At 66.9% G+C, this 56,572-nt stretch carries 53 protein-coding genes (1 of these 53 cut by a window edge); 22 read left to right on the forward strand and 31 right to left on the reverse strand.

Annotated features, from left to right (window positions below):
* Positions 1-400 precede the first annotated feature (400 nt).
* On the forward strand, positions 401-3,334 hold the full coding sequence (locus VGV37_RS19550) for a response regulator (RefSeq protein WP_326881423.1): 2,934 nt from the start codon (positions 401-403) through the stop codon (positions 3,332-3,334).
* A 10-nt stretch (positions 3,335-3,344) separates the two neighbouring features.
* Here the strand turns inward: VGV37_RS19550 and VGV37_RS19555 are convergent, their stop codons facing one another.
* The 7 genes from VGV37_RS19555 to VGV37_RS19585 all read right to left on the reverse strand — a co-directional run bounded on the left by VGV37_RS19555 (position 3,345) and on the right by VGV37_RS19585 (position 9,679).
* Positions 3,345-3,800: a MaoC family dehydratase gene (locus VGV37_RS19555; protein ID WP_326881424.1), complete on the reverse strand. Its 456-nt coding sequence runs from the start codon at positions 3,798-3,800 to the stop codon at positions 3,345-3,347.
* Positions 3,801-3,810: 10 nt separating this feature from the next.
* Positions 3,811-4,980, reverse strand: a complete 1,170-nt coding sequence (locus VGV37_RS19560; RefSeq protein WP_326881425.1) for an acyl-CoA dehydrogenase family protein — start codon at positions 4,978-4,980, stop codon at positions 3,811-3,813.
* A 9-nt stretch (positions 4,981-4,989) separates the two neighbouring features.
* Positions 4,990-5,856, reverse strand: coding sequence for a CoA ester lyase (locus tag VGV37_RS19565; protein WP_326881426.1), 867 nt, complete (start codon positions 5,854-5,856; stop codon positions 4,990-4,992).
* Between the two features lie 26 nt (positions 5,857-5,882).
* Positions 5,883-7,103 carry an ABC transporter substrate-binding protein gene (locus VGV37_RS19570; protein WP_326881427.1) on the reverse strand — a complete coding sequence of 407 codons (1,221 nt, stop codon included), beginning with the start codon at positions 7,101-7,103 and terminating at the stop codon, positions 5,883-5,885.
* 56 nt (positions 7,104-7,159) lie between these two features.
* The gene (locus VGV37_RS19575) at positions 7,160-8,107 is read right to left on the reverse strand and encodes a 3-keto-5-aminohexanoate cleavage protein (protein WP_326881428.1); all 948 of its coding nucleotides are present in this window, start codon (positions 8,105-8,107) and stop codon (positions 7,160-7,162) included.
* Between the two features lie 2 nt (positions 8,108-8,109).
* Positions 8,110-8,883, reverse strand: a complete 774-nt coding sequence (locus VGV37_RS19580) for an enoyl-CoA hydratase/isomerase family protein (RefSeq protein ID WP_326881429.1) — start codon at positions 8,881-8,883, stop codon at positions 8,110-8,112.
* Between the two features lie 61 nt (positions 8,884-8,944).
* Entirely contained in the window at positions 8,945-9,679 is a 735-nt protein-coding gene (locus VGV37_RS19585; RefSeq protein WP_326881430.1) for a FadR/GntR family transcriptional regulator, read from the reverse strand.
* A gap of 119 nt (positions 9,680-9,798) precedes the next feature.
* On the opposite strand from VGV37_RS19585, the gene VGV37_RS19590 reads away from it, so the two are divergent.
* On the forward strand, positions 9,799-10,989 hold the full coding sequence (locus VGV37_RS19590) for a CoA transferase (protein WP_326881431.1): 1,191 nt from the start codon (positions 9,799-9,801) through the stop codon (positions 10,987-10,989).
* Between the two features lie 155 nt (positions 10,990-11,144).
* On the opposite strand, the gene VGV37_RS19595 is transcribed toward VGV37_RS19590, so the two are convergent.
* Genes VGV37_RS19595 through leuC (VGV37_RS19625) form a run of 7 tightly spaced genes read right to left on the reverse strand, consistent with a single transcriptional unit; the run spans position 11,145 to position 17,468 of the window.
* Entirely contained in the window at positions 11,145-11,897 is a 753-nt protein-coding gene (locus tag VGV37_RS19595) for an ABC transporter permease (protein ID WP_326881432.1), read from the reverse strand.
* Positions 11,894-12,646 carry an ABC transporter permease gene (locus tag VGV37_RS19600; protein ID WP_326881433.1) on the reverse strand — a complete coding sequence of 251 codons (753 nt, stop codon included), beginning with the start codon at positions 12,644-12,646 and terminating at the stop codon, positions 11,894-11,896. Before VGV37_RS19600 ends, VGV37_RS19595 begins: the two co-directional genes overlap by 4 nt.
* Positions 12,643-13,476, reverse strand: coding sequence for an ABC transporter ATP-binding protein (locus tag VGV37_RS19605; RefSeq protein WP_326881434.1), 834 nt, complete (start codon positions 13,474-13,476; stop codon positions 12,643-12,645). Before VGV37_RS19605 ends, VGV37_RS19600 begins: the two co-directional genes overlap by 4 nt.
* Entirely contained in the window at positions 13,473-14,465 is a 993-nt protein-coding gene (locus VGV37_RS19610; protein ID WP_326881435.1) for an ABC transporter substrate-binding protein, read from the reverse strand. The genes VGV37_RS19605 and VGV37_RS19610 overlap by 4 nt, the downstream gene beginning before the upstream one ends.
* Positions 14,462-15,397, reverse strand: coding sequence for an isocitrate lyase/PEP mutase family protein (locus tag VGV37_RS19615; RefSeq protein WP_326881436.1), 936 nt, complete (start codon positions 15,395-15,397; stop codon positions 14,462-14,464). Before VGV37_RS19615 ends, VGV37_RS19610 begins: the two co-directional genes overlap by 4 nt.
* Positions 15,394-16,035 carry a 3-isopropylmalate dehydratase small subunit gene (leuD, locus tag VGV37_RS19620; protein WP_326881437.1) on the reverse strand — a complete coding sequence of 214 codons (642 nt, stop codon included), beginning with the start codon at positions 16,033-16,035 and terminating at the stop codon, positions 15,394-15,396. Before leuD (VGV37_RS19620) ends, VGV37_RS19615 begins: the two co-directional genes overlap by 4 nt.
* Positions 16,032-17,468 carry a 3-isopropylmalate dehydratase large subunit gene (gene leuC / locus VGV37_RS19625; RefSeq protein ID WP_326881438.1) on the reverse strand — a complete coding sequence of 479 codons (1,437 nt, stop codon included), beginning with the start codon at positions 17,466-17,468 and terminating at the stop codon, positions 16,032-16,034. Before leuC (VGV37_RS19625) ends, leuD (VGV37_RS19620) begins: the two co-directional genes overlap by 4 nt.
* Positions 17,469-17,630: 162 nt before the next feature.
* Between leuC (VGV37_RS19625) and gcvA the strand changes: the two genes are divergently transcribed.
* Entirely contained in the window at positions 17,631-18,536 is a 906-nt protein-coding gene (gene gcvA / locus VGV37_RS19630; protein WP_326881439.1) for a transcriptional regulator GcvA, read from the forward strand.
* Positions 18,537-18,540: 4 nt separating this feature from the next.
* On the opposite strand, the gene VGV37_RS19635 is transcribed toward gcvA, so the two are convergent.
* From VGV37_RS19635 to VGV37_RS19695, 13 genes are all read right to left on the reverse strand, one after another.
* On the reverse strand, positions 18,541-19,413 hold the full coding sequence (locus tag VGV37_RS19635) for an ABC transporter permease (protein ID WP_326881440.1): 873 nt from the start codon (positions 19,411-19,413) through the stop codon (positions 18,541-18,543).
* The gene (locus VGV37_RS19640) at positions 19,410-20,222 is read right to left on the reverse strand and encodes an ABC transporter ATP-binding protein (RefSeq protein WP_326881441.1); all 813 of its coding nucleotides are present in this window, start codon (positions 20,220-20,222) and stop codon (positions 19,410-19,412) included. Before VGV37_RS19640 ends, VGV37_RS19635 begins: the two co-directional genes overlap by 4 nt.
* A gap of 13 nt (positions 20,223-20,235) precedes the next feature.
* Positions 20,236-21,297 (reverse strand): ABC transporter substrate-binding protein, encoded by a 1,062-nt coding sequence (locus VGV37_RS19645; protein WP_326881442.1) that lies wholly within the window; start codon positions 21,295-21,297, stop codon positions 20,236-20,238.
* A gap of 278 nt (positions 21,298-21,575) precedes the next feature.
* Positions 21,576-22,475 carry a LysR family transcriptional regulator gene (locus VGV37_RS19650; protein WP_326881443.1) on the reverse strand — a complete coding sequence of 300 codons (900 nt, stop codon included), beginning with the start codon at positions 22,473-22,475 and terminating at the stop codon, positions 21,576-21,578.
* A 61-nt stretch (positions 22,476-22,536) separates the two neighbouring features.
* The gene (uxuA, locus tag VGV37_RS19655) at positions 22,537-23,724 is read right to left on the reverse strand and encodes a mannonate dehydratase (protein ID WP_326881444.1); all 1,188 of its coding nucleotides are present in this window, start codon (positions 23,722-23,724) and stop codon (positions 22,537-22,539) included.
* A gap of 1 nt (position 23,725) precedes the next feature.
* On the reverse strand, positions 23,726-24,451 hold the full coding sequence (locus VGV37_RS19660; protein ID WP_326881445.1) for a GntR family transcriptional regulator: 726 nt from the start codon (positions 24,449-24,451) through the stop codon (positions 23,726-23,728).
* 60 nt (positions 24,452-24,511) lie between these two features.
* Entirely contained in the window at positions 24,512-26,488 is a 1,977-nt protein-coding gene (locus VGV37_RS19665; RefSeq protein WP_326881446.1) for an ATP-dependent metallopeptidase FtsH/Yme1/Tma family protein, read from the reverse strand.
* A 303-nt stretch (positions 26,489-26,791) separates the two neighbouring features.
* The gene (gene leuB / locus VGV37_RS19670) at positions 26,792-27,865 is read right to left on the reverse strand and encodes a 3-isopropylmalate dehydrogenase (protein WP_326881447.1); all 1,074 of its coding nucleotides are present in this window, start codon (positions 27,863-27,865) and stop codon (positions 26,792-26,794) included.
* Between the two features lie 16 nt (positions 27,866-27,881).
* Positions 27,882-28,481: a 3-isopropylmalate dehydratase small subunit gene (leuD, locus tag VGV37_RS19675; RefSeq protein ID WP_326881448.1), complete on the reverse strand. Its 600-nt coding sequence runs from the start codon at positions 28,479-28,481 to the stop codon at positions 27,882-27,884.
* Positions 28,478-29,902, reverse strand: a complete 1,425-nt coding sequence (gene leuC, locus VGV37_RS19680) for a 3-isopropylmalate dehydratase large subunit (RefSeq protein ID WP_326881449.1) — start codon at positions 29,900-29,902, stop codon at positions 28,478-28,480. The genes leuD (VGV37_RS19675) and leuC (VGV37_RS19680) overlap by 4 nt, the downstream gene beginning before the upstream one ends.
* A gap of 121 nt (positions 29,903-30,023) precedes the next feature.
* A complete protein-coding gene (locus VGV37_RS19685; protein ID WP_326881450.1) occupies positions 30,024-30,668 on the reverse strand; it encodes an arylsulfatase in 645 nt (214 codons plus the stop codon).
* Positions 30,669-30,795: 127 nt separating this feature from the next.
* Positions 30,796-31,047 carry a CsbD family protein gene (locus VGV37_RS19690; RefSeq protein ID WP_326881451.1) on the reverse strand — a complete coding sequence of 84 codons (252 nt, stop codon included), beginning with the start codon at positions 31,045-31,047 and terminating at the stop codon, positions 30,796-30,798.
* 48 nt (positions 31,048-31,095) lie between these two features.
* Positions 31,096-31,263: a DUF3309 family protein gene (locus VGV37_RS19695; protein ID WP_326881452.1), complete on the reverse strand. Its 168-nt coding sequence runs from the start codon at positions 31,261-31,263 to the stop codon at positions 31,096-31,098.
* 247 nt (positions 31,264-31,510) lie between these two features.
* On the opposite strand from VGV37_RS19695, the gene VGV37_RS19700 reads away from it, so the two are divergent.
* From VGV37_RS19700 to VGV37_RS19745, 10 genes are all read left to right on the forward strand, one after another.
* Entirely contained in the window at positions 31,511-34,120 is a 2,610-nt protein-coding gene (locus VGV37_RS19700; RefSeq protein ID WP_326881453.1) for a hybrid sensor histidine kinase/response regulator, read from the forward strand.
* A complete protein-coding gene (locus VGV37_RS19705; protein WP_326881454.1) occupies positions 34,113-35,027 on the forward strand; it encodes a diguanylate cyclase in 915 nt (304 codons plus the stop codon). The genes VGV37_RS19700 and VGV37_RS19705 overlap by 8 nt, the downstream gene beginning before the upstream one ends.
* A gap of 83 nt (positions 35,028-35,110) precedes the next feature.
* Positions 35,111-35,455, forward strand: a complete 345-nt coding sequence (locus tag VGV37_RS19710; protein WP_326881455.1) for a cell envelope biogenesis protein OmpA — start codon at positions 35,111-35,113, stop codon at positions 35,453-35,455.
* Between the two features lie 96 nt (positions 35,456-35,551).
* Positions 35,552-36,178, forward strand: a complete 627-nt coding sequence (locus VGV37_RS19715; protein ID WP_326881456.1) for a LysE family translocator — start codon at positions 35,552-35,554, stop codon at positions 36,176-36,178.
* Positions 36,179-36,504: 326 nt separating this feature from the next.
* Positions 36,505-37,665 (forward strand): ABC transporter substrate-binding protein, encoded by a 1,161-nt coding sequence (locus VGV37_RS19720; RefSeq protein WP_326881457.1) that lies wholly within the window; start codon positions 36,505-36,507, stop codon positions 37,663-37,665.
* A gap of 14 nt (positions 37,666-37,679) precedes the next feature.
* Positions 37,680-38,591, forward strand: coding sequence for a branched-chain amino acid ABC transporter permease (locus VGV37_RS19725; protein ID WP_326881458.1), 912 nt, complete (start codon positions 37,680-37,682; stop codon positions 38,589-38,591).
* Positions 38,584-39,561, forward strand: a complete 978-nt coding sequence (locus VGV37_RS19730) for a branched-chain amino acid ABC transporter permease (protein ID WP_326881459.1) — start codon at positions 38,584-38,586, stop codon at positions 39,559-39,561. Before VGV37_RS19725 ends, VGV37_RS19730 begins: the two co-directional genes overlap by 8 nt.
* Positions 39,558-40,325 (forward strand): ABC transporter ATP-binding protein, encoded by a 768-nt coding sequence (locus VGV37_RS19735; RefSeq protein WP_326881460.1) that lies wholly within the window; start codon positions 39,558-39,560, stop codon positions 40,323-40,325. Before VGV37_RS19730 ends, VGV37_RS19735 begins: the two co-directional genes overlap by 4 nt.
* A complete protein-coding gene (locus VGV37_RS19740) occupies positions 40,325-41,026 on the forward strand; it encodes an ABC transporter ATP-binding protein (protein ID WP_326881461.1) in 702 nt (233 codons plus the stop codon). The genes VGV37_RS19735 and VGV37_RS19740 overlap by 1 nt, the downstream gene beginning before the upstream one ends.
* A gap of 4 nt (positions 41,027-41,030) precedes the next feature.
* A complete protein-coding gene (locus VGV37_RS19745) occupies positions 41,031-42,179 on the forward strand; it encodes an alpha/beta hydrolase (protein ID WP_326881462.1) in 1,149 nt (382 codons plus the stop codon).
* Here the strand turns inward: VGV37_RS19745 and VGV37_RS19750 are convergent.
* Positions 42,172-42,921 carry an enoyl-CoA hydratase/isomerase family protein gene (locus VGV37_RS19750; protein ID WP_326881463.1) on the reverse strand — a complete coding sequence of 250 codons (750 nt, stop codon included), beginning with the start codon at positions 42,919-42,921 and terminating at the stop codon, positions 42,172-42,174. The genes VGV37_RS19745 and VGV37_RS19750 overlap by 8 nt on opposite strands.
* Positions 42,918-44,225: a hypothetical protein gene (locus VGV37_RS19755; RefSeq protein ID WP_326881464.1), complete on the reverse strand. Its 1,308-nt coding sequence runs from the start codon at positions 44,223-44,225 to the stop codon at positions 42,918-42,920. The genes VGV37_RS19750 and VGV37_RS19755 overlap by 4 nt, the downstream gene beginning before the upstream one ends.
* A 48-nt stretch (positions 44,226-44,273) precedes the next feature.
* On the opposite strand from VGV37_RS19755, the gene VGV37_RS19760 reads away from it, so the two are divergent.
* Positions 44,274-45,005 carry a TetR/AcrR family transcriptional regulator gene (locus VGV37_RS19760; protein WP_326881465.1) on the forward strand — a complete coding sequence of 244 codons (732 nt, stop codon included), beginning with the start codon at positions 44,274-44,276 and terminating at the stop codon, positions 45,003-45,005.
* Between the two features lie 210 nt (positions 45,006-45,215).
* Positions 45,216-45,536, forward strand: a complete 321-nt coding sequence (locus VGV37_RS19765) for a hypothetical protein (protein WP_326881466.1) — start codon at positions 45,216-45,218, stop codon at positions 45,534-45,536.
* Between the two features lie 91 nt (positions 45,537-45,627).
* Here VGV37_RS19765 and rocD read toward each other — a convergent pair whose 3' ends face one another.
* Together rocD and VGV37_RS19775 are read right to left on the reverse strand one after the other, a co-directional pair.
* Positions 45,628-47,730, reverse strand: a complete 2,103-nt coding sequence (gene rocD / locus VGV37_RS19770; RefSeq protein WP_326881467.1) for an ornithine--oxo-acid transaminase — start codon at positions 47,728-47,730, stop codon at positions 45,628-45,630.
* A gap of 112 nt (positions 47,731-47,842) precedes the next feature.
* Entirely contained in the window at positions 47,843-48,277 is a 435-nt protein-coding gene (locus VGV37_RS19775; protein WP_414638043.1) for an Lrp/AsnC family transcriptional regulator, read from the reverse strand.
* A 246-nt stretch (positions 48,278-48,523) separates the two neighbouring features.
* On the opposite strand from VGV37_RS19775, the gene VGV37_RS19780 reads away from it, so the two are divergent.
* From VGV37_RS19780 to VGV37_RS19810, 7 genes are all read left to right on the forward strand, one after another.
* Positions 48,524-50,626: a mechanosensitive ion channel family protein gene (locus VGV37_RS19780; RefSeq protein WP_326881469.1), complete on the forward strand. Its 2,103-nt coding sequence runs from the start codon at positions 48,524-48,526 to the stop codon at positions 50,624-50,626.
* A 136-nt stretch (positions 50,627-50,762) separates the two neighbouring features.
* Positions 50,763-51,275 carry a MarR family transcriptional regulator gene (locus tag VGV37_RS19785; protein ID WP_326881470.1) on the forward strand — a complete coding sequence of 171 codons (513 nt, stop codon included), beginning with the start codon at positions 50,763-50,765 and terminating at the stop codon, positions 51,273-51,275.
* Between the two features lie 22 nt (positions 51,276-51,297).
* Positions 51,298-53,568: a bifunctional salicylyl-CoA 5-hydroxylase/oxidoreductase gene (locus tag VGV37_RS19790; protein ID WP_326881471.1), complete on the forward strand. Its 2,271-nt coding sequence runs from the start codon at positions 51,298-51,300 to the stop codon at positions 53,566-53,568.
* Positions 53,565-54,320, forward strand: coding sequence for an SDR family NAD(P)-dependent oxidoreductase (locus VGV37_RS19795; protein ID WP_326881472.1), 756 nt, complete (start codon positions 53,565-53,567; stop codon positions 54,318-54,320). Before VGV37_RS19790 ends, VGV37_RS19795 begins: the two co-directional genes overlap by 4 nt.
* Positions 54,320-55,129 (forward strand): enoyl-CoA hydratase family protein, encoded by an 810-nt coding sequence (locus tag VGV37_RS19800; protein ID WP_326881473.1) that lies wholly within the window; start codon positions 54,320-54,322, stop codon positions 55,127-55,129. Before VGV37_RS19795 ends, VGV37_RS19800 begins: the two co-directional genes overlap by 1 nt.
* Entirely contained in the window at positions 55,129-56,286 is a 1,158-nt protein-coding gene (locus tag VGV37_RS19805) for an acyl-CoA dehydrogenase family protein (RefSeq protein ID WP_326881474.1), read from the forward strand. Before VGV37_RS19800 ends, VGV37_RS19805 begins: the two co-directional genes overlap by 1 nt.
* Positions 56,283-56,572: the 5' portion of a RidA family protein gene (locus VGV37_RS19810; protein WP_326881475.1), read on the forward strand. The gene runs 109 nt beyond the window's last position; only the first 290 of its 399 coding nucleotides appear in the window; the start codon lies at positions 56,283-56,285; its stop codon lies off the right edge, out of view. Before VGV37_RS19805 ends, VGV37_RS19810 begins: the two co-directional genes overlap by 4 nt.

Raw genomic sequence — 56,572 nt, forward strand, 5'->3', positions numbered from 1 at the left:
ACATGACGCTGGAATCCGTCGCCACCGTGAGCGACAATCCCATCGTCTTGCTGTCCGCAGTGCCAGCATGACCGATCCGGCCAGACCCGCCGAAGATCACGAGCGAGCCCGCGCTCCTACACCACGCCCTGGGACATGATCCCTATCATCGCCGGGTGCGGGGCGACGACGGCGCATTTCCCGCCGCAGACCGCGCATGTCGGGTATTTCTCGGACAGGGGAGACGGCGGCGGTCGAGGGTGGCTCCGATGTCGTGCGGATGCGCACCGGCCGGGGGTTCGAAATTCCCGAAGGCCGATCGGTCCCGCAGGGGGCTGCGCGACGCCGATCCGGCCCAAATGCAATCCCACGTTAATTTTCGCCGACTAGGGTAGCCGACGATAGAAGAGTGGTGTTGCAAATGTCTCTGCCGAAACAGACGGTGGTCGAAGCGGCGCCCTGGCCGCTGACCACGATCGTCGGCATCCTGGTGCTGTTCGTCTGTGGCGCGCTCGTGCTCGCGAACGTGTGGGAAATTCAACGGGATCGAACCGGGCAGATCGACGAGGCGATGAGTCAGGCGCGCAATCTGGCCCATTCCATCGAGCAGCACGCGAACGACACGATCCAGGCGACGACCAACATCCTGCTCGCGACCAGCGAAATGGTCGGGGCGGGCGGTGCCGAATCATCGCAGGTGGCCCGCATCCGCCGTTTTCTGGAAGAGCAGGTCGCCGAGACACCCGCGATCGAAGGGATCGCCATCTTCGACGAGACGGGGAACCGCATCGCCGATTCGCATGCGACACTCTCGCCGGAAGGCAAAGACCAGACGGTGTTGCGCGAATTCTTTCAGTTTCATCGCGACCACGCCGATCCAGGCATTCACATCGGAAGCCCGATCGTCGGCTGGCGCATCCAGTCCTGGATCATTCCCGTCACACGCCGCCTGGTGCATCCCGACGGCAGCTTCGCCGGGGTCGTGAGCGCCGGGCTGAACGTCCGGTATTTCAACGAATATTATAAGCGCCTGCATGTCGGGTCGGGCGGGGTGCTGTCGCTGCTGAGCCGGACCGGTATCCTTCTGGCGCGCGAGCCGTTCTCCGAAGCCGATCTCGGCAAGGACCTTTCGAAGGGGCCGCTGTTCGCGACCTATTCCTCCACCACGCCCGAGGGTGATTTTCGATATCGATCGCCCGTCGACGGCGTCGAACGCCTGGGCAGCTTCGACGCCTCGTCGGCCTTCCCGATCGTGGTAATCGCCGGTCAGGCCGAGCAGCAAGTGCTCAAGCCCTGGCACGATCATGCGGTCTGGCAGTCGGCAGGGGTCGGCGTCGTGGTCGTCATCATCGCCGCGATGGGCGGTATCGTTTCCATTCAGCTCACCAAGCTGCTCGACGTCGAGGAACGGATGCGGCACCGGAACGGGCAGCTCGAAGCGATCCTGACGCATATGCCGGACGGCGTCTGCCTGGTTGATCCCCACGATCGTCCCGCGATGTGGAACAGCCAGGCGCTGGGCATTCTCGAAGTCGACTCCGATAGGGTCCTGGAAGAGCCGGGTCGCCTTCTGGCCGCTATGGCAGATACCTCCGAACATCCGACCGCCGCCGACGGATCCATCGCGACGGAAGAGCGCCGGAAGCTGCCGTCGGGCCGCTGGACCGAACGGCGCAATCAGCGGACGGCCGACGGCGGCTATCTCTGCCTGCTTCGGGACATCACGCGAGAGGTGGAGCAGAAAGAAGTCTCCGAGGCGGCGCGACTGCAGCTGGAAAGACAGCATGCCGCCCTCGGCGTGCAGGCGGCCGAACTCGAACGCGCGCGGGCCGAAGCCGTGTCGGCCAGTGCGGCGAAGTCGGAATTCCTGGCGAACATGAGTCACGAAATCCGCACGCCGATGAACGGCATCCTGGGCATGAACGGGTTGTTGCAGCGCACCGGCCTCGACATGGTACAGACCCGCTACGCGGAGGCGGTGCAGAGTTCCGCCCAGGCGCTGCTCCAGATCATCAACGACATCCTCGACATCTCGAAGCTGGAGTCGGGCAAGATCGAACTCGAACGCATCGATTTCGAATTGCCGCGGCTGGTCGAGGAGGTCTCCGAACTGCTGGCGCAGCGGGCCCACGAGAAGGGGCTGGAGCTGGTCTGCTGGATCGATCCGACCGCCCGCCGATCGGTGACCGGCGATCCGACCCGACTGCGCCAGATCCTGCTCAACCTGCTGTCGAACGCCGTCAAGTTCACCGACCGGGGCTTCGTTTCGATCGCGGTGACGATCCCGGATGAGGAAGGTGACGGTCCGGTTTTCGAATTCATCGTCGAGGACACCGGGATCGGTCTCACCAATGCCGTTCTGGGCAAACTGTTCCGGAAATTCGAACAGGGCGACGGATCGATCACGCGCCGCTTCGGCGGGACCGGCCTCGGCCTGAGCATCGTGCGGCAATTGACCGAGCTGATGGGCGGTGGAGTGGCCGCTACCAACCGGGACGATGGCGGATCGCGTTTCGTCGCCAGGATTCCGCTGGCGACGAGCGCGCTCGCGCGCCGGTCGGATCCGGCCGTGACGTTCAACGGGCTTCGCGCGTTGGTCGCGGGCGATATCGTCGTGAGCCGGGCGATGGTTGCCCGGCAGCTGCGAGATTTCGGTATCCAGGTCGAAGAGGCCGATGGCGGGGGCTTGATGCTCGCGGCCATCCGTCATGCCGCCGCCGCGGGAACGCCGTTCGATCTCGTCCTGCTCGGCCATGGGGCAGTGGGCGTTCGGGGCCTGGAAGCGGTGGTGCCGAAGAACGGCCGGCCGAAGCTGGTCCAGCTATCGTCGATCGGTGCCCCGCCGGCGCCGGGTTTCGACCATGTGCTGACCAAGCCCGTCCGAAGCGAGGCGCTGGCCCAATATCTGACGGCGACGTTCGAGCGGGCATCGGCCCCGGTCATCGACCAGCCGGTGCCGGACGCGAACGTCATCCCGGCCGTGGCACTCCATGGTTCGATTCTGCTGGTCGAGGATAATGCGATCAATCAGATGGTCGCCCAGGAAATCCTGATCGCGACGGGGGTGACGGTCGATGTCGCCGGCGACGGGCTCCAGGCGATCGACATGGCGGCGGACAAGCAGTACGGGCTGATCTTGATGGATATCCAGATGCCGGTGCTGGACGGCTATGAGGCCGCTCGGCGCATCCGCCAGCAGGCGGGGCGGCCCGTTCCTCCCATCATCGCCATGACGGCGAATGCCATGGAGGGCGACCGGGAAAAATGCCTTGCCGCCGGCATGGTCGACTACGTGTCGAAGCCGATCGATCGCAATGTCCTGCTCGAGACGGTCGCCCGCTGGCTCGCCGCCTGAGCCCCCGCGTTCAGGACTTCTGTTTCAACATGAGCGCAGATCGTTTGCAGTGAGCGACCAGCGCCTGCTGCTGATTGAACGCTCGATGCAGGAAAACGACGATGCCCTGGCCTGGGCGCGACTTGCTTTCCCGCATCTCCAGGACCTCGGTCTCGACGCGGACGGTATCGCCATGGAACAGCGGGGCTGGAAACCGCACCTCGTCCCAGCCCAGGTTGGCGACCGTGGTGCCGAGCGTGGTGTCGCCGACCGTGATGCCGACCATCAGACCCAGCGTGAAGGCGCTGTTGACGATGCGCTGGCCGAACTCTGTATGCTCCCGGCAATATTCCTCGTCCAGATGCAGGGCCGCCGGATTGTGGGTGAGGGCGCTGAACCAGACATTGTCCGCCTCGGTCACGGTGCGCCGGATCGGATGCCTGAAGATCTGTCCGACTTCGAACTGGTCGTAGAAAAGGCCTGCCATCGTTGCGTCCTCAATAGGATTTCGGCTGGCCGAGCACGCGCTCGGCGATGTTGCACAGGATCAACTGCTCGCTGATCGGTGCCAGGCGCGCGATCATGGACTCTCGCAGCAGCCGCTCGACGTGGAACTCCTGGGCATAGCCCATGCCACCGTGGGTCATCACCGCGCGAACGCAGGACTCGTATCCGGCCCTCCCACCCAGCAGCTTCGCGGCATTGGCTTCCGGCCCGCATGGCTTACCGCCGTCATAGAGCCAGGCAGCGCGCATGCAGGCATAATAGGCGGCCTCGAGCTCGACCCAGCTTTCGGCCAACGGGTGCTGGATCGACTGGTTCTGGCCGATGGCGCGCCCGAAGACATGGCGCTCCCGGGCATAGCGCGCCGCCCGGTCGAGCGCGTGCTGGCCGATGCCGACCGCCTCGATCCCGACCAGCACCCGCTCTGGATTGAGCCCATCCAGCAGGTAGCGGAATCCCTTGCCCTCCTCGCCGATTCGGTGCTCGGCCGGAATGGGCAGCGCATCGATGAAGATCTGGTTCGAATCGACGGAATGCCGGCCCATCTTATGGATCAGGTGCACCTCGATATGGCGGCGATCCAGGTCGGTATAGAACAGGGTCAGCCCGTCCTGGGGTTTCTTGCACTGCTCAATTGGCGTGGTCCGGGTCAGCAGCATGATCTTGTCGGCACGCTGAGCGGTCGAGGTCCAGATCTTCTGGCCATGGACGACATAGCCGCCGCCGGCGACCCGCTCGGCCCGGGTCTTGATCCGGGTGGTGTCGAGGCCGGCGTCGGGTTCGGTGACGCCGAAGCAGGTGCGCTGCCGCCCCTCTATAAGCGCCGGTAGCCATTCCTGCTTCTGGGCGTCGGTGCCGTGCACCACGATCGGATGCGGCCCGAAGATGTTGATGTGGATCGCCGACGCGGCGCTCTGCGCGCCGGGCGAGCAGGCGACGCGATGCATCATGATCGCGGCTTCGGTCACGCCCAGCCCGGCGCCGCCATATTCGACCGGCATGGCGATGCCGAGCCAGCCGCCCTTGGCGATTTCGGCATGGAACGCGTCTGGGAAGGTCGAGGTCGTCTCGCGCTCCAGCCAATAGCGGTCGTCGAACCCGTCGATGATCCTGCCGATCGCCTCGCGGATCGCTTCCTGGTCTGCCCTCAGCCCGAAATCCATCGGTCGCTCCTAATGGCCGGCGCGGGCGAGCAGGTTCTGGGCCTGCTTCAGGTGCGGCATGTCCAGCATCTGGCCATCGAGGCCGACCGTGCCCGTGCCAGCGGTGGCGAAGGCGGCGACGATCCGGCGCGCCTGCGCCAGTTCCGCTTCCGTCGGGGTGAAGGCGCGGTTGATGATCTCGACCTGGTCGGGATGGATCGCGATCTTGCCGCGGAAACCCAGGCGGCGGCCGTCCTGGGTTTCGCGCTCGATCAGGTCCTTGTTCCGGAAATCGCCGGTGATCGTGTCGAACGCCGGGACCCCGGCCGCGACGGCGCCCAGCAGGCACAGCGAACGGGCCATCTCGTAGGTGTGGGAATAGGCCCCGTCCTCCCGCCGGTTGGTGCCGGCGCCGAGGGCGGCGGCCAGATCCTCCGCTCCCCAGGTCAGGCCGGCGAGGCGGGGGGTCAGGCCCCGATAGGCGCCCAGGTGGAACATGCCGAGCGCCGTCTCGGTCGCGACCGGCATGATCCGCGTCGTCCCGCGTTCGAGGCCCGACGCCGCCTCGAACGCGTCGAGGTAGTGGCCGAGGGTTGCTACCTCATCGGCGCTATCCGGCTTCGGCAGCAGGATGCCGTCCGGTCCGCCCGGCATGATTCCGGCCAGATCGGCCAGCGCCATTGGCGTCGCGAGCGGGTTGATGCGGACCCAAAGCTTCTGCGTCGTCCGGTCGGTCCGGGATTTCAGATATTCCCGCACCAGCCCACGCGCGGTCGCCGTGTTCTCGGCGGCGACCGAATCCTCCAGGTCGAGGATCAGTACGTCGGCGCCGCACGCTGCCGCTTTCACCATCTTGCGTTCCGAATCGCCCGGAACAAACAGCCAGGACCGTTCCATCAGTGATTTCCTCGGGCAGCGACAGATCAGGATTTGACGAAAGGGCAACCACCGGCGGCGAGCGGGCGGAACGCGTCTTCCGGCTTGATGGTGCTGATGATCTTGTAAAAGTCCCACGGGTACTTGGACTCCGCCGGGGTCTTGACCTGGGCCAGATAGACCGGGCGGATCAGGCGCCCGTCTTCGCGCAGTATGGCGCCCGGCGCATAGAAATCGTCGACCGCCGTCGATTTCATCCTGGCCATGACCTGGTCGGAATTCTTGCTGTGCTCGGCGATCGCGGCCTGCAGGTAATGGCGCACGGCGGAATAGGTCTCGGCATGTTCGCGCGTCGGCATGCTGCCGTTCATCTGCGCGCCATAGCGCTTGCTCCAGGCGCGGGTCTCGTCGGTCCGGTCCCAGTAGAATCCGGTGGTCAGGTACAGGCCCTGCGCCGCTTCGAGCCCGAGCGTATGGACGTCGGTGATGAACAGCCCCATGCCGACCAGCGCCTGGCCGCCCTGCATGATGCCGAAATCATGAGCTGCCTTGATGGCGTTGATCGTGTCGCCGCCGCCGTTGGCGAGTGCGATCACCTTGGCATGCGAGCCCTGAGCCTGCAGCAGGAAGGACGACATGTCGGCGACCGCGACCGGGTGGTTGACGGAGCCGACGATCTTGCCGCCATGGGCCAGGATGACTTTCGTCGCTTCGGTCTCCGCGCTATGGCCGAACGCATAGTCGGCGGTGACGAAGAACCAGGTGTCGAGCCCCTTGTTCAGCAAGGCGATGGGCGTCGAGGAGGCGAGGGTATAGGCATCGTCCGTCCAATGGGCGGAATAGGGCGAGCAGGCCTTGCCGGTCAGGTCGGCCGTTGCGGCGCCGGTGATCAGGAAGATCTTCTTGCGTTCGCGGGTCAGGTTCTGCACCGCCAGCGCCACGGCCGAGTTCGGCACGTTCACGATGACGTCGACGCCGTCATTGTCGAACCAGCCGCGCACGATGGAGGAGCCGACGTCGGCCTTGCCCAGATGGTCGGCGCTCAGCACCGAGACGTCGAACTTGGCGGCGGCCAATTCCGGCTTCAGGTCGTCGATCGCCATCTGGGTGGCGACGATGGCGCCCTTGCCGGACGAGTCCGAATAGGTGCTGCTGAGATCGGTGAGGACACCCAGCTTGATGGCTTCCGCACGGGCCGGTGCTCCGGCCAGCAGCGGCATCAAGGCGAGACAGGCGACGGCAGTGCTGCGGATGCTTTCGAACGGCATCGGTTCCTCCCCAATTCATTGTTTTTTGGCCGGCGTTCGGCGCCGGGTGACGTCGGCTAGAAACTGACCTGGTCGCCGCCCTTCAGGCCGAGCAGCGCCCGAGCCTCGGCCGGCGTCGCGATCTCGAGGCTGAGGTCTTCCAGGATGCGGCGGATCTTCGTGACCTGCTCGGCATTGGTCTTGGCCAGCACGCCCTTGCCCAGATAGATGCTGTCTTCCAGCCCGACCCGGACGTTGCCGCCGTAGATGCCGGCGAGCGTGGTGAAGCTCATCTGATGGCGGCCGGCGGCGAGCACCGACCATTGATAGTCGGTGCCGAACAGCTTGTCGGCGATGTGCCGCATATGGACCAGGTTGTCCGGATCGGCACCGATGCCGCCCAGGATGCCGAAGATGGTCTGGATGAAGAACGGCGGCTTGACCAGGCCGCGATCGACGAAATGGGCCAGGTTGTAGAGATGGCCGACATCGTAGCACTCGAACTCGAACTTCGTGCCGCAGCCTTCACCCAGTTCCTGCAGAACGAATTCTATATCCTTGAAAGTGTTCCGGAAGATGAAGTCGCGGGTCATCTCCAGATAGGCCGGCTCCCAGGCGTGCTGCCAGTCGCGCGGCTTGTCCAGGCCCTGGAACAGGCCGAAATTCATCGAACCCATATTGAGCGAGGCCATTTCCGGCCTGGTCTGGAGCGCTGCCGCCAGCCGCTCGGTAAGCGGCATGCCGTGGCCGCCGCCGGTCGAGATGTTGATGACCGCATCGGTCGATTGCTTGATGCGCGGCAGGAACTCCATGAACACGGCCGGATCGGGCGTCGGCTGGCCAGTGTCGGACTTGCGCGCGTGCATGTGCAGGATCGAGGCGCCGGCCTCCGCGGCGCCGATGGCACCCTCCGCGATCTCCGCCGGGGTGATCGGCAGATAGGGCGACATGGACGGCGTATGGATCGAGCCGGTGACGGCGCAGGTGATGACCACCTTGCGGACGGCGGGCTTGCTGGACGTCATGCTCATCTCCCTGTGAATGCCGGGGCACGCTTTTCGGCGAAGGCCTGCGTGCCTTCCTGAACGTCTTCGGATGTTTGGAGCAGGCGCAGCATCGCCTGCTCCATGCGCAGGCCGGTCGGCAGATCCATGTCGCGGCTGCGTACGGCCAGTTCCTTGGCGCTCTGCACCGCCAGCGGCGCGTTCGATGCGATGCGACGGGCGGCCGCCATCGCGGTGTCGAGCAACTCGCCCGCCGGTACGACCCGGTTGATCAGGCCCCAGCGGGCCGCCGTCTCTGCGTCCATCGGGTCGCCGGTCAGCAGCAGCTCCATGGCGACGGGATAGGGCAGCTGCTGCAGAATGCGCTGGGTACCGCCGTTGGCCGGGAACACGCCGCGCTTCACCTCGCTCAAGGCGAAGCTGGCATGGGGCGCCGCAAAGCGCAGGTCGGTCGCCAGCAGCAGGGTCATGCCGCCGCCCAGGCAATAGCCGTTGACCGCGGCCACGACCGGCTTCCAGACCTCCAGGCCGCGGTTCAGCAATTGGCCCTTCTGGCTCAGCATGAATTCGGCCAGATCAGGGGCTTGGCCGACGAAGCTCTTGAGGTCGGCACCGACGGTGAAGGATTTCTCGCCTGTGCCGGTGACGACGGCCACGCGGACGTCCCGGTCGTCGCGGACCCGGATCCAGGCGTCGGACAGCAGGCCATAGTGCTCCGCGTCCATGGCGTTCATCCGTTCGGAACGATTGATCGTCACCAGAGCGACGCCGTCCTGCAGATCGAAATCGATGCTCATGTGTGGCGTTCTCTCCCTCGAAGATGCCGCCGTCGTTCGACGTGGGGCGATGGTCCGGGCGTCAGGTGAAGACGACCGTCTCCGGTCCGACCGCTTCGACCTTGGTGCGATAAGCGCGCAGATGACGGGCCATGCGTCGCCGTGCCGCCTCGACGTCGCCGGCGATGATGGCGCGCTGGACGCGCGCATGGGCGCCGATCACGACTTCGCGCATTTCGGGTGAAATGAAATCCTCGACGTGCGGGTCGTGCAGCCGGGGGCCCAGCGCCTGCATCACCGCGATCAGCAATGCGTTGTGGCTGGCGCGCGCCACTGCCAGATGCCAGGTCGTGTTGAGCTCGAGATAGCGCGCCGTATCGATCGTCGGATCCGCCAGCTCCCGGCTGATCTCCTCCAGCGCCTCGATATCCTTCGGGCTGCGGTGTTCGGCAGCCAGTGCCGCCAGGGCAGGCTCCAGCGCCTCCATGGTTTCCAGGACGGCGGCGAATTCGACCTGCTGGCCGCGGATGAAGAAATCGAGCGAACGGCCGACCCCCTCCGCGCCGGGCAGTCGGGCGACGCGACCGCCGCTACGGCCGCCGCGCGTCGTGACCAGCCCCTCGGCTTCCAGGATCCGCAGCGCCTCGCGGACCGATCCGCGGCTGAGGCCGGTCTGTTCGCACAGATCGCGCTCGTTCGGCAGGGCGGCCCCCGGGGGGATCTCGCCCTGCAGGATCTGTTCGCGCAGGTGATTGGCCAGCGCCTCGTAGGTCCGCTCGACCCGTATCAGCCCCAGCTCGATCACTTCACCCGCCATTGCCGCCCCATCCGCTTGTTGACAGGTCGCGATGCTATGGCCCTATTATCAGTTTGTCAAATGGTCGGACCAAATCAATCGAAACAGGCTCGAGACGTCGTGAGGGAGGATCCCGTTCCATGTTCAAGCCGCTCGCCGGGCTGCGCGTGCTCGATTTCACCAAGGTCCTGGCCGGGCCGCTCTGCACGCAGTATCTGAGCGACATGGGCGCCGAGGTCATCAAGGTCGAGCCGGCCGAGGTCGGCGACGAGACCCGGCGCTGGCCGCCGTTCCGCGAGGGGCAGGGCGCGGTCTTCCTGAGCGTCAACCGCAACAAGCAGAGCCTGGCGGTCGACCTGAAGACGGCGGCGGGGCGCGAGATCGTCCATCGCCTGATGCCGACGATCGACATCGTGGTCGAAAGCTACGGGACCGGCGTCACCGAGCGCCTGGCCATCGACTATGCGACGCTGAAGGCGCTCAAGCCCGACCTGATCTATTGCAGCATCTCTGGCTTCGGCCGGACCGGGCCGCGCGCCGGCAGCCTCGGCTATGACGTGATCCTGCAGGCATTCAGCGGCGTCATGAGCCTGACCGGCGAGAAGGGCGGCGGACCGATCCGCAGCCCGATCTCCCCGATCGACCAGACGACGGGGCTTCATGCCTTCTCGGGCATCCTGGCGGCGCTGCTCCAGCGCGGCAGCACGGGCGAGGGGACGCAGCTTGAGGTCTCGCTATTCGAAACCGCGGTCGGCTTCCTCGGCTACAACCTGCAGAGCTTCTGGGAAAAGGGCGTACAGCCCGAGAAATGCGGCTCCGGACATGAATCGCTGTGCCCGTACCAGGCGTTCGAGGCGAGCGACGCGCCGCTGATGATCGGCATCGCCAACGACAATCTGTGGCAGCGCTTCTGCCGCGCCGTCGGGCGCGAGGATCTGATCGACGATCCCCGGTTCCGCACCAACCCCGACCGGGTCGCGCATTTCGCCGAGACGGTGGCGACGGTGCAGGCGATCGTGCAGACACGGCCGCGCGATGAATGGACGGCGCTGCTGACCGGCCTGGGCGTGCCCTGCGCGCCGATCAACAGCCTGCAGGAAATGCTCGACGATCCGCACACGGCGGCGCGCGGCATCGTGCTCGACTACGACCACCCGACGCTGGGGCCGATGAAGAGCATCGCCCATCCGATCGTGTTCAACGGCGCGGAGCGATCGGTCCGGACCGCGCCGCCGCTCCATGGCGAACATACGCGACGGATCCTGGCCGCGGCCGGCTACGATGCGGACAGGATCGAGGAATTGGTGGCGGGGGCGGTGATCGTCGGCTGACCGACGTCTTGCCGGATCGGGGCGCGGCAGGTCGCCAGCAGCGGACCGGGTTCGGCTATTGCCTCGTCTGCCCCAAGGAAAAGACCCGGCAGAAGCAGACCTGCCTGTTGCGGTCCTGGATCGCCGACGAGGCGCCGGCGCCGCACGGAGCCAAACTACCGGACCTGGGCCTGCAGGCGCCGGTTCACGAACAGCAGGATGCCGCTGGCTGTACCGGCGAACAGGGTCAGGAGGAAGGTCAGCGCCATGATCAGATCGATGTTGTGCAGGCCGATCGCGTTCATCAGCAAGTAGCCGATGCCGCGCTGGGAGGCGAACATCTCGCCCAGCAGGGTGCCGATCAGGGTCAGCGAGAAGCCGATGCGCAGGCCGGCGAAGATCTCGGGCAGGGCGGCGGGCACCAGGATCTTGGCGATCGCCTCGATGGGGCCGAGGCCCATCACGCGGCCGGTCTTGATGAACACCGGACGGACATTGCGCACCGCCATGATGGTGAATAGCGCGATCGGAATGATGCCGTGGATCGCGCCGAACGCGATCTTGGCAGCGATGCCCAGGCCGAACATCAGCAGCAGGATCGGATAGAGCGTGATCTTGGGGATGGAATAGACCGCGATCAGCAGCGGCTCCAGCACCTCGCTCGCGAACTTGTTCAAGCCCAGCAGGAAGCCGGTCGACAGGCCGATGGCAATGGCGATCAGCAAGGCGATGCAGAAGGCCCGGGCCGTCTCGGCCAGGTGGCCCCAGAACGCGCTGGTCCCGGCCAGCTTCGCGGTGAACTGGATCGTTTCCAGCGGCGAGCGCAGCGCCACGTCGCCCACGCCCCAATACAGGATCTGCCAGCTGACGAGCATCAGCAGGATCAGTTGAACGGCACCGCGCAACGCCTGGCGGGTGGCGGCGCTCATTGCAGGCCCCTCCGCACCATCAGTCGCTTCTCCCAACGGGCCAGCAGGGTATTGACCGCGACCGAGACCAACAGGATCAGCACGATCAGCGGGTACATCGTCGCATTGTCGAAATTCGTGTAGGCGAAGCTGATCTCGTATCCCATGCCACCGCGCGACATGATGAACTCGGCGCCGATGATGCCGATGAACGAATAGGCGACCGCCAGCTTTGCGCCGGTCAGGATATAGGGGGTCGCATAGGGCAGGGTGACCCGCCAGGCGGTCTCGACCGGTCCCATCTGGTTGACCCGCGCGGTCTTCAGCAGCACGCCCGGCACCCGGTCCAGCCCATTCAGCGTATTCACGATCACCGCCACGATGCCCAGCATGGCGCCGATGAAGATCTGCGGCGCGTCGCCCAGCCCGAACAGGATGATCAGCAGCGGATAGAACGCGAAGATCGGGATGGCGTAGTAGGTGGCGAACAACGGATCCAGCATCTCGCGCACCGGCCGGAAGCGGTGCAGCGGAATGGCGCCGGCCACGCCGATGACCAGGGCCAGGCCGAAGGCGAGGGCGGCATTGCCCATGGTCTTGGCGATGGCGCCGTTGAGCTTGCCGGACGCGAGGATGGCGAGCAGGTCGATCGCGATCCGGTGCGGTGGCTGCATGGTGATATGGTCGATCACGCCGGTCAGGCACAGCACCTCGATCATCGCGACCAGCCCGACCAGCAGTGCGATCCGACAGATGACCGCTGGCCTCATGCTGCCTTCCCGGGCTTGCCCAGCGACTTGATCGATTCCTCGCGCAGGGAACGCCACAGCCGCGCGGTGATGATTCCGAACGCGTCTTCCTGGACGATCCGGCTGTCGCGGTCCTTCGACCAGCCGGTCTCGACGATGTCGATCAGCCGTCCCGGCCGCGCCGACATCACACCGATCCGGTCGGCCAGCATGGCCGCCTCGTCGAGCGCATGGGTGATCAGGAACACGGTCGCCCCGGTCTTGCGCCACAGGTTCAGCACTTCGTCGCCCATCAGCAAGCGCGTCTGCTGGTCGAGCGCGCCGAACGGTTCGTCGAGCAGGATCAGGCGCGGCTCGGTCACGAGTGTCCGGGCGATGCAGACGCGCTGGCGCATGCCGCCGGACAATTGCGCCGGGAAACTCTGGGCGAAGGCGGTCAGGCCCATCAGTTCCAGCGCCCAGTCGATCCGCCGCTGCTGTTCCTGCGGTGCCAGCTTCATCCGGCGCAGGCCGAACGCGATATTGTCGGTGACCGACAGCCAGGGAAACGACGCGTCTTCCTGGAACACCACGCCGACGCCCTCGGGGATCTTGCCCTGGATCGGCCGGCCTTCGAACGCGACCTCGCCGCGGGTCGCGACCGACAGGCCGGCGATCAGTTCGAGCAGGGTCGACTTGCCGCAGCCCGACGGACCGACGATCGCGAAGAATTCGCCCTGGCGCAACTCCAGATCGATCGGGCCCAGCGCATGGACGCCGGGATCGCCCTTGCGCGCGGCGTCGAAGATTCTGTCGACGCCGCGCAGCGATACCTGGGCCTGGCCGGCGGACTTGGGGCTGCCGTCCGTCATTTCAGCGCCTTGAGATCGTCGGGCAGGAACTGCGTATCGATCATCTTTTCGGCGTCGACGTCGCCGGTGATGGCGCCGACCATCTTCTGGACCTCGATGGCACGCTTCAGGCCGTCGAGATGGATCTGGCCGGTGCCCCAATATTCGATGCCGGCCGTCTTGCTGGTGATCAGGTTCTTGACGGCGCTGCGCGCGATGGCCGGCTCCAGGTTATAGACCTTGGCGACGATGTCGCCGGATTCGTCCGGGTGCTGTTCCATGTAGGTCACTGCGCGCCGGCGGGCCCGGATCACCGCGCGGATGAACTCCGCCTTGGCCGGAACCGGCGACCCGACGGAGACGCCAACCACGTTGGCCAGCGGCGGCAGCAAGTCGGTCGCCTTGGCGATCGGGCGGTATTTGTTCTGGAACTCCGACCACAGCGGTTCCGGCACGGGGGCGATGTCGACGACGCCGATGTCGAGCGCGGCGACGCCTTCGCCGAAGCCGCCGGTCTTCACCATCTCGACGTCGTCGGTCTTCATGCCTGCAGTCTGCAGCACCATGGTCGCCAGCGCCTGGCTGGTCGAGCGCGGGTTGGTATAGCCGAACTTCTTGCCCTTCAGGTCCTTGATGGTCTTGATCGGCGAGTCCGGCTTCACGGCCCACACGAACTCGGCGACGGTCAGGACGTTGTCGCTGACGATCTTGATGTCGGCACCCTGCTGGATCGCCAGGATGACCGCGTTCGGATTGACCTCGGCATAGGGCGCGCTGCCGGCCAGCATGTTGCGCAAGGTCGTGCCGCCGCCGGCCGACGACAGGATGCCGGTGACGTTGGCGCCTTCTTCCTTGAAGTAGCCTTTCGCCTCGGCGATCGCATAGGGCATGCCGTTCGCGGAGACGCCGTAGTTGCTGACCACGATGTCTTCGGCCTGGGCCGGCATCGCGACCAGGACGACGGCGCCGAGCGCCAGGGATGAGGCCAGATAGGCTGCCGGATGTTTCATGTTGTCCTCCCGTCTCTTGTTTCGCCTGGCCGGACCTTGGCGTCCGGCCGGATCGGCTTCGGTGCGGCATTTTCGATGGCGCGCCAATGCGCCAGCCGGACCGCCCCGTCGAGTGTCGCCTTGACCGCCGCGGCATCCGCCATCGGCCGCATCGGCTCGATGCCGTGGGCATGGCGCCGCAAGGCGGCCAGCCCGTCGCGCATGGCACCGACCGCGCGGAAGATCAGACTGGCCGGGAAGGATACCTGCTGGAAGCCCATGGCGCCCAGATCGACCGGGCTCAGCCACGGCGTGTCGCCGCCTTCGAACATGGCGGCGGACAGGAAGGCGCCCTTGAAGGCAGCGCCGACCCGCCGATAGTCATCCTCGGTCTTGAGGCCGGCGATGAAGATGCCGTCGACGCCCAGGGCCAGGAACCGTTCGGCCCGCCGCATCGCCGCGTCGAGCCCGAGCGGACCATAGGCGTCGGTGCGCCCGACGATGAAGGTATCGGGATTGGTCCGGGCGGCGAGGGCGGCAGTCAGCTTTGCTTCGATCACCGCCTCGTCCGCCACCGCCGCGGCCTTTTCCGCACGCTGCTGCTTGCGGTCGCGGTCCTGGTCCTCGATCAGCAGGCCGCCGACGCCGATCGCCTCGTACGCGAGGACGGTCCGGGCCACGCTCTTGACGTCGCCATAGCCGTCGTCCGCGTCGGCGAAGAAGGGCAGGGTCGAGGCAGCGGCGATGTCGCCCACGCCCTGGACCATGTCGGTCAGCCCGATGAGGCCGATGTCGGGATAGGCGTGCCGGGCCGCGAGCATCGCCGAGCCGCCGATGGAGAAGGACTTGAACCCGGCTTCCTCGATCAGGCGGGCCGAGAGCGCATCATGGGCGAGCGGCGAGATGAGCGGCATCTCGGCCGCCAGGGCCGAGCGGATGGTCGCGCGGGTCACGGCGCGATCTCCGCCGTGTCGGTTCCGGCATAGAGCCAGGGGTGGGTCGCCGCAGCAGCCGCATGATAGGCCTCGATGTCGCCGGCGTGATGCAACGTCATGTCGATCTCGTCGTCGCCACGGATCAGGGCGGCGGCCCGCGCCGCCGGAACGGCGAAGGGAAATCGGGCACCGTCCGGTCCGGTGACCGTGCCGGCCGGCAGGTCGACGATGAAAATCGGATCCTGCCCATGGCGATCGACCGCTGCCGCGAGTGCTAAATAGCTCGCAGCGTCGATCTTGGCGACGAGCAGGCCGTTGCGAAACGCGTTCTCGTAGAAGATGTCGGCAAAGCTGGGCGCCAGCACGCAGCGGATGCCGAATTGCGCGAGCGCCCAGACCGCCGCCTCCCGCGAACTGCCGCAGCCGAAATTCTCGTCGGCCAGCAGGATCTTGGCGTGGCGGAACGGCGCGCGATTGAGCACGAATTCCGGCCGCTCGCGGCCGTCTGCGCCGTAGCGCTGGCTGCCGAACAGGCCCTTGCCGAAATCGGCCCTCGCGGTCCGCAACCACGCGGAAGGGATGATGGCGTCGGTGTTGACGTTGGCGAGCGGCATGACGGCCATCACGCCGGTCACGCCGGCAAAACCGGGCCTCATGTCCCGCTCCCCTTCCGCAGGTCGGTGATGCGCCCGGCGATCGCCGCCGCCGCGACCATCGCCGGGCTGGCCAGATGGGTCCGGCTGCCCGGCCCCTGCCGATTCTCGAAATTCCGGTTCGTCGTGGCGATGCAGCGCGCACCGGACGGCACGACATCCTCGTTGACGCTGACGCACATGGAACAGCCGGCGTCGCGCCATTCGAAGCCCGCGTCGCGGAAGATCCGGTCGAGCCCCAAGGCTTCGGCCGCATGCCTTACCGAGGTCGAACCGGGCACGACCAGGGCGCGCACATGGCCGGCGACGCGGCGCCCCCGGACGATCGTGGCCGCGGCCTCCAGATCGGCGAGCCTGGAATTGGTGCAGGAACCGATGAAGGCGACATCGATCGGAATGCCCTCGATCTTCATGCCCGGCTCCAGGCCCATGTAGCGGATCGCGGCGGCGGCGAGGTCGCGGCGCTTGGCGTCGCCGAAGCCGGCGGGGTCGGGTACGCACTCATCGACGCCGGCGACATCCTGCGGGGATGTTCCCCAGGTAACCTGCGGGGAAATCGCGGCGCAATCCACTACGAAATCCCGCTCGAACCGCGCGGCCGCATCGCTGGTCAGGCTGCGCCATTCGGCCGCCGCTTGCTCGAAATCCCGTCCGGCCGGAGCGAATTCGCGGCCGCGGACATACTCGATGGTCGTCTCGTCCGGTGCCACCAGCCCAAGGCGGGCGCCCAGCTCGATCGACATGTTGCAGAGCGTCAGTCGCGCCTCGACCGGCAGAGCCCGGATCGCGTCCCCGGCATATTCGACGGCGCAGCCCTGGCCGGCCGCGATGCCGAGTTGGCCGATGGCGCGCAGGATCAGGTCCTTGGCGGTGACGCCCGGCCCGACGGTGCCCTCGAAGCGCACCCGCATGTTGCGTGGCCGCGTCAGCGCCAGCGTCTGGGTCGCCAGCACGTGCTCGACCTCGCTGGTGCCGACTCCGATGCCGAGCGCGCCCAGGCCGCCGACGGTCGAGGTATGGCTGTCGCCGCAGGCGAGCAGGCAACCGGGCAGGGCGAGGCCCAGTTCCGGCCCGATCACGTGGACGATGCCCTGGCGGGGATCGTCGACCCCGAAGATCCTGATGCGATGCGCGTCGGAATTGGACCGCATCAGGTCCAGCAACTCCCGGCCGACGGGATTGCTGCGCTCGTCCCGCCCGGGTTCGGTCGACACGATATGGTCCTGGGTCGCGACGGTGAGTTCCGGGTGGCGCACACGGCGCCGGGATCGTTCGAGCCCGTCGAACGCCGGGGCGCTCGTCGTTTCCTGCAGGATGTGCCGGTCGACGAACACCAGGTCGCGCCCGTCGTCGAGCGTCTTGACCAGATGGGCGTTCCAGATCTTGTCGAATGCCGTCGTCGGCTCGGCCGCTGCGGACAGTCGGTCTCCTGGCATTATGTTTCCTCCTATCGGCCGGTTCATTTCCGCGTCTCGGCCGCCGACTGTCGTTTCGGCCGATAAGGCTCGAAACCATCATATTTTGACGATAGGCTAGTCGGATCCTCCCCCGCCGCATAGGCACAATTTACGCGCTGTGATCACAGGAAAACTCATGCCATGATCCGCAAGCTTCCACCGCTGAACGCCTTGCGAGCGTTCGAGGCGACGGCCCGCAACGGCAGCCTGACGCGCGCCGCCCTGGAATTGTCCGTCACCCAGGGCGCGGTCAGCCGGCATGTGCTGCAACTCGAGGCCTGGCTGGGCGTTCCGCTCTGTTCGCGCCAGCGCCGCGGCATCGAAACCACCGAGCAGGGCGCGGCCCTGGCGGCGGTCCTCGGCACCGCCTTCGACCAGATCGAGGCCCAGGCGCGGCGCATGCGGCAGAAGCCGATGGGCAACACATTGCGGATCAAATTGCCGCCGACCTACGCCATCCGATGGTTCGTGCCGCGGCTCGCCCGGTTTCACGCCTTGAACCGCCACATCGACGTGCAGATCACCACGTCGCACCAGACGGTGGATTTCGATATCGAGGATATCGACGTGTGCATCCATGCCGGGTCCGCGCCGCCGGCGGGTGCGGAGTGCCGGCGGCTGTTCGGCGAGGTGCTGTTGCCGGTCTGCAGTCCCGGCGTGTTCCGGAAATATCCGCCGATCGAGCGGCCGGCGGATCTGGCCGGCCATGTCCTGCTGTGCTCCATGCACCGCCCGGACGATTGGCCGGTCTGGCTCGATGCCGCGGGGATCCACGACATCGATGGCAACGAAGGTCTGAAATTCGAAAACTCGGCGCTCGCCTATCAGGCCGCGGTGGACGAGCTGGGCATCGTCATGGCGCAGCGTGCCTTCGTCGAGGACGATCTGCGCACCGGCCGCCTGGTGGCGCCGCTCGCCCTGCAGGTCGCGACCTCCAGCGCCTATTACCTGGCCTATCCCCGGTCGCGACAGAAGGCGCATGTCATCGAGGCCTTCTCGGAATGGATCGTTCAGGAAGCCGCAGCCGTCGATGAAATCGCCCGTTGACCCCTCATTGCGGCCGCTGCTGCTGCCAGCGCAGCAGGTAGACCTGCAGCTGCCAGATCAGGGCCGACAGGATGATGCCGACGACCATCAGGATGGTGACGGCGACCATCATGCCCGACGCCTCGCCACGTGCCTCGGACTCGATGATCAGCCGGCCGATGCCGCGCTCGGCACCGATGAATTCGCCGACGATCACGCCGATCAGGGCGAAGGAGATGGCGGGCGTCAGCGACGCGAAAACCCAGGCCATGGTCGATGGGATCACCACGGTACGCGTGATCTGCCATTCGCTGGCGCCCAGCAGGCGCGAGGCGTTGATGAAGCCCTCGTCGACCGACCGTGCGCCGGCGAAGGTGTTGTAGAAGACCAGGAACACGACGACGAGCCAGGATGTCACCACCTTGGACGTATCGCCGATGCCGAAGGCCAGCACGATGATCGGCGCCAGCGCGATGCGCGGGATCGAGTTCACCGCCGTGATGAACGGCTGGAAGATCGCGCTCAAGCGGTCCGACCGGCCGAGGATGAGGCCCAGCGCGAAGCCGCTCGACACGCCGGTCAGAAAGCCGAAGAACGTATTCTTGAGCGTGACCCAGGTCGCGATCCACAGGTTGTTGTCGAATTTGACCATGCAGCGGCCGAACTCGCCGTTCGACCAGCCGTTCCAGGCGCCGAGGCCGGTCTTGAAACAGCCGAGCACCAGGAACTGGTCCAGGATCTCCGTCGGCTTCGATACGAAATACGGGTCGAACAGGTCCGGTACCAGGTTCGGGAGCGACGCGTGCAGATCGAAGCCCCATTGCCAGAGCGCCAGCACGACGGCGCAGATCGCCGCCTGCCACAGCAGGGTGCCGGGGTGGCGATGCTGCGCCCTCATGGTGCGCGCCCCTTGATGAATTCCTCGCCCAGCGAATGCCAGATATGAGTGAACAGCTCGGCATAGCGCGGCGTCTCGCGCAGGGTCACCGCGTCGCGCGGGCGCGGCAGGTCGACCGCGAACATCTCCTTGATGCGGCCGGGACGGGCGGAGAATAAAATGATCCGGTCGGCCAGGGTCAGCGCCTCGCCCAGGTCGTGGGTCACGAACAGCACGGTCTGCTTTTCCCGGTCCCAGATCTTCAGCAGCACGTCGTGCATGTCGATCTTCGTGTGGGTGTCGAGCGCCCCGAACGGCTCGTCCATCAGCAGGATCTGCGGTTCGACGACCAGGGTGCGCATCAGCGCGGCGCGCTGGCGCATGCCGCCGGACAGGGATGACGGGTAGGCATCGGCAAAGCCGCGCAGGCCCGCCTGTTCGACGCAGACCGCGACCCGCTCCGCACGCTCCGCCTTCGGCACGCCCGCCAGCTCCATCCCATAGCCGATGTTGTCGGCGACGGTGCGCCAGGGAAACAGCGTATCTTTCTGAAAGACATAGCCGACCTGGCGGCTCGCCTTGCCGGGCACGGTGCGCGCACCGTCGATCAGGATCTCGCCGCCGCTCGGTTTCAGCAGGGTTGCGATCATGTTGAGCACGGTGCTCTTGCCGGAGCCGGATGGGCCCAGCAGGGCGACGAACTCGCCCTTGGCGATGGAGAAGGAGACGTCCTTCACCGCCTCCATCACGGTCGTTCCCAGCTTGAACGACTTGCACAACCCTTTGACCTCGACGCGCGTCTCCGTCGCCGCCGATGTCGCTGTCCTCACTGCAGAAAGCATCCTATCCAGCCGGATGAGCCTGCTTCGCCGCCAGGGCGAAGCTCGAATCGACGATCTGGGCCATCGGGATCGGCTTGATGCCGGTCACTTCGCGGAACCAGACTTTCGCCCCCCGCTCGTAGCTCGCCGGATCGATCTCGCCGGTGTAGTCGAACAGATCCTTCATTTGCGCGATGTCGGCCGACGTACTCGCCCGCGACGTGCTGCCGAGGAAAGATTCGCTGGCGGCATACATCTCTTCGACCGAATGGGTCTTGATCCACTGCGTCGCCCGCCACAGCGCGGTTACGAAAGCCTGCATCTTCGGCTTGTCCTGCTCGATGGTGGTCTGCAGGCTGAAATGCGCGGTCGCCGGCACCTTGCCGCCGATATACTGGTTCCAGTTCGCCTCGCCTGACCCGTCGAACAGCAGGCTGCCCCAGCCGTTCTCCGTCGCGGTCTTCAGCAGCGCCGTCGAGTTCACCAACACGTCGATCTGGCGGGTCTTGAGCGAGCCCAGCATGCTCTCGACGTCGCCGACCCCGACCCCGACCCAGGTGATCTGGTCGTCGAGCTTCATCTGCTCCATGTAATAGGACGCCCAGACATGGTTCGTGCCGCCGAGCGACGAGACGCCGATGATCGGCTTATGGCCGTCCGGCCGCTTCGACGCTGCGAACTGCTGCAGCGTGGACACGCCGGAGTCTGCCAGCTGCTTGTTGATCATGAACACGACGCTGGCGTTGCGGATGTCGACCGGCAGCAGGATCCGCGCATTGCGCCCGTGGTTGGACAGCTGCATCGGGTGCGACATGTCGCCGATGCCGATGTCGCCTTGGCCGGAGGCGACGATTTCGCGCATTTTCACGCCGCTGCCGCCCTGGACCATCTTGCAGTCCAGCCCGGCATCCTTGAAGAAGCCCATGCGATCGGCAACGTATTGGGACATGTAGGCGACCTCGGCGGTCGGATAGATGACCCGGCCGGGCTTGGCCTCCGCCCGCGCACGCTGGCCCAGAGCCAGCGACAGGCCACCGGCCCCGGCGACGCAGATCATCGAACGTCTCGTCAAGATCATCGCCATCGACCGTTCTCCCTTTTTCCAGGCGCTTGCTTGGAGTGCATTGCGCACTTGCCGCCCATTTCTTTTGCAGAAAGTCCAAGGACGTGGCGCTCTACGGAAGGAAACGCCGGCGTCTCAGTATTCCCATCACTCGCCGCCGAGAAATACTTCGTCGGCTTTGATCCGGATGCTCGGGAATGGTCGGATTATAGGTAGGGCCGGGGTTTGAAACAGTCGCGGTTCGGCAAAGAGCCATCGCCCCTGACGATGGCACGAATCCCATTTGGGCAAAGCGGGGCTTATTTCGCCTCGGCCGCCAGCAGATGCTCGACCAGCAGACGGGTCGCGGGCGGCAGCGATGCCCGGTTGCGCACGGCCAGGACCAGCGTGCGCTGCGCCCAGGGCTCGTCCAGCGGCACGGCCACCAGGCTGCCGGGATCGAAACGGCCATGGGTGATTTCCATCGGCACCACGCCCACCCCCATCCGCGCCTCGACGATGCGGAACAGCGCGTCGAACCCGCTGACCCGGATCCTGAGTTTGAGCTGGCGTCCGAGTTCGGCCGCGGCCTTCACGCACAGGGTGTCGATCGAGCTGCCTTTTTCCAGGCTGATGAATTCCTGATCGACCAGGTCGGCGAAGCGCACTTTGGCGCGCGCGGCCAGCGCATGGTCGCGCGGCACGATGGCGACCAGCCGGTCCTGCCGATAGGGAAAGACCTGCAGGTCGGGCGCCAGGATGTTGCCGCCGAAGATGCCCAGGTCGGCCCGGTTTTCGGTGACGGCCTGGATGATTTCCGGACTGATGCTCTCTTCGAGGTCGACCCGCACCAGGGGATGCAGCACAAGGAACTCGCCCAGTTCCTGCGCCAGGGATTCGAGGATCGCCGAACGGTTGACGAACAGCCGGATATGGCCGCGCGTGCCCTGGCGATAGCCGACCAGTTCGGTCTCGAGATGGGCCAGGTTGCCCAGCACGATGCGGGCATGTTCCAGCAGCGCATAGCCTGCCGAGGTCGGCTCGATGCCCTTCGAATGCCGATACAGCAGCTCGACCTGCAGCATCTCCTCCATGTCCGAGATGCGCCGGCTGACCGCCGACACGGCGATATGTTTTTTTTCCGCGGCCTTCGCGATGCTCTGTTCCTCGACGATCGCGACGAACAGCTGCAGCGTCAGAATGTCGATACGAAGATTCATCGGGATCCCTTGAGCGGCAGCACGGATCCGTGCCGCCGCTCAAGGCTAGCCGGAAGCGTCGTCAGACCGGAAGCTTCTTCATGGCGGACACGGCCGTCATGACGCCGCGGATTTCGGCCAGGCCCCTCAGGCGGCCGACTAGCGGATAACCCGGGTGGGTCTTGCGGCCTTCGTCGTCCAGCAGTTCATGGCCATGGTCCGGCCGGAACGGGATGCGCCAGTTGGCATCCTGCCCATCGCGCCGGCGCTTCTGCTCTTCCAGCAGCTCGGTCACGACCGCCACCATGTCCACGTCGCCGCCCAGATGGTCCGCTTCCATGAACGAGCCATCCGGCTCCTTCGCGACGTTGCGCAGATGGGCGAAATGGATGCGCCCGGCGAAGCGGCGCGCGATCGCCGGCAGATCGTTCTTGGGACCGGCGCCCAGGGATCCGGTGCACAAGGTCAGGCCGTTGGCGATCGAATCGACCGCGCCCAGGATGAAGCCGATGTCGTCTTCGCTCGACACGATGCGCGGCAGGCCGAAGATCGGGCGCGGCGGATCGTCCGGATGGACGCACATGCGCACGCCGACCTCCTCGGCCGTCGGGATCACCTCGCGCAGGAAGCGGGCGAAATTGTCGCGCAGATCCTGGACCGTCACGCCGCCATAGGTCTCCAGCACGCGCTTCAGGCCGGGCACGTCATAGCGGTCGTAGGCGCCAGGCAGGCCCGACATGATGCAGGCCAGCAGATCGTCCTTGTCGCTTTCGGAAGCGGCGTCGAACCAGGCACGCGCCTTGGCCAATACCTCCGGGCCATGCTCGGCCTCGGCGCCCGGACGTTCCAGCATGTAGCAGTCGAACGCGGCGTACTCGAACGCGTTGAAGCGCAACGCGGTGCCGCCGGTCGCCAGCGGATAGCGCAGCTGGGTCCGCGTCCAGTCGAGGATCGGCATGAAATTATAGCAGACGGTCGCAATACCGCAGGCGGCCAGATTGCGCAGCGACTGGCGGTAATTCTCGTAGAGCGGGGCCAGATCGCCGGCGCCCAGCTTGATCGGCTCCGCCACCGGCACGCTTTCGACCACGCTCCAGCGCAGGCCGGCGGCCTCGATCATCGCTTTGCGCTTCTGGATCTCCTCGACGCTCCAGATCACGCCGTAGGGGATGTGATGCAGCGCGGTCACGATGCCGGTGGCACCGGTCTGGCGGATCTGGGGGAGGGTGATCGCGTCCTCGGGACCGAACCACCGCCATGTCTGTTCCAAGCTAAAACTCCTTCGATGGGCCCGGCGCCGCTGCTCGGATCATCGGCGTCCCGGGTATTGTGTCCAGCCGCAATAGGCTGATCGTCGAAAAAACTTCGCGCAGGTGCCCTCGCATCGCGACCTCGGCCCCCTCCGCATCCTGCCTCGTCACCGCATCCAGGATGGCCCGGTGCTGTGCGATCAGGTGCGGCATGTGCCCTTCGAGCGGCAGGCTGAGGCGGCGGACCCGGTCCATCTGGACCTTGCTGCGGTGGATCAGGCGCCACACGTCGGGCCAGCCAGCGATCATGCAGAAGCTTTCGTGCAAGGCCTCGTCCAGATCGTGGAACTGCTCGGCATCGTCTTCGCTCGCCGCTTGTTCCTGGCGCTGCAGCAAGGAACGCAGGCTCGACAAGGCGCGCTTGTCCGCGCGTTCGGCGACCCGGCGGATGATGCCGCATTCCAGGCGTTCGCGCACGAACTGCGCTTCCTCGAGTTGGACGAGGCTGATCGGGGTGACGAAGCTGCCGGATTGCGGATAGATCGCGACCAGCCCGTCCTGCGCCAAGCGAAGCAGGGCCTCGCGCAACGGTGTCCGCCCGATGGCGAGGCGCTGGGTCAGCTCCGGTTCGGACAGGCGCGTGCCCGCCGGCATCTCGCCGCGCACGATCATCGCGCGCAGCGTGTCGTACGCCTGGTCTGAAAGGGTCGCGCGGGGTCGGAGCGGGATCGGCATAATGCGAAACATATTAATATATCAGTTGAGTCGTCAAGTGGCCCGACCGATAGAGAGGCGGTTCTCCCGCGGCTACTCCGCCGCCAGCGCGATCGGCACGATTTCGCGTGACCGTTTGGCAACCCGCGGTTTCGTCCCGGCCGCGACCGGAGCCGAGGCCAGCAGCTGTTCGAGTTCGCCGCGATCGAGCGTCTCCTTGTCGAGTAGCGCCAGCGCGATCGCTTCCAGGGCTGTACGATGGATCTTCATCAGGCTGCGCACCCGCTTCAGCGCCTGGTCGATTTCGCGTTTCATCTCCTGGCGCACCGGCTCCTCGATGCGGCCGTCCTCGGCGTCCCAGCTCATGAAGCCCAGGCGCTCGCTCATGCCCCAGCGTGCCACCATGCGGTGGGCGAGGTCCGTCGCCGCCTTGATGTCGGCCTCGGCGCCGGTGGTGATCCGGTCCGGGCCGAATTTCAGCTCCTCGGCGACGCGGCCGCCGACGGCGACGGCGAGATCGGCCTCGAGCTTGGCGCGGGACGCGGCGAAGCGGTCATGCTCCGGCAGGCGCACGACCATGCCCAGCGCGCGGCCGCGCGGCACGATGGTCGCCTTGTGGACGGGGTCGGAGTCCGGCATCAGCAGGGCGATCAGCGCGTGGCCGGCTTCGTGCCAGGCCGTCAGCACGCGCTCTTCGGGGCGCCAGGCGAGGTTCTTGCGCTCGCTGCCCATCATCACGCGGTCGCGCGCTTCTTCCAGGTCGATCGAGCAGATGGTCTTGCCGCCCCGGCGATTCGCCGCGAAGGCCGCTTCGTTGATGATGTTGGCAAGCTCGGCGCCCGAAAAGCCCGGCGTGCCGCGCGCCATCGCTTCGAGATCGGCCGCCTGATCGAGCCGCACCCGCTTGCCGTGGGATGCCAGGATGGCGCGACGTCCCTTGAGGTCGGGCAGGCCGACCTGGACATGCCGGTCGAAGCGGCCCGGCCGGACCAGCGCATCGTCCAGCGTATCGGAACGGTTGGTCGCGGCCAGCACGAGCACCCGGTCGTCCCGGGAGAAGCCGTCCAGCTCGACCAGCAGCGCGTTCAGGGTCTGGTCGCTCTCGCGGTCGGCGCCGGACGAGCCGCCCGAGCGCTTGCGCCCGAGCGAGTCGATCTCGTCGATGAAGATGACGCAGGGTGCGCGCTTGCGGGCGGCGGCAAAGACTCGGCGGACGCGACGCGCGCCGAGGCCCGCCCACATCTCGACGAAATCCGAACCGGACAGACGCAGGAACGACGCTCCGGCCTCGCCGGCGACGGCGCGGGCCAGCAGGGTCTTGCCGGTGCCTGGCGGGCCGACCAGCAGGATGCCGCGCGGCGGCAGGGCGCCCAGGTCGCCGGCGGCGGTCGGATCGAGCAGTTGGCCGACGGCCTCGACCAGTTCGGCCTTGGCCTCGTCGACCCCCTGGACGTCGCCGAAGCGGGTGGAATTCTTGTCGGCGCCGATCCATTCGCCCGGCACGTTGCCTACCCCCGGCACCCGGCCGGTCATGAACAGCAACAGCGCGCCGATGAACAAGGTCGGCAGCAGCGAGCGGAACAGGGGGCCCAGCTCTTCCGCGTCGAGTGCGGAAGGCACGTTGGTCAGGATCTCGACCTTGTTCTCGACCAGCAGGTCCGCAACCGTCTTGGCGAGGCTGGCGCTCGGCAGCATGGTGGTGGCGAAGCGGCCGTCCCGGTTCTGGAACGAGATCTGCTGCGGCCCGTCCATGTGGCGCGGCAGAATGGCGGCGCTTACCTCGCCGGTTTTGACCCGCTCGAGGAATTGCGTGTAGCTGAATTCCGGCTGGGGCGCGGCGCTCTCGGCGCGGGAACCCTGGTCCTGGCGCGCACGGTCGAACGCCGACTGCGCGGTACCGGTGGGCTGGCAGAGATTGCACGATACGCCGAAGGCATGGGCGATCCTGTCCGAATTTTCCAGGGCCGCGCCGGCGAGCAACAGGCAGAATCCGACCGCGATGGTCCGCTTGTGACGTGCGCATGCCGGCAACAGTGCCCGGCGAATGAATTCCCGAATTCGGTTGAACAAGGCTAGCCACTCGCGATCGAATTGGAAGGATTGCGCGAGCAATATCGAGCGAACGGGTTTGGAAAGAATGAATCCAGGGCCGGCGCCGGTCGGAAAATTTGCCGCGCGGCCCTATATCAGCGATTGGCGGGGGAACGGACTTCCCGCTCGACGGTTGGAAAGGCGGTTCAACCGGGGAGAATGACATGAACAACATCATCTGGCTGGTAGGCGCCGTCGTCATCGTCTTGGCGGTACTGGGATTTTTCGGTCTGCGGTAAGCCGGACGGCGTCCGATGACGCCGTCCTCGCCCCGGTGGTGACCTAGACGTCATGCTCCAAAGCGGCGACCACGGCATCGCCCATTTCCGTGGTGCCCACCTTGCGGGTGCCGGGCTGGTAGATGTCGGCCGTGCGATAGCCGGCGGCCAGCACCGAGCGAACCGCCCGCTCGACGCGGTCGGCCTCGTCGGGCCGGTTCAGCGAGTAGCGCAACAGCATCGCCGACGACAGGATCGAGGCCAGCGGGTTGGCGATGTCCTGGTCGGCGATGTCCGGTGCGGAGCCGTGGACCGGCTCGAACAGGCCCAGCGTCCCTTCGCCCATCGAGGCCGAGGGCAGCATGCCGATCGATCCGGTCAGCATCGCCGCCGCGTCCGACAGGATGTCGCCGAACACGTTTCCGGTCACGATGACGTCGAACTGGCGCGGGTTGCGGATCAGCATCATCGCGGCCGCGTCGATGTAGAGATGGCTCAGCTCCACGTCGGGATACTCGCGCCCGACCTCCATCACGACCTCGCGCCACAGCTGCATCGTCTCCAGCACGTTGGCCTTGTCGACCGAGCACAGCTTGCCGCGACGCTTGCGCGCGGTCTGGAATCCCACATGGGCGATGCGCGCGATCTCGTCCTCGCTGTAGCGCATGGTGTTGATGCCGATGCGCTTGCCGTCCTCGACATGGACGCCGCGCGGCTCGCCGAAATACAAGTCTCCGTTCAGCTCGCGCAGGATCATCATGTCGACGCCCTCGACGATCTCCGGCCGCAGCGTCGAGGCGCCGATCAGTTCCGGGAACAGCACGGCGGGGCGGAAGTTCGCGTAGAGCGACAGGGTCTTGCGCAGCTTCAGCAGGCCGGCGCCGGGCCGCTTGCTCCGATCCGGCAACTCGTCCGTCGGGCCGCCGACCGAGCCGAACAGGATCGCATCGGACTGGCCGGCGATCTTCAGGGTTTCCGGCGGCAGCGGCACGCCGGCGGCATCGACGCCGGCCTGGCCGATCGGCGCTTCCTGCATTTCCAGTTCGAACCGGTTGCTGGCGATGGCGCGCAGCACCTTCACCGATTGCGCCGTCACTTCAGGTCCGATGCCGTCGCCCGGCAGGACTGCGATCTTCATGGGGTCGTCTCCTCGATCATCTGTTTTCACGGCCGTAACGGTTTTCGAAGGCCGCGATCTGGTCGACCTGGGACAGGGTGAAGGCGAGCTCGTCCACCCCGTTCAGCAGGCAATGTTTGGCAAAGGGATCGATCTCGAAGCCGTGGCTCGAGCCGTCCGGCAGGACGACTGTCTGGCTCGGCAGGTCGATCTGAACTTTGGCGCCCGGGTCGGCGTGCAACTGGGCGATCAGGTCGCTCACGACCGCCGCCGGCAGCACGACCGGCAGCATGCCGTTCTTCACGCAATTGTTCTTGAAGATGTCGCCGAAGCTTGGGGCGATCGCGGCCATGATGCCGTAGTCGTGCAGCGCCCAGACCGCGTTCTCGCGCGACGAGCCGCAGCCGAAGTTCTTCTCGCCGACGACGATCCGCGAGGCGCGATAGGCCGGCTGGTTCAGCACGAATTCGGGCCGCTCGCTGCCATCGGCCGCGAAGCGCAGGTCCCGGAACAGGCATTCCGCCAGGCCCAGGTCGCGATCGCGGCTGAGGAAGCGGGCCGGGATGATCTGGTCCGTATCGAAATTGGGCCGGTCGATCGGCAGGGCCGTGGCCTCGATCTCGACGAAGGGGGTCATGCAGCACCTTCCAGCCGGCGCACGTCGGTCAGGTGTCCGGTCACCGCCGCCGCCGCCGCCATCGCTGGGCTCATCAGGTGGGTGCGGGCACCCGGGCCCTGGCGCCCGACGAAATTGCGGTTGGAGGTCGAGGCGCAGCGCTGGCCCGGCGCCACGATCTCGCCGTTGGTGCCGAGACACATCGAGCAGCCGGCCTCGCGCCATTCGAAACCGGCGTCGGTGAAGACGCGGTCGAGGCCCTCGGCCTCGGCCTGAAGCTTGATCAGGCCGCTGCCGGGAACGACCCAGGCCGTGATGCCTTCGGCGACCTTGCGGCCGGAAGCGACCGCCGCAGCCGCGCGCAGATCCTCGATCCGGCTGTTGGTGCAGGAACCGATGAACACCCGGTCGACCGGCACTTCATCCAGCCTGGTGCCGGGTGTCAGGCCCATGTAGTCGAGCGCGCGCCGCATGCCGTCGCGGCGCTCTGCATCGGGCTCGGCGGCAGGATCGGGAATGATGCCGCTGATCGGCAGGGCGTTTTCCGGGCTGGTGCCCCAGGTCACCATCGGCTCGAAGCTCGTTCCGTCCAGCGTCACTTCGCGATCGAAGACGGCGCCCGGATCGGTCGGCAGCCGGCGCCAGCGCGCGACCGCGGCATCCCAGTCGGCGCCCTTCGGCGCATAGGGGCGGCCGTGGAGATAATCGAACGTGACGTCGTCGGGCGCCACCATGCCGGCGCGCCCGCCAGCCTCGATCGACATGTTGCAGAGTGTCAGGCGCCCTTCCATCGACAGGCCGCGGATGGCGCTGCCGGCATATTCGATCACATGCTCGGTGGCGCCGGCAGCGCCGATCCTGGCAATGATGCTGAGGATCATGTCCTTCGCCGTCACGCCGGCCGGCAACGAGCCGTCGACCTGGATCTTGAACGTGCGCGGCTTGCGTTGCCACAGCGTCTGGGTCGCCAGCACATGGGCGACCTCGGTCGAGCCGATGCCGAAGGCCAGCGCGCCGACCGCGCCGTGGGTCGAGGTATGGCTGTCGCCGCAGACGAGCAGGGCGCCGGGCTGGCTGAGGCCCTCTTCCGGTCCGATGATGTGCACGATGCCCTGGCGCGGATCGCCCAGGCCGAACAGCGTGACGCCCGAAGCCGCGGTGTTCTGCACCAGTTGCTCCACCATGCCGCGCTTTTCCGGATCCGGGATCCGGGCGATGGCGCGGGTGTCGGTCAGCACATAATGGTCGGGGGTCGCGAAGGTGCGACCGGGCACCCGCACGCCGACGCCACGACGACGCAGGGTCTGGAAAGCCGGTGCCGAGCCGTCGTGGATCAGGTGGCAGTCGACATAGAGCAGGGTCTGGCCGTCGGGCCGTTCCAGGACGCGGTGGCGCGACCAAACCTTTTCGAACAGCGTGCTCGGTGACGTCTCGACCGGCATGCGAACTCCTCCTCAACCCCCGGCGCTCATCGGCCGTTGGGCGGGAGACTAGCCGCTGCCCCGGAGCCGGCGGCATCGTATTTGAGCAGCGGGCCGTCGCATTCCGCGATCCGTCCGGGGTCTAGCCGCCGCTGGAAAAGCCCAGCCGGCGGCGCATTTCCACGACTGCGCAATCGGGCGTGGTCAGGACCGGCTTGCCGGTCGCGGCTGCCACCGCGTCCGCCGCCCGGGCGAGACTGAATTGGGCGAGGGCGATCACGTCGCAATCCGCCAGGCCACGGGCGGCAAGGGCGGTCAGGCGATCGTGCTCGGCACCGTCGCCGCGATCGAGTGCCGCCATCGCGCCCTCGATCAGCCGGGGAACCACCGTCACGGGGGCCGGGAATTCCGGCGGCATCGAGGCGAGCGTCGGGGCGAAGCTGGCCAACAGGCCGATGCGGCTGCCGCGGGCGACGGCGTCGTTGATCATGGCCTCGTTCGGCTTCAGGACCGGCATGGGAGCCAGGGCCGCGGCACAGGCCTCGATGCACGGCCCGAAGGCGGAGCATGTGAACAGCAGCCCGTCGGCACCACCATCCGCCGCATAGCGGGCGAGCGTCAGGAAGCGGTCGGTCATGGCCGGGGTCAGTCGGCCATCGCGCGCCAGATCCGCGGAAAGCCGATCGTCGAGCAGGTTCTGCAACTCGGCTTCGGGCCACAGCCGCGCGAAAGCGGTTTCGATCGGCACGATCGAATGACGCAGGGCGTGAATCAAGGCGATACGCATTCGGACGAACCTCATCCCCGGACAATCGCCCCTTTCATCTCATGGCGGATGGGGCGGGGGAAGGGGGTGCCCGGCAGCAAAAAGCCGCCGACCCCGAGGTCGACGGCTCCTCGCCTTGCCATTCGGACTATCGACGAGCGGCGTACAAGCCGACCAGGAAGCCCACGCCGGCCGCGGCCAACAATGCCGTGATCGGCTGCTCGACGGCAAAGCTGCGCGCGGCATCGATTGCGGCGCCGTAGTTCTCCTGAACTTCACCGGCGGCGGCGCGAGCCCTGCCGCTGAGTTCGGCCTTCGCCGAGCCGGTCAGTGCGCCGGCGGCACTTTCGATCCGGCCGATGACCCTGCGGCCGGCGCCTTTCACCTGGTTCTCATCCACGACGATTCTCCTATCGGATTTGAGTGAAGGTCTGGGCGATCGCTCTGGTTAAGCGCCCCAACCCATGTGGGGACCGCCGAACAGGGCGAGCACGACCAGGACGATCAGTATGACGCCGATGATGCCGATGCCGCCGCCGCCATAGTAATTCCGGCGATAGCCGTAGAACCCGCCGCCGCCGAACAATAGAATCAGAATGATGATGAGTAGAAGCATAGCGGTTCTCCCGAATTTCTTCATGGATAGAACGCGGTCATGCCGAGGTTCGTTCCACGGTCCGGTTGCCGATGTGCCATCGGCGCCGATGCCGATCTGATCTCTCAGCGGGTGCGGCTCCGCGAAAAGGCGACAGCAGCAAGGTATTGGTTGAGCGGGATGCCGGATACTGGGTAATCTTTGCGGCGCGACCGCTGCGATCGAACCGGCTTTCGAATATTTTCAATAGGGTGGAGCCGTTTCGTTCATGACCGTGGATGCCAGCCGCGCGGAATCACGATGGAACGGCGTCGGCTTCCGGCTCATTGCGACATTGCTTACCGGCTTCGGCCTGTCGCTCGTATCCGCCGCCGTCGCCATCTATGTCCTGCTCGCACAAGATTTGGCCTGGGGCAGCAAGCCTGGCCTCTGCGCAATCGCGGCCGCCATTCTGCCGATCGCGGCTGCGGTCACGATCCTGGCGGCTATCTCGATCGTCCGTGCCTTCACGGGCCGCCTGTCCGCTTCGGATGAGGCCGCGCGGGAAGCGGTGTCGTCGCGGGACGAGGCGTTGCGTGCGCTGGGCGCGGCGCGGGCGGAGGTCGTGGAGGCTCTTCGGGCGAAGAGCGACTTCCTGGCCAATATGAGCCACGAGATCCGGACGCCGCTGAATGCCATCATCGGCTTCGCGACGCTGATGCGGCCGACCAGGCTGGCGCGGACCCAGGCTGAATCCGTCGAGAAGATTCTCCAATCCGCGGAGCATCTGTCGCGAGCGATCGACGACATTCTCGATTTTTCCAGGATCGAGGCTGGCCGGTTCGATCTGGACGAGAGCGCGTTCGACCTTGGCGAAGCGCTGGATACGGTCGCGGAAATTCTGAGTGCGAGCGCCAGCAGCAAAGGCATCGTATTCGACCTCGCCCTGCCCGACGCCTTGCCGCGCGCGCTGCGCGGCGATCGGCTTCGTCTGGTTCAGGTACTCGTCAACCTGGCCGGCAACGCCATCAAGTTCACCGAACGGGGCAGCGTGGTCGTCGCCGTCAGCCTGGTCGAAAAGGAGGAGGGCGCGGTCCGCCTGCGATTTTCCATCCGCGATACCGGCATCGGCATGACACCGCTGCAGGTGCAGAACCTGTTCGGAAAATTCCACCAGGCCGACGCGTCGGTCACGAGACGCTTCGGCGGAACCGGCCTGGGACTGGCGATCAGCAAGCATCTCGTCGAACTGATGGGCGGCGAGATCTCGGTGACGAGCGAGCCTGCCATCGGCAGCACCTTCGCCTTCGCGCTGCGGCTCGGTTGCGAGGAGGATGAACAGCGGCACGACTTCATCCTGCCCGACGGGATCGAGCGCCCACATATTCTGTTCGCCGACGGCGATCCGCATTCGCAGGCGCGCGTCGCGGGGTGCCTCGACAAGCACGCCCTCTCCTACGTCGCGGTCGCGACCGGCCGGGCCGCGATCGAGGAATGGTCGCGCGCGTCGCCGCCGTTCGATCTGGTCATCCTGGACGAGGCGCTGACCGATGCCGATTGTGCCACGACCGCGATGGAGATCGTCCGCCTTGCGGGCCGGCTGCGCCCGCCGCTGCTCCGGCTGGCCGACCATATCGGCCGCCGCACGGGAAACGATTGGCTGTTCGCGCAGACCTTGGCGAAGCCGATCCGTCCGGCGGATCTTCTGGACGGCATCGTCCGGGCGTTGGAGCAGCCGGGCGGCGCATCGGCCGAACCCGAGATCATGGTCAGCCCGTCCGAGGAGTGGCGCGATCTGCGCGGACGGCGCATCCTGCTGGTCGACGATCAGCCGCTCAATCGCGAAATCGCGACGGTCTTCCTGAAGCAGCAAGGTGTGCTGGTCGAAGCGGTGAACGGCGGCCGCGAGGCGGTCGATCGCGCGATCGGCTCGGCGCCCGGCTATTTCGACGCGGTGCTGATGGACGTGCAGATGCCCGATATCGACGGGTTCCAGGCGACCCGGCTGATCCGCAAGACCCATTCGGCCGAAGACCTGCCGATCATCGCCATGACCGCCCATACGCTGGATGAGCAGCGCAACGCCTGCCTCGAAGCCGGGATGAACGACCATGTCGCCAAGCCCATCGAAGTCAAGCGGCTGTGGGGCACGCTGCGCCATTGGATGAAGCCGCGCGCCGAGACGCCGGCCGATGCGGTGAAGATCGGCGCCGTCGAGACCGAAATTCCGGCGGATGCAGGTGCCGCCATCTCCGGATTGCCGGTCCGGCTTGCCGGGTTCGATCTCGCGGCCGGTGTCGCCCATGCAGGCGGAGATGCCGTCCTGTTCAAGAAACTGCTCGCCGATTTTCCCAAATGGGCACGGGCCTCGGAAGCTCAGATTCAGCAGGCACTGATCCGGACCCCACTCGCCGGCCAGGATCTGCGCGATGCGGAGCTGGCGGCCCACAGCATCGTCGGCATGGCGGCTTCCATCTCGGCCGTCTCGGTCGCGTCCACTGCGCGCGCGTTGGAGCGGACATTGAATCGCGGAGAAACCGCCGGGCTCGACGACCTGTTCCGTCGGGTCCAGGCGGCGCTCGACGAGGCGTGCGGCAGCATCGACCGCATTTCGCAAGCGCCCGGCGCCGGCGGACGGACGATCGAACCGGCGACGGCGTCGGAGGAGTTCCCATGGCACGACCGGCGTGCCGCTCTGACCCAGATCGTCCAACTGCTCGAACGCCAGGATTTCGAGGCGGAGACGCGGTTCCACGAATTCCTGCGCCATGCCCCGGATCGGGGGGCGTCCCGCGAATTGAAGGCGATCGGGCGGGCGATCGAGGAACTGGACTTCCGGCGTGCGGCCTTCATCATGCGCGGCTTGCTCGAGACGATCGACGAGGTCTCTCATGGCTGAAACCCAGACGATCCTGATCGTCGACGACGAGCCCTTCAGCCTCAAGCGGCTGCAACAGGCGTTTCACGGGCACTATCGGGTGCTGTTCGCGACCAATGGCGAGGACGCGCTGCGGATCGCGGCGCGGGAGCAGCCGGACCTGATCATCCTGGATGTGATGATGCCGGGCATGAACGGCTACGAGGTGCTGCGTCATCTGAAGGAGGATGAGCGCTTCAAGCTGACGCCGGTCGTGTTCCTGACCGGCAAGGACCAGCAGGCGGACGAGAAGACCGGCCTGGAAATGGGTGCCGCCGATTACTGGGCGAAGCCGGTCAATTTCGACATCGCCCGCATCCGGGCGCGCAACCACCTGGAACTCAAGCGCCATCGCGATACGCTGGCCCAACTGGCGCTCACCGACGGCCTTAGCGGCATTCCCAACCGGCGCGGCTTCGATGAAACGCTGGAGCGGGAATGGCTTCGCAGCGTCCGCGCCGGCTGTGCGATGTCGCTGCTGCTGATCGACATCGATCATTTCAAGAGCTTCAACGACAATTATGGCCATCCGGCCGGCGATGCGTGCCTGCGCCGGGTCGCAACGCTCATCGACGAAACCCTCAATCGGCCCGGCGACTATGTCGCGCGGTATGGCGGCGAAGAATTCGCCTGCATCCTGCCGGAAACCGACCAGGCCGGCGCCTTCATCCTGGCCGAATCCCTGCGTGCCGCAGTCGCGAGCGAGCGGATCGACCATCATTTCGCGCCCACGGTCGACTACCTGACGATCAGCGTCGGGCTTGCGACCGTGATGCCCGACCGCCAGCGGGAAATGGCCGATCTTGTCGAACTGGCCGACAAGGCGCTCTATGCTGCCAAGCGCAACGGCCGCAACGTCGTCGTTGCGGCGCCCGAGATCCTTTCATGATCGAGCCGCGGGCTCGATCGGAACGGCCGGACCGCCCGCCGCGTTCAATCATCACGGGGGCCATTCCCCGTCGGAGACGCCGAATGAAGAAACGGCTGCTGATGCCCTGTGTCGCCGCCCTGGCCCTGTCGATGGGGCTCGCGGCCTGTACGGACCCCTATGATCCTGGCCAGCGTGCGGTCGGCGGTGGCCTGCTCGGCGCCGGTGCCGGTGCCGCCCTCGGCGCGGCTGCCGGTGGCGGTCGGGGTGCCGCGACCGGTGCGCTGATCGGCGGTGCGGTCGGCGCGATCGGCGGTGCGGCCACCACCCCGCCGCCGCCGCGTCCGACCTATTATGCGCCGCCTCCACCGGCGCCCGGCTACTACCCGCCCCAGCCGGCGCCAGGCTATTACGCGCCGCCACCGCCGCAAGGCTCCTACTACCAGTAGGCGCGGACGATTTAATTCTGCGGGACCGGTAAAGCTGACAGTCGATGTCAGCTTTACCGGTCTAAACTGCTGCCTCCGATATCGAGGCAGGACGACATGAACCCGAACATCGCTCTGCTGGCGTCTCTCGCCGCGGTGAACCTGGCCGCCGCGGCGACGCCGGGTCCGAATTTCCTGTTGATCAGCCAATCGGCCATGCGCCATGGGCGGCGGCCGGCCCTGGGTGCGGCACTGGGCGTTGCGACCGCGTCGATCGTCTGGTGCATCGCCGTGACGACCGGGCTTGCCCTGCTGTTCCAGATCGTGCCCTGGCTGTCGGGCCTGCTCCGGATCGGCGGCGGCGTCTATCTGATCCAACTCGGGATCAGGCTGTGGCGGTCGGCGTCTGCATCGAGCCATTCCGGCACGATCGATTTCCACCGTGCCGCCTTCGGGGCGAGCTACGCCAAGGGGCTGCTGACCAATCTGCTCAATCCCAAATCCGCCGTCTATTTCAGCAGCGTGTTCGTCCTGTTCATCGGGCCGGGATCACCCGGGTGGCTCTGCGTGGCGGCGGGGGCGGTCGTGGTGGCGAGCGGCTTTGCCTGGGACGGCGCGGTGGTTCTGCTGTGTTCGACGACGCGTGCCGTGCGCCTCTATCGGCGGGCGGAGCGGGGCTTGACCCGGGCGGCCGGCGGGGCGATGGCGCTGTTCGGCCTTGGCCTGCTGCTCAAGCGGGATTGATCGCGGGCGGGCGCCGCCGGCCGTGCGCTATCGTGCGGCAAGGTCGGGCACCGACGCAGCCCCAATCTCGGTGCTCCGGGACGATGGCAAAGTACGCGATTCGCACGCGCTGCACCTGCTGATCGAGGCCAAAGGTGGGCCGCCAGATCGGCGACCTGGTTCGCGCGAGCGAAGATCTGAGCGCCGCCCGTAAGGCGCCCTGTTCGGCGTTAGCGCGGCACGCTTCTTTTCGCTGGCGGGGAACGGCTGAGTTTGGTCTGCTGGGCGCCAATCAATCCGGGAAAATCCGGAAGATGCCAACGGGGGTTCGGGCGATGGGAACAGGGATGCGGACGTTGGGCGCGATCGCGCTGGCGGTGGGGGTCTCGTGCCAGGCATTTGCGGCCGAACCGGTCAAGATCGGCATGATCACGACCTTGTCCGGTCCGGGCGGTTATCTGGGTGAGGAGGTGCGCGACGGCTTCCAACTGGCGATCGATCAGGAGGGCGGCAAGCTGGGCGGCGTGCCCGTCGCGGTCGAGGTCGAGGACGACGGCCTGAAGCCGGGCAACGCCAAGGACATCGCGCAGCGCATGCTGACCAGCGAGCATATCAAGGTGATGACCGGCATCATCTTCTCGAACGTCGCCGGCGCCACGGTGCCCGATATCCTCGATGCCGGCGCCTTCTACCTGTCGCCGAACGCGGCGCCGTCGAGCTTTGCCGGCAAGGACTGCAACAAGAATTATTTCGTCGTCGCCTGGCAGAACGATTCGCTGCATGAGTCGGCCGGGCAATACGCGAACAACCTCGGCTACAAGAAGATGTTCATCCTCGCGCCCAACTATCAGGCGGGCAAGGACGCGCTGGGCGGCTTCAAGCGCACCTACAAGGGTGAGATCGCGGGCGAGGTCTATACCAAGCTCGACCAGACCGATTTCGCGCCGGAGCTGGCGCAGATCCGCGACGCGAAGCCGGACGCCGTGTTCCAGTTCGAGCCGGGCGGCCTCGGCATCACCTTCCTGAAGCAATATGTCCAGGCCGGTCTCATGGACAAGATCCCGATGGTGCTGGCGGCACCCTCGATGGATGCACGAACCCTGGGCGCGGTCGGCGACGCGGCGCTGGGCGTGCAGGTCTCGTCCCATTGGAATTCGGACTTCGACAATGCGGCGAGCAAGCAATTCGTCGCCGCCTACGAGGCGAAGTTCCATCGCACGCCGACCTACTACGCCAGCCAGGGCTATGACACCGCCCGGCTGATCGGCAGCGCGCTGAAGGCCGTGGGTGGCGCCGTCGACAAGACGGATGCGTTCCGGGCGGCGCTGCGCAAGGCCGATTTCCAATCGGTGCGCGGCGCCTTCAAATTCGGCGTCAACCAGCACCCGATCGAGGATTGGTACGCGCTCAAGGTCGTGAAGGGCGAGGACGGCAAGCCGATCCTGAAGACCATGGGCAAGATCTTCGAGGCCCATGGCGACGCTTACGCCGCCGAGTGCAAGATGTAGCGGATCCGCCCGGCATGCTGCTGGCCGAACAGATCCTCAACGGCGCGCAGTTCGGCATCATGCTGTTCCTGCTCGCCGCCGGCTTGACCTTGGTGTTCGGCATCATGGGCCTGATCAATCTGGCCCATGGCTCGCTCTACATGATCGGCGCGTTCGCCGCCGCCTGGGCCGGCGATCGGACCGGGTCGTTCCTGGCGGCGCTCGTCGCCGGCACGATGGCGGCCGCGATCATCGGCATGATCGTCGAGGCGGCGGTGCTGCGGCGGCTCTATGCGCGCGATCACCTGGACCAGGTCGTCGCCACTTTTGGACTGATCCTGTTCTTCAACGAGGCCGCGACCATGCTGTTCGGCCGCCAGCCGCTGTTTGCCCGCATGCCGCCGTGGCTCGCGGGCTCGGTCGAACTGCTGCCGGGTGTGCCCTATCCGGCCTATCGCCTGGCGATCATCGCCGTCGGCCTGCTGGTGGCACTGGGCCTGTACCTGCTGGTCGCGCGCACCAGGCTCGGCATGCTGATCCGCGCCGGTAATTCCGATCGCGAGATGGTGCGGGCGCTGGGCGTCGACATCGGGCTCGTCTACACGCTGGTGTTCGGCCTGGGCGCGCTGCTGGCCGGGCTCGCCGGCGTCATGGCCGGACCGGTGTTCTCGGTGCAGGTCGGCATGGGCGAGCAGGTGCTGATCCTGACTTTCGTCGTCATCATCATCGGCGGCATCGGCTCGGTTCGCGGCGCCTTCATCGGCGCGCTGCTGGTCGGCATGGTCGACACCCTGACCCGCGCGTTTCTACCCGGCCTGTTGAAGACCCTGCTCAGCACGTCCGACGCCGACGCGGTCGGCGGTGGCGTCTCGTCCATGGCGGTCTATCTGCTGATGGCGGCCATCCTGCTGTGGCGGCCGCGCGGATTGTTTCCCGCCCATGGGTAAGCTCACCCGCGAACGCGGCCTGATCCTTGCCGGGTTCGTGCTGATCCTGGCCTATCCCTGGGGCGTCTCGGCGGTGGGCCAGCCATTCCTGATCGGGCTCGGCACGCGGATTCTCGTCATGGGCCTGGCGGCCGCCAGCCTCGACCTGATCGTCGGGTTCGGCGGCATGGTCAGCTTCGGTCACGCCGCGTTCTTCGGCATCGGCGGCTACGCGGTCGGCATCCTGGCGTTCCATGCGCACGAGGACACGGCGTTCCTGGGCCTGATCCCCGGCACCAACCAGGCGCTCGTCGCCTGGCCGGCCGCCTTCGTGCTGGGCGGGCTGGCGGCGCTGGCGATCGGCGCGCTGTCGCTGCGCACCGCCGGCGTGCATTTCATCATGATCACGCTCGCCTTCGCCCAGATGCTGTTCTTCCTGTTCGTCTCGCTGAAGACCTACGGCGGTGACGATGGCCTCAGTTTTCGGCCGAGGAATCTGCTGCCGGGCCTCGATACCCGGGACGAGACGAGCTTCTATTACGTCGTCGCGGCATTGCTGATCGGCTTCCTGGTCCTGGCGCGCCGGCTGCTCGACGCGCGCTTCGGCATGGTGCTGCGTGGGGTGCGCGAGAACGAGCGGCGGCTGGCGGCGCTCGGCATCCCGCCCTATGGTATCAAGCTCGCGGCCTTTGCCCTGTCGGGCGCGGTCGCCGGCCTCGCCGGCGCGCTGATGGCCAACCAGGTGCGCTTCGTCAGCCCCGAGTTGCTGCATTGGACCAAGTCCGGCGACCTGCTGATCATGGTCATCCTGGGCGGGCTCGGCACACTCTATGGTTCGGTGCTGGGCGCCGCCGTGCTGATCCTGCTGGAGACTGTGCTGGCGGCCTGGACCGAGCATTGGATGATCGTGCTGGGGCCGATCCTGGTGGCGCTGATCCTGTTCGCGCGCGGCGGCCTCTGGGGTGTGCTGGCCGGGACGCGCCGGTCGTGACGGCGCTGCTCGAAGCCCAGGGGTTGGTGAAGCGCTTCGGCGGGCTGGTCGCGACCAACAACCTGTCGCTCGACGTCCAGGCCGGCGAATGCCATGCGCTGATCGGGCCGAACGGCGCCGGAAAATCGACGCTGATTGCCCAACTGGCCGGGGAATTGCCGTCCGACGCCGGTTCGATCCGGTTCGACGGCCAGGACGTCAGCCGGCTCGGCATGGCGGCGCGGGCACGGCGCGGGCTGGTCCGCTCCTTCCAGATCACCGCCGTGCTGCCCGAATTCACCGTGCTGGAGAACGTGGCCCTCGCGGTCCAGGCCCGGCTCGGCCGGCACTACGGCTTCTGGCGCCGGGCGGCCGGTCAGCCGGCGCTGCGCGATCCGGCGCGGCAGGTGATCGAGGATATCGGGCTGACCGCGCGGGCGGGAGCGAAAGCGCGCGAACTGGCCCATGGCGAACAGCGGCAGCTGGAACTGGCCATGGCGCTCGCCACCGAACCGAAGCTGCTGCTGCTCGACGAGCCGATGGCCGGCATGGGGTCGGAGGAATCCCGCCGCATGGTCGCGTTGCTGCAGCGCCTTAAGGGTCGCGTCTCGATGCTGCTGGTCGAGCACGATATGGACGCAGTGTTCGCGCTGGCCGACCGGGTCACCGTGCTGGTCTATGGCGGCGCCGTCGCGACCGGTACGCCCGCCGCCATCCGGGCCGATCCCGTCGTGATGGAGGCCTATCTGGGCACCGACGACGGCGGCTGGGAGGGGGCGGCCTGATGCTGGTCGTCGAAGGACTCCAGGCATCCTATGGTCGAAGCCAGGTGCTGTTCGACATCGTGCTGGGCATCGACGCCGGCGAGGTCGTGACCCTGCTCGGCCGCAACGGCATGGGCAAGACCACGACGATCCGGGCGATCATGGGGTTGAACCGGCCGAAGGCCGGTTCGATCCGGTTCGACGGCCGCGAGATCGCGGGCCTGCCGCCGGAGCGGATCGCGCGCCTGGGCATCGGCCTGGTGCCGGAGGGCCGGCGCGTATTTCCGACCCTGACCGTCCGCGAGAACCTGGTGGCGACCGCGGCGTCGGGCCGGCATCGCGCCGACCCCTGGGATCTCGATCGGATCTATCAGCTGTTCCCGCGCCTCGCCGAGCGGCGCAAGCAGCGCGCCGGCACCTTGTCCGGCGGCGAGCAACAGATGCTGGCGATCGGCAGGGCGCTGATGACCAATCCACGCCTGCTGATCCTCGACGAGGCGACCGAGGGGCTGGCGCCGCTGGTCCGGGCCGAGATCTGGCGCTGTCTGGCACTGCTGAAGGCGGAGGGCGAGGCCATCCTGGTGGTCGACAAGAACCTCGCCGCCTTGAAACGCCTGGCCGATCGCCACGTCATCATCGAGAAGGGCCGGACCATCTGGAGCGGCGACACCGCGGGCCTCGATGCAGCGCCGGAACTGACGCAACGAAGCCTGGGAGTATGACGCGATGATCCAACTGGGACCCCTGAGCGCTGTCCACGACCATCCGATGGAACAGTTGCGCCAGACGCTCGACCAGTTGCGCTTGGCGCTGATCGGCGCCGGCTGCGGTCCCCATCACATGACGGGCATGGTCTGGGCCACGACGGAGCCGGCCCTGTTCGATCCGGCCGACCTGACCGTCGATCTCGCCTATCGCGAGGTGTTCGCCGGCTTCCGGCCGCCGATCACGGTGGAATGGGCCGCGCCAGGCAGCCCGCGGCTCAGCATCCGCGCGGAGGCGCAGCGACCGGCACCACCGCCTGCGGGTGCGCTCTGGCGCGGCTACGACCTGCCAAACCTGATCCGCGAATATAGCCCGCGCGTCCAAGTGCCGGCCGTGGCGCCGATCTTCACGAGATGTCGGGAGGAGGGCGCCGCTTTCTTGAGCGCCCACACTCATCGGGAAATCGCCTATGGCGCCGGTCCACGCGAACGGCTCGATCTGTTGCGGCCCACGGGCATCGCCGAACCGCGCCTGCATGTCTTCATCCATGGCGGCTATTGGCAGGCGATGGACAAGGGCAATCACGTGCAATTCACCCGCGCCTTCCTGGAGGCCGGCTATGCCGTCGCGGCCTTGAACTACAGCCTGGTGCCGGACAAGCCGCTCGACGGTTTGGTCGAAGAGATCCGTGCGGCACTGGCCTTCCTCTGGCGCCAGGCGCCCGCGCTGGGGCTGGCGCAGCTGCCGTTCGACCTTGCCGGCCATTCCGCCGGCGGCCATCTGGGGGCCATGGCCGTCGCGACCGACTGGACGGCGCAGGGTTTGCCGCCCGACCTCGTCGGCACGGCGACGCTGCTGAGCGGGCTTTACGAACTGGAGCCGCTGACCCATCTGCCGATGGCTGCGCTGCTCGGGCTCGACCGGGTCCGGGCCCATCATCTCTCCCCGACCCATCTGCCGGCGCCGGCGACACGCATCCTGCTGGCGGTCGGCGAGCTGGAAAGCGACGAGTTCAAGCATCAGACGGCGCTGCTGGGGGAGGCTTGGCACATTCCGGCCGAGCGTCGTCAGATCGTGCCAGGCCGCAACCACTTCACCATCGTCGACGAGTTCGCCGAGGGGCCGTTGGCGCTGGCAGCGCTCGCCAACGCGGCACCGTCGGTCATTTGAACGCGCCGATGCGCGCTGCCGTCGCCGGGTCGAGAAAGCCGCGCACCGTCGCATCCGTCTCGGCCGCCATCGCGGGCGCGAGCGCATCGCGCCGGGCGAGGATCCGGCGCAGGTCGCGGACGGGACCGACGGGCAGGGCGGCGATGCGACGCGCCAAGTTTAGGGCCTCGTCACGCAAGGTCGCGTCCGGCACGACCTTGTAGACGAGACCCCATTCCCGGGCCTGGGCCGCGTCGAACCGCTCGCCCAGCATGATCAGTTCGCGCGCCCGCTGCAGGCCGACCAGCCGCGGCAGGAGTTCGCTGACGCCGCCGGTCACGAATACGCCCCAGGCGATTTCGGGGAAGAAGAACCGCGTGCCCTCGGCCGCGATGGCGAAGTCGCAGTTGATGACCCATTCGAGCCCGCCGCCGACCGCCCAGCCGCGGATCGCGCCGATGATCGGCGTGTCGCCGAGCACCAGGTTGCGGGTGACGTCCTGGATGCGCTCGATGTAGGCGCGTGTACCGGGTTCGTCGGCCGCCTGGGTGCCGAAATCCTTGAGATCGTCGCCCGAACAGAAGGCGCGTCCGGCGCCGGTCAGCACGATAGCGCGGATCGCCGGGTCCCGGTCGGCCGCTTCCAATGCGTGGTTGAGGTCGTCGAGCAACTCGGGAACGATCGCGTTCAGCCGGTGCGGCCGGTTGAGCGTGACGATGCGGACGCCGTCGCCCGCGTCCTCGGTCAATATCGTTCCGGTCACGGCTTGTCCTTTCTGATCACGCGGCGGGTCTTGCCATCGGTTCGAGGCAGGTTGCCGAACGGCAGCAGCGTCACGCGGGCGGTGAGGCCGAGGTCGCGCTTGATGGCGGCGGCAATGCCCTCGGCGAGCCCGGCCGGCGCTGGGACCACGGACTCAGATAGCTCGACTTCCACCGGCAAAACATCGTAGGGACCCGGACCTTCCAGGACGATGCGGTACTCGCCGGATAGTGCCGGCTCTTGGTTCAGCACGGCGGCGACCTGGGTCGGAAAGGCGTTGAGGCCGCGGACCACGACCATGTCGTCGCTGCGGCCGACCACGCGAAAGCGCGGCGCGGTCCGTCCGCAGGATGCGATCCCGGTTCCGGTCAACAGGACGATGTCGCCGGTCCGGAAGCGGACGAGCGGCTGGCATTCCCGGCTGACGTGGGTGAGCACCAGTTCGCCGCGCTCTCCGGCGCGCCAGGGCAGCAGCGCGCCGGTGTCGGGAGCGATCAATTCCGGATGCAGCACGTCCAGTGCCACGAAATGGAGATCGCCGTCCTGCTCGGTCTGGCCGGCGAAATTGCAGAACACATCGGACACGCCGTAATTCGCATTGCGCGCGGCAAAGCCCCAAGTCGCCTCGATCCGCCGGCGGAATTCCGGGTCGTCGAGACCGGCTTCACCCCCGAACAGGCCGAGCTTCAGCCCCAGGTCGCGCGGCTTCAAATCGGGGAAATACTCGGCGATGACCCGTTCGAGCACGGCCGGATACGACGGGGTGCACGAGATCGCGGTGATGCCCAGTTCCAGGATCGTCCGGATCAGTGCTTGGGTGTCGCCGACACCGAACGGGACGACGGTGGCGCCGGTCGCCTCGAGCGTCGTGTGGTCGGTGAAACCGCCCATCCACAGGCGATAGTTCAGGCAATGGATGACGCGATGACCGGGTCCGAGGCCGCTGGCCGATTGCGCCCGGGCGCCGACGATCGCGGTTTCCCGGGCGTCGCGCGCCGACAAGGCCAGGTTCATGGCGGTGCCGGTCGTGCCTGAAGTGCGATGGACCCGGGCGACGCGGTCCACGGGTGCGGCGAGATAGTCACCGAACGGCGGTGTCGCGCGCTGGCTCCGGCGCAGCATGTCTTTGTCGGTGAATGGCAAGTCGGCCAGCGCTTCCAGGCGCAACGGCGCGGGTTTGCCGTCCCAGGCTCGCTGATAGAACGGCGAGGCGGCGAGCAGATGGTCGCGCTGCCGGTCCCACTGGGCCTGCCGGTGGGCGGACAGGATCTCGAGATCGGCATAATCCGCGCGGTCAATCAGCATGCCGGCCTCTTCGTTAAATGACATTGACGTCATTTTCATTTTTATTTTGTGACTGTCCACACCGCATGTCAACCTGCCTCCATCATGGATCGGGAAACAGCTTCTTCGGACGGCTTTTCCGCGGCGCTATCGGCGGCCGCGACGGGTGCCGGGCTACGCAAGACCGAACGCACGCGCCTGCGCCTGCTCGCCGCGACGGCTGCAAGGCTGGAGGCCGGCGAAGAGCATGCGGCGCTTCGGGTGTGCGACATCGCGGGCGCGGCCGGGGTCGCCCACGGCACGTTCTACCGATATTTCGTTGATCGACGCGCGGTGGTCGAGGCGCTGGTCGAGGATTTCACGCTGTTCCTACGCGATCGGCTTGGGCAGGTGCGGGACGGGGAGCCGGGGTCCCGTCCGAGAGTGCGTTCCGCGACGCTCGCCTATGTCCGGCTGTTTCGCGCCAACACCGGCCTGATGCGCTGCCTGATGGACCTGGGGCCGGAGAGCGCCGGCTTTCGCGAGCGGTTCCACGCCCTGAACCGGATCTGGAACGGCCGGGTGGCGACGTCGATCGCTGCCCGACGAAGCATGATGCCCGGAGCATCGCCGGTCGCCCCGGCTGCGATGCTCCCCACGGCGTACGCACTCGGCGGCATGATCGATGAGTTTCTCAACCAGGCCTACCTGCGGCGGGATCCGGCGCTTGCCGGGCTGGCGGCCGATGAAAATGCCGTCGGCGACCTGCTCACCGAACTTTGGTGCCGAGGTGCCTATGGCGACGAGGAAGCGGAGTGTTGATCGTTATCAGCGCTGAAGACCTGTCCATTTTGCCGAATTTACAATCAACAGGTCTTGGCACCCCCCGCCACGCCGACGATACTGGGGGCGCAGTAGTATCGCTAAGCAACTTATCGATAGGCGGGCAACCAGATCATGGCTAACCCATTTAAAACGCTAAAAGGTATCTTCGGTAGAAAGTCGAAGAAGTCCGATATGAACACCGGACCCATGTATCCCGAACTGGTCGTCGTCTGGCCGGACGGGACCTGGAATATCGAAACGTCATCACGAGAGAATGCCACTTACGACGGTATAGCACGCGAGATCATCCTCGACTCCTGGGCGCAGGAAAATTTCCTCAAGGCCGAGGAACTGGCGGGGTACGCATTGAACCCCGGCATGGTCGGGACTTACCCACCCCAGATCCCCGGTGGCTGGAAGCCTTCGGAGAAGATGATCAAGCTCTTGTTCGCCAAAAAGAATTGGGAAGTGAGCAAGATGCATTACATGATCGGGCAGTTGGATCATCTGAAGAAGCTGCGTCCCTGAGCCGATAGACGGAGGCGTCCGGTCGTCGATGGCCCGTCGCAAGCATGACGGGTCATCGATATCGAATTGAGAGCGGCGCACCCGGGTGTGATCATCCCGCCAGCGCGTAATTGTCCAACCGCAGAGTGAGGCAATACGCCGACCCGCCGCTGCGGCCGAACGAGCCCAGCGGCACGCGATGCACGGTATAGCCGCGTGTCGTCAATTGTGCTTCGAGTGCGGGACCGCAATTGCCGAACACCAGATCTCGTCCGACCGCGACCGAATTGGCCGCGAGCGTCTCGGCATCGGCATCCTCGACCGCGATCAGCCGCTCCGGCCCGATCAGGTCGCGCATCAATTGCCGTCCTTCCTCGGTAAAGGCACCCGGGACATAGAGCACTTCACCGCCCGACAGCACGCAGAACGCGGTGTCGAGATGGTAGAAGCGCGGGTCGACCAGTTCGAGGGCGACGGTCGGCACACCATAGACCCGCCCGATCGTCGCCTGGGCCTCGGGCGACGAGCGCTGACCCCAGCCGGTCCACAGCATGCCGCGATGCGGGTCCCAGTAGCAGTCGCCAGCACCTTCGAAGAACACGCCGTCGGGAAGTTCGTGGATTTCATCGACCACGCCGTCGCGCTTCAGCCGGTCGAAGAAGATGCGGCCGTGGGCTTCCTCGCCCTGGCGCTCGGCGCATTTATAGCGGGCGAGCACCACCTTGCGGTCGAGCACCACGGCGCAATTGGCCGTGAACACCAGGTCGGGCAGACCCGGTTGCGCCGGCATGATCTCGATGTTGGCGCCGAGCGAGCGATAGGTGTCGTAGAGCTTCTGCCAGCCGACCCGGGCGTCGTGGGCCAGCGTTTCGGCCGAGACCGCCCAGGCCGCCGGGTCCATCCACGGGTTGATCTTGTAGCTGACCTCGTAATGCTCCGGCGGACACATCACCAGATGCGGGCCCTTGGCTGCCGGGCGCAGCGCGCTCGCGTGCGGAATACGGGCGGCCACCGTCTTCGGCGTCGCCTCGTGGATCGTCCGTTCGACCAGGTCCAGGGCCCAATCCAGTTCCTGTCGCGTGATGGTCAGCGGCGGGGCGAAGCGTACCACGGTCGCGTGGGTTTCCTTGGTCAGCAGGCCGCGCTCGGCCAGCCGCTCGCAGATCGCCCGGGCGTCGGCCAGCGCCGGATCGAGCTCCACCCCGACCCACAGGCCGGCCCCGCGCACGTCGAGGATGGCCGGCGAGCAGATCGCTGCGAGCCGCTCCTTCATGTGGCGTCCGAGAATGGCGCTGCGGGCGACCAGTTGCTCGTCCTCGATCACCGCCAGGGAGGCGAGCGCTACGGCCGAGGCCAGCGGATTGCCGCCGAAGGTCGACCCATGGCTGCCCGGAGTGAACAGGTCCATGATCGCCGCCTTGCCAACGAACGCGGAGACCGGCAGCAGCCCGCCGCCGAGCGCCTTGCCCAGGATCACCCCGTCGGGCAGCACGTCTTCATGCTGGTAGGCGAACCATTTCCCGGTCCGGCCGAGGCCCGACTGCACCTCGTCGAGAATCAGCAGCACGTTCTCGCGGTCGCACAGCCGGCGCAGCCCCTTGAGGAAGCCGGCGGGTGGCATGCGGATGCCGGCCTCGCCCTGGATCGGCTCGACCAGGATCGCCGCCGTGTTCGGGCCGACCGCGGCCTCGAAGGCGGCGAGGTCGCCGAACGGCACGATGCGGAAACCGGGTGTGAAGGGCCCGAAATCCTGGCGATAGGCGTCTTCACTGGAGAAGCCTACGATCGTCGTGGTGCGGCCGTGGAAATTGCCGGAGGCCACCAGGATCTCGGCCTGGCCCTCGGGAATGCGTTTCACCTGATAGCCCCAGCGGCGCGCCGCCTTGATCGCGGTCTCGACCGCCTCGGCGCCGGTGTTCATCGGCAGCACTTTGTCGAGGCCGGTCAGACGAGCCAACCGCTCCATCAGGGGGCCGAGCTTGTCGTTCATGAAGGCGCGCGACGGCACCGCCAGCCGGCCGGCCTGCTCGACCAGCGCCGCGACCAGGCGTGGATGGGAGTGGCCGGGGCTGACGGCGGAATAGGCGCTCATCATGTCGAGGTATTTGCGGCCCTGGTCGTCCCACAGCCAGACGCCTTCGCCGCGGGTCAGGACGACGGGGATCGGATGATAATTGTGCGTGCCGTAGCGTCGCTCGAGATCGCCGAAATCCATGATCCGCCCCCTTGTTCCGATGCCTACCATTGTAGGATCGGAAGGGCGGCAGGTGCGGCCGAAGCGCGCGAGTCGCACAGCAGGACCGGCTGCGAACGACCGGCCGAGCCTCCTAGTTCTGCTGTGCGGCCCTGTCGAGCAGGGCGACCGGATAGCCGGCGAAGCGGCGCACCCGCTTCATCACGAAGCGCGAATTGATGCGCGCGACGCCCACCGCCGGTTCGTCGAGCCAGGCAGTCGTCAGTTCGTTGTAGCGATCGAGGTCCACGCAGACCATCTGGGCCAGATAGTCGAACTGGCCGCCGACCAGGAAGCTCTCGACCACCTCGGGACAGTCCGCCAGGTGGCGTTCGAACGCGGCGAGCGCGTGGGTCGCCTGGCTCTTGAGCGTGATTTCGGCAAAGGCATGGACCAGGTCGGGCAACTGCCCGATCTCGATGACGGCCCGGTAGCCCGAGATCAGCCCGGCCGTCTCAAGTCTCCGCACCCGTTCCAGGCAGGGCCGGGGCGACAGGCCGATCTTCTCGGACAGGCGCTGGTTGGTCATGCGCCCGTCCCGCTGCAATTCGGCCAAAATCTTCAGGTCTAACGCATCGAGCTTCCTGGGCGGCACGGTCGGATCAATTCTCGGTTACGAGGGGCTGCCGTCGGCGGGGGTGGATTTCCGACGATGGCCGATCGGTCTATTGTCGGTGGAGTGGCGCGCCAAGTCCAGGCGGCCGGAACGTGCAAAGCCGCCGCCGTCGGAGCATGCTGGCTCGATGGTGCGACGTCTGTTGAGTGAGGGGGCCTAATGGCGAAGCCAGCGCTGGCGCAGGCGGCCGATCCGGCGGTGACGGCGGATCACGCGACCGCGGTCCACGGCGCCCTCGGCCATGGGCTCGGCGGCCAGCCGTTCAGCGGCATGATGATCCATCTCGGCAAGTCGGCGACCGAGCTCTGGACCGCGATCAAGGCGATGCTGGCCGACGCCTCGCGGGTGCCGAACCTGACCCATCAGGCCGCCTCGCTGCTGACCGACGACGGCGAGCTGGGCTCAGTACCTTTCGTCCTGGCGTGCCTTGCCGGCATGGTGCTGACGGCGCTGATCGCGGCCGCCCTGGTCCATCGGCTGCTGCGGCCGGAGCGGCGCCGGCTCGCCCATATGGTGGTCGACCGGGCGGCCAAGGGCATCCTGCTCGGGCTCGAAGGTCTGCTGGTCGACCTTCTGCCGCCGGCCGCCTACCTGCTCGCGTGCAGCCTGCTCTATAATTTCCTGTTCACCGCCCATGGCCTGATCTTCGTCGGCACCGATGTGTTCCAGGGTTTCGCCAACGCCTTCGTGCAGAGCTCGACGATCGGCTGGGCCGCCTACGTCATCCTCAGCCAGCCGTTCGCGGCCGACCGGCCGAACCTGCGTCTGGTGCCGCTCGACGACGTGGCGGCTCGGCAGGCGCGGCGCGTCCTGGCGCGGATCATCGCGACCGCCATGGTGCCCTGGATCGTTGCCGAGGGGCTGTTCTATCTGTGGTTCGGCGACGGGCTGCCGCATCTCATCATCATCACGGCGAGTTTCGTCGTCGGCCTGATGTGCCTTCGCGCGCTCTATGGCCTGCGTCCCCACCTGAACGGCTTCGCCCGCTACTGGCATTCGCTGGCCGTGCTGAGCGTGTTCGGGCTCGGTGCCACCTGGATCTTGGGCGTGCTGCTGCTGCCGATGCCGCCGTTCGACCGGGTGCTGGGTACCCTGATCGTGCTCGCGGCCATGCCGGCCTTCGACAGCATGGTGGCGCTGGCACTGCGGCAGGTGAAGGAACGGCTGCTGCGCCGGCACGCCGAGGCGCGGCTGATCTTCGTGCCCGGCGACGAGGGCGAGCCCTTGCAGCCGGTGGCGCAGCCGGCCGAGGGACCGCAGGAGACGACCGAGCAACTCCGCGCGATCGATGCCTTCACCGAAGTCCTGCACTACGCCGCATCCTGGGTGTTCCTGCTCGCCGCCGGCGCGTTCCTGGCCCGTCTCTGGTCGCTCGATGTCATCCGGATGCTGGGCGCGCGCGACGCGCGGACGATGCTGGGCGTGCTGTTCGACGCCGGCGTGACCCTGCTGATCGGCTGGTACGTCTGGCGCCTGTTCGAGACCGGCCTCACCGTCGCCTTGAGCCGCGAGGCGAGCGGGCCGGGCAGCCGGGCCAGCACCGTCCAGCCGCTGTTGCGCAGCATCGGCATGATCGTGATCGCCGCCGTTGCCCTCATGTGGGCCCTGTCGGTGCTCGGCCTCAACATCGCGCCGCTGCTCGCCTCAGCCGGCGTGGTCGGCATCGCCATCGGCTTCGGCGCGCAGACCCTGGTCAAGGACCTGTTCTCCGGTGCGTTCTTCCTGATCGAGGACGTGTTCCGCATCGGCGACTATATCGAGGCCGGCACCGCCAAGGGCACGGTGGAGAAGATCACCTTCCGAACCGTGGCGCTGCGCCACCAGAACGGCCCGTTGCATTTCGTGCCCTACGGCTCGCTCGGCAGCGTGCGCAACAATTCGCGCGACTGGGTCATCGACAAGTTCGAGATCCCGCTGCCGACGGAGGTCGATAGCGAGACGGTGCGCCGGATCGTGAAGCGCATCGGGATCGAAATGCTCGAGCATGACGAGCTGGCCCAGCACATCATGGCGCCCTTGAAGGCGAAGCTCTACCGCATCCAGCCCGGTGCCAAGATCTTCCGCTGCAAGGTTCAGACCCCGCCCGGCAAGCAGTTCGAGATCCGGACCGAGGCCTACCGCCGGATCGAGCAGGCCTTCGCCGAGGCGAACATACCGTTCGCCAGCAATATCTCGTCGTCGGTCATCGTCCACGCGGGCCATCCCCCGGCCCAGGACGACGCGCCGCTGCATGCGGTCGAGGACATCCGCGCGGCAGAGTAGACGGGGGCACACATCACGGTCGTTCCCGTATGCGCGGGAATGACCGTGAGCGGGGCTATCTTGATAGCCAAGCTGAGAGCGCCTTGACCAAATCATGGCATAAATATACTTTATATATGAAATATATGGAGCCGCCATGCCGCTCGGTTTCGAGGCCGCCGCACCGGACCGGGAAAGTGCCGTCGCCGAGGATGACCGGTTGCAGCTGCGCCTGTGGCTGCGGCTGCTGACCTGTACGGATCTGATCGAGAACGAGGTCCGCGGGCGGCTCCGGAGCGAATTTGCGACCAGCCTGCCGCGGTTCGACGTGCTGGCGCAGTTGGAGCGGGCGCGCGACGGCATGACTTTGAGCGCACTCTCGTCCCGCCTGATGGTGTCCAACGGCAATGTCACCGGCCTGGTCGAGGGCATGGTGCGCGACGGGCTGGTCGAACGGCGCGCGAACCCGGCGGACGGGCGCAGCGCGCTCATCAGTTCGACCGCCGTGGGCCACGCGCTGTTCGCACGCATGGCGCCGACTCATCAGGCCTGGATCGATGGCCTGATGGGTGGGATGAGCCGGGCCGAGATGGTGCTGCTGCTCGAGCTGCTGGGCAAGCTCAAGCAGTCGGTCCAGGGAGGCGGAGCGTGGAAACCGTTTCTGGTCTGAAGTTGTTTTCGAGGAGGCCGACATGAAGATCGTCTGCATCGGCGGCGGACCGGCCGGGCTCTATTTCGCCATCCTGATGAAGAAGGCGAACCCGGCCCACGAGGTCACGGTCTATGAGCGCAACCGGCCGCACGACACGTTCGGCTGGGGCGTCGTATTCTCCGACCAGACCTTGGAGAACCTGAAAGGCGGCGACCCGGTCAGCCAGGGCCGCATCATCGACAGCTTCGCCCATTGGGACGATATCGACATCCATTTCAAGGGCCGCTGCATCACGTCGGGCGGCCACGGTTTCTGCGGCATCGCGCGTCGCCATCTGCTGGCGATCCTGCAGGATCGCGCGGCCGAACTGGGCGTCGACCTGCGGTTCGAGCAGGAGGTCGGAAGCCTCGATGGCTTCGCCGACGCCGACTTGATCGTTGCGGCCGACGGCATCAACAGCCGGATCCGCGCCGCTCATGCCCAGCATTTCCGGCCCCAGATAGCGCTGCAGGCCAACAAGTTCACATGGCTCGGCACGACCAAGCTGTTCGACGCCTTTACCTTCATCTTCGTCGAGACCGAGTGGGGCTGGTTCCAGGCCCATGCCTATCGGTTCGACCGGGAAACCTCGACCTTCATCGTCGAAACACGCGAGGAAACCTGGCGGGCAGCGGGGCTGGACGAGGCCGATACCGCGACCACGACGGCGTTCTGCGAACGCCTGTTCGCGCCCTGGCTCGACGGCGCGCCGCTGATGGCCAACAGCCGGCACCTCAAGGGTTCCGACTGGATCAATTTCCCGCGTGTCGCGAACGAGACCTGGGTGAAAGGCAACCTCGTGCTGATGGGCGATGCCGCCCATTCGGCGCATTTCTCGATCGGGTCCGGCACCAAGCTGGCGCTGGAGGATGCGATCGGGCTCGCCCAGGCCTTCCAGCGTCTTGGCGACGACGTGCCAGCCGTACTCGCCGCCTACGAGGCGGAGCGAAGGATCGAGGTGCTGAAGATCCAGTCGGCCGCGCGCAACTCGACCGAATGGTTCGAGCATGTCGACCGCTATGCCGGGCTGGAACCGGAGCAGTTCGCCTATTCGCTTCTGACCCGCAGCCAGCGCGTCAGCCACGAGAACCTGCGCCTGCGCGACCGAGGCTATGTCGAAGGCATGGAGCGGTGGCTCGGTGCCAGGGCCGGCGTCGATCGACCGACCGCGCCGATGTTCCTGCCGTTCGGCCTCAGGGCGATGCGGCTTGCCAACCGCATCGTGGTCTCGCCGATGGCGACCTACAGCGCCACGGACGGTATGCCGGGCGATTTTCACCTGGTGCATCTGGGCAGCCGCGCGCTCGGCGGCGCCGGCTTGATCTTCACCGAGATGACCTGCGTGACGCCCGAGGGGCGGATCACGCCCGGCTGCGCAGGCCTTTATACCGACGCGCAGGCCGCAGCCTGGCGGCGCATCGTCGATTTCGTCCATGGGCAATCCGGGGCGAAGCTGTGCCTGCAACTGGGACATTCCGGCCCGAAAGGCTCGACCAAGCGCGGGTGGGACGGCATGGACGAACCGCTCGATGCTGACAATTGGCCGCTGCTGGCGCCGTCGGCCGTGGCCTGGGGCCCCGGCAACCAGGTGCCGCATCCGATGGACCGCGCCGACAGGGATGCGGTCCGCGACGCGTTCGTGGCGGCGACGCGGCGCGCCGAGGCGGCCGGCTTCGACATGATCGAGCTTCATGCCGCCCACGGTTATCTGCTGTCGGCCTTCATCTCGCCGCTGACCAACCGGCGCGACGACGAATATGGCGGCAGTCTTGCCAATCGCCTGCGCTTTCCGCTCGAATTGTTCAGCGCCATGCGCGCGGTCTGGCCGGCCTCGAAGCCGATGTCGGTGCGTATCTCGGCGACCGACTGGGTGCCGCACGGTGTCACGCCCGAGGATGCGGTCGAGATCGCCCGGGCGTTCCAGGCCGCCGGCGCCGACCTGATCGACGTTTCGGCCGGGCAGACCTCGATCGCGGCGAAGCCGGTCTACGGCCGGATGTTCCAGACGCCGTTCGCCGACCGGATCCGCAACGAGGTCGGCATCGCCACCATGGCGGTCGGCAACATCACCGAGGCGGACCAGGCGAACTCCATCCTGTCGGCCGGGCGCGCCGATCTGGTCGCCCTGGCGCGACCGCATCTGTCCGATCCACACTGGACCTTGCAGGCGGCCGCCCGGCAGGGTCATCGCGACCAGGCGTGGCCCAAGCCCTATCTGCCGGGTAAGGCGCAGCTCGAACGGTTGCTCGCCAAGGAGGCGCAAAGCCCATGAGTGACAAGCCATTGAAGGGATTGAGCGCCGTCGTGACCGGCGGCGCCAAGGGCATCGGCTTCGCGATCGCTCGACGGCTGTGGCAGGAGGGCGCCGACCTGGTGCTGCTCGGGCGCGATGCGGCGGCGCTCGACAGCGCCGCCGAGGCGCTCGATTGCTCCCAGGTCGCGGCCGATGTGACGGATGCCGCATCGCTCGAGCGCACGTTCGGGCTGATCGGGCATTTCGATATTCTGATCAACAATGCCGGTGCGGCGCTGACCAAGCCGTTCGGCAAGCTCGAGCCCGACGATTGGCACGCCATGCTGGCGCTCAACCTGACCGCAGCCTACCACACCAGCCGGCTTGCGCTGCCGGGTATGCTGGCACGCCGCTGGGGCCGCATCGTCAATGTCGCCTCGACGGCGGGGCTCAAAGGCTATGCCTATGCCACGGCCTATTGTGCTGCCAAGCACGGGCTGATCGGCCTGACCCGCGCACTGGCGCTGGAGACGGCCAAGACCGGCGTCACGGTCAATGCGGTCTGCCCGGGTTTCACCGATACGGACCTGGTCGCCCGCGCGGCCGATCTGATCGAGAGCAAGACCGGGCGCAATGCCGCCGACGCGCGGGCGCATTTCGCCAGCTACAATCCGCAGGACCGGCTGATCCAGCCGGACGAAGTGGCCGATGCGGTCGCCTTCCTGTGCCGGCGCGAGGCCGCCGCCATGACCGGCCAGTCCCTGATCGTGGCCGGCGGAGAGGTGATGTGATGGATTTCCACGATTTCACCCCGAAGCATTTCCAGTGGCGGCTGGACGGCAAGGTCGCGACCATTACGCTCAACCGGCCGGAGCGGAAGAATCCGCTGACCTTCGGGTCCTATGCCGAGTTGCGCGACACGTTCCGCGCCTTGACGACCGCCGAGGCGGTCAAGGCGATCGTCATCACCGGTGCCGGTGGGAATTTCTCGTCGGGCGGCGACGTGTTCGAGATCATCGGCCCGCTGACCGAAATGAAGATGCCGGAACTGCTGGGTTTCACGCGTATGACCGGCGACCTGGTCAAGGCGATGCGCGCCTGCCCGCAGCCGATTTTCGCAGCGATCGACGGCATCTGTGCCGGTGCCGGCGCCATCATGGCCATGGCATCCGATCTGCGTTACGGCACGGCCGAGGCCAAGGTCGCGTTCCTGTTCAGCCGGGTCGGCCTGGCCGGCTGCGACATGGGGGCCTGCGCCATGCTGCCCCGGATCATCGGCCAGGGACGAGCGGCGGAACTGCTCTATACCGGCCGCAGTCTGGGTGGCGTCGAAGCCGAACGCTGGGGCTTCTTCAACGGGCTGCTGCCGCGCGCGAGCCTGGCGGAGGAGGTCGCAGCCATGGCGGCCCGCCTGGCGGATGGCCCGACCTTCGCCCATGGCATGACCAAGACGATGCTGCACCGGGAATGGGCCATGGACCTGGACACTGCGATCGAGGCCGAGGCGCAGTCCCAGGCGCTGTGCATGGCGACCCAGGATTTCCGCCGGGCCTACGACGCGTTCGCCGCGAAGCAGACCCCCAAGTTCGAGGGCAATTGATGGCCGACAAGAGCTATCTGCGCTGGCCGTTCTTCGACGATCGCCATCGGGCGCTCGCCGACCGGCTCGAAGCCTGGGCCGGTCCGGCGCTGGCCGATCCCCATCACGGCGATCTCGACGCGACGTGCCGCGCCCTGGTCGCGGCCCTGGGCACGGCCGGCTTCCTGGCTGAAGCGGTGCCGGAGGCGGGAGCGCAAGCGCTCGACGTGCGCAGCCTGTGCCTGGTGCGCGAGACCCTGGCCCGTCATTCGGCACTGGCCGATTTCGCCTTCGCCATGCAGGGGCTCGGCACCGGTTCGATCAGCCTGTTCGGCACCGACGCCCAGCGCGCGCGCTACCTGCCCGCTGTGGGCGCCGGTCGGGCCATCGCCGCCTTCGCCCTGTCCGAACCCGACGCCGGGTCCGATGTCGCCGCCATGGCCATGAGCGCAACCCCGGTGCCCGGCGGCTGGCGCCTCGACGGTGTCAAGACCTGGATCTCGAACGGCGGCATCGCCGATCACTACGTGCTTTTCGCCAGGGTGGGCAATGTCCCGGGCACCAAGGGCATTGCCGCGTTCATCGTCGATGCCAAGACGCCGGGGCTGCAGATTGCCGAGCGGATCGAAGTCATCGCGCCCCATCCGCTGGCGACCCTGCGCTTCGAGAATTGCGTCGTGCCCGAGACGGCGCTGCTGGGCCAGCCGGGTGAAGGCTTCAAGATCGCGATGGCGACCCTCGACATCTTCCGACCGACGGTCGGCGCCGCCGCACTGGGCATGGCGCGCCGAGCCTTCGACGATGCGTTGACGCGGGCGAAGAGCCGCATCATCGGCGGCAAGCCCTTGGCTGACCAGCAACTGATCCAGGCCAAGCTCGCCGACATGGCGCTGCAGATCGATGCCGCGGCCCTGCTGGTCTATCGGGCGGCCTGGACGCGCGACGTGGAACAGCGGCGCATCACGCGCGAAGCGGCGATGGCGAAGCTCTACGCGACCGAGGCGGCACAGCGGGTGATCGACGACGCGGTGCAGATCTTCGGCGGCCTGGGCGTCAAGCAGGGCGTCAAGGTCGAGGAACTCTATCGAGAGATACGCGCGCTCAGGATCTACGAAGGAGCGAGCGAGGTGCAGAAACTGATCATCGCCCGCCAGACTTTGCAGGAGATCGCGCCATGACCGCGCTCCGCTTTCTCCAGCCACCCGGCTGGCCACGCCCCAAGGGCTATTCGAACGGCGTCGCCGCGACCGGCGAGACGATCTTCGTCGGCGGCCAGATCGGCTGGGACGAAGCCGGCGTGTTCGCCGAGGGTCTTGCCGCCCAGGTCGAGCGCACCTTGTCCAACATCGTTGCCGTGCTGGCGGAAGCCGGCGCCGGACCGGGCGACATCGCCCGGCTGACCTGGTACCTGGTCGACATCGACGACTACATGGCCCGGCAGGCGGAGGTCGGTGCCGCCTATCG

The organism is Aliidongia sp. (assembly GCF_035943795.1).
Taxonomy (GTDB): Bacteria; Pseudomonadota; Alphaproteobacteria; order ATCC43930; family CGMCC-115725; genus Aliidongia.

Coding starts and splice junctions, on each gene's coding strand:
- VGV37_RS19550 (WP_326881423.1), top strand. CDS start 401: ATGTCTCTGCCGAAACAGACGGTGGTCGAAGCGGCGCCCTGGCCGCTG.
- VGV37_RS19555 (WP_326881424.1), bottom strand. CDS start 3,800: ATGGCAGGCCTTTTCTACGACCAGTTCGAAGTCGGACAGATCTTCAGG.
- VGV37_RS19560 (WP_326881425.1), bottom strand. CDS start 4,980: ATGGATTTCGGGCTGAGGGCAGACCAGGAAGCGATCCGCGAGGCGATC.
- VGV37_RS19565 (WP_326881426.1), bottom strand. CDS start 5,856: ATGGAACGGTCCTGGCTGTTTGTTCCGGGCGATTCGGAACGCAAGATG.
- VGV37_RS19570 (WP_326881427.1), bottom strand. CDS start 7,103: ATGCCGTTCGAAAGCATCCGCAGCACTGCCGTCGCCTGTCTCGCCTTG.
- VGV37_RS19575 (WP_326881428.1), bottom strand. CDS start 8,107: ATGACGTCCAGCAAGCCCGCCGTCCGCAAGGTGGTCATCACCTGCGCC.
- VGV37_RS19580 (WP_326881429.1), bottom strand. CDS start 8,883: ATGAGCATCGATTTCGATCTGCAGGACGGCGTCGCTCTGGTGACGATC.
- VGV37_RS19585 (WP_326881430.1), bottom strand. CDS start 9,679: ATGGCGGGTGAAGTGATCGAGCTGGGGCTGATACGGGTCGAGCGGACC.
- VGV37_RS19590 (WP_326881431.1), top strand. CDS start 9,799: ATGTTCAAGCCGCTCGCCGGGCTGCGCGTGCTCGATTTCACCAAGGTC.
- VGV37_RS19595 (WP_326881432.1), bottom strand. CDS start 11,897: ATGAGCGCCGCCACCCGCCAGGCGTTGCGCGGTGCCGTTCAACTGATC.
- VGV37_RS19600 (WP_326881433.1), bottom strand. CDS start 12,646: ATGAGGCCAGCGGTCATCTGTCGGATCGCACTGCTGGTCGGGCTGGTC.
- VGV37_RS19605 (WP_326881434.1), bottom strand. CDS start 13,476: ATGACGGACGGCAGCCCCAAGTCCGCCGGCCAGGCCCAGGTATCGCTG.
- VGV37_RS19610 (WP_326881435.1), bottom strand. CDS start 14,465: ATGAAACATCCGGCAGCCTATCTGGCCTCATCCCTGGCGCTCGGCGCC.
- leuD (WP_326881437.1), bottom strand. CDS start 16,035: ATGAGGCCCGGTTTTGCCGGCGTGACCGGCGTGATGGCCGTCATGCCG.
- leuC (WP_326881438.1), bottom strand. CDS start 17,468: ATGCCAGGAGACCGACTGTCCGCAGCGGCCGAGCCGACGACGGCATTC.
- gcvA (WP_326881439.1), top strand. CDS start 17,631: ATGATCCGCAAGCTTCCACCGCTGAACGCCTTGCGAGCGTTCGAGGCG.
- VGV37_RS19635 (WP_326881440.1), bottom strand. CDS start 19,413: ATGAGGGCGCAGCATCGCCACCCCGGCACCCTGCTGTGGCAGGCGGCG.
- VGV37_RS19645 (WP_326881442.1), bottom strand. CDS start 21,297: ATGGCGATGATCTTGACGAGACGTTCGATGATCTGCGTCGCCGGGGCC.
- VGV37_RS19650 (WP_326881443.1), bottom strand. CDS start 22,475: ATGAATCTTCGTATCGACATTCTGACGCTGCAGCTGTTCGTCGCGATC.
- VGV37_RS19660 (WP_326881445.1), bottom strand. CDS start 24,451: ATGTTTCGCATTATGCCGATCCCGCTCCGACCCCGCGCGACCCTTTCA.
- leuB (WP_326881447.1), bottom strand. CDS start 27,865: ATGAAGATCGCAGTCCTGCCGGGCGACGGCATCGGACCTGAAGTGACG.
- leuD (WP_326881448.1), bottom strand. CDS start 28,481: ATGACCCCCTTCGTCGAGATCGAGGCCACGGCCCTGCCGATCGACCGG.
- leuC (WP_326881449.1), bottom strand. CDS start 29,902: ATGCCGGTCGAGACGTCACCGAGCACGCTGTTCGAAAAGGTTTGGTCG.
- VGV37_RS19685 (WP_326881450.1), bottom strand. CDS start 30,668: ATGCGTATCGCCTTGATTCACGCCCTGCGTCATTCGATCGTGCCGATC.
- VGV37_RS19695 (WP_326881452.1), bottom strand. CDS start 31,263: ATGCTTCTACTCATCATCATTCTGATTCTATTGTTCGGCGGCGGCGGG.
- VGV37_RS19700 (WP_326881453.1), top strand. CDS start 31,511: ATGACCGTGGATGCCAGCCGCGCGGAATCACGATGGAACGGCGTCGGC.
- VGV37_RS19705 (WP_326881454.1), top strand. CDS start 34,113: ATGGCTGAAACCCAGACGATCCTGATCGTCGACGACGAGCCCTTCAGC.
- VGV37_RS19710 (WP_326881455.1), top strand. CDS start 35,111: ATGAAGAAACGGCTGCTGATGCCCTGTGTCGCCGCCCTGGCCCTGTCG.
- VGV37_RS19715 (WP_326881456.1), top strand. CDS start 35,552: ATGAACCCGAACATCGCTCTGCTGGCGTCTCTCGCCGCGGTGAACCTG.
- VGV37_RS19720 (WP_326881457.1), top strand. CDS start 36,505: ATGCGGACGTTGGGCGCGATCGCGCTGGCGGTGGGGGTCTCGTGCCAG.
- VGV37_RS19725 (WP_326881458.1), top strand. CDS start 37,680: ATGCTGCTGGCCGAACAGATCCTCAACGGCGCGCAGTTCGGCATCATG.
- VGV37_RS19730 (WP_326881459.1), top strand. CDS start 38,584: ATGGGTAAGCTCACCCGCGAACGCGGCCTGATCCTTGCCGGGTTCGTG.
- VGV37_RS19740 (WP_326881461.1), top strand. CDS start 40,325: ATGCTGGTCGTCGAAGGACTCCAGGCATCCTATGGTCGAAGCCAGGTG.
- VGV37_RS19745 (WP_326881462.1), top strand. CDS start 41,031: ATGATCCAACTGGGACCCCTGAGCGCTGTCCACGACCATCCGATGGAA.
- VGV37_RS19755 (WP_326881464.1), bottom strand. CDS start 44,225: ATGCTGATTGACCGCGCGGATTATGCCGATCTCGAGATCCTGTCCGCC.
- VGV37_RS19765 (WP_326881466.1), top strand. CDS start 45,216: ATGTATCCCGAACTGGTCGTCGTCTGGCCGGACGGGACCTGGAATATC.
- rocD (WP_326881467.1), bottom strand. CDS start 47,730: ATGGATTTCGGCGATCTCGAGCGACGCTACGGCACGCACAATTATCAT.
- VGV37_RS19775 (WP_414638043.1), bottom strand. CDS start 48,277: ATGACCAACCAGCGCCTGTCCGAGAAGATCGGCCTGTCGCCCCGGCCC.
- VGV37_RS19780 (WP_326881469.1), top strand. CDS start 48,524: ATGGCGAAGCCAGCGCTGGCGCAGGCGGCCGATCCGGCGGTGACGGCG.
- VGV37_RS19785 (WP_326881470.1), top strand. CDS start 50,763: ATGCCGCTCGGTTTCGAGGCCGCCGCACCGGACCGGGAAAGTGCCGTC.
- VGV37_RS19790 (WP_326881471.1), top strand. CDS start 51,298: ATGAAGATCGTCTGCATCGGCGGCGGACCGGCCGGGCTCTATTTCGCC.
- VGV37_RS19795 (WP_326881472.1), top strand. CDS start 53,565: ATGAGTGACAAGCCATTGAAGGGATTGAGCGCCGTCGTGACCGGCGGC.
- VGV37_RS19800 (WP_326881473.1), top strand. CDS start 54,320: ATGGATTTCCACGATTTCACCCCGAAGCATTTCCAGTGGCGGCTGGAC.
- VGV37_RS19805 (WP_326881474.1), top strand. CDS start 55,129: ATGGCCGACAAGAGCTATCTGCGCTGGCCGTTCTTCGACGATCGCCAT.